This is a genomic window from Sunxiuqinia indica (genome assembly GCF_009847015.1).
GTDB lineage: Bacteria > Bacteroidota > Bacteroidia > Bacteroidales > Prolixibacteraceae > Sunxiuqinia > Sunxiuqinia indica.
In genome coordinates this window covers 230,687-288,357 of sequence record NZ_WVEM01000004.1, presented here as the reverse complement: position 1 = coordinate 288,357, position 57,671 = coordinate 230,687, and the positions used below count along the sequence as shown (strand labels likewise).

The window sequence follows — 57,671 nt, the reverse complement described above, 5'->3', positions numbered from 1 at the left end:
TAAATGTAAAGAACGATGTGTTGAGTGGACGAACCAAGTTGCTTTATGTTGCACCGGAGTCGTTAACGAAGCAAGATAATATTGACTTTTTAAAGAAGGTTGATATTTCGTTTTATGCCATTGATGAAGCCCATTGTATTTCAGAGTGGGGACATGATTTCCGGCCGGAATATCGTAGGATTCGGGCCATCGTTCAGGAAATTGGCTCGGCACCAATCATGGCACTTACGGCAACGGCAACGGCCAAGGTACAGCATGATATTCAGAAAAATCTGGGTATGCTGGGAGCCAAAGTCTTTAAGGCGTCGTTTAACCGACCCAATCTTTATTATGCGGTAAAACCAAAAGTAAAGCCTGAAACACAAATCATTCGGTTTATTAAAGAGAATGAAGGGAAGTCAGGTATTATCTATTGTTTGAGCCGAAAAAGGGTGGAAGAGTTGGCCGAAACATTGCAGGTAAATGGTATTAAGGCCTTGGCTTATCATGCCGGAATGGATTCGGCAACACGCTCGGGAAATCAGGATAAATTTTTGATGGAAGAGGTCGATGTTATTGTTGCAACCATCGCTTTCGGAATGGGGATTGATAAGCCTGATGTTCGTTTTGTAATGCATTATGATGTGCCGAAAAGCCTCGAAGGCTATTATCAGGAAACTGGTCGCGCTGGTCGTGATGGAGGCGAAGGACAGTGTCTGGCGTTTTATTCGTATAAAGATATTCAGAAGCTTGAGAAGTTTATGCAGGGTAAGCCGGTTGCAGAACAGGAAATTGGACGTCAATTGCTACTTGATACTGCGTCGTATGCCGAAACTGCTATTTGTCGGAGAATAATGCTGTTGAATTATTTCGGAGAAAAGGTGACTGAGCCTTGTGGAAATTGCGACAATTGTTTGAACCCCAAAGAACAGGTGGAAGCCAGCGATGAAGTGGTTCGGGCATTAAAGGCGATCCGTGAGGTCAATGAAAAATATAAAGCAGAACATATTACAGATATCCTGATTGGTAAAAATTCTGCAGCTGTGAGATCATTTAAACATGATCACCTGAAAGCTTTTAATTCAGGACGCGATCACAGCGCCCGTTTTTGGAATGCGGTGTTTCGGCAAAGTATGATTGCGGGTTTAATTAATAAAGATATTGAGAATTATGGGCTACTTAGGATAAATGAAAAAGGCCATCAATTTATAGAGAAGCCTGAATCATTTTTATTGGTTCGGAATCATAATTACGAAGAGCAGGAGGAAGAAGCTGGCTCTTCAGGTGGAAGTCCTTCAGGAGGAACCGGCGGAGACACGGAGTTGTATAAAATGCTTAAAGATTTAAGAAAGAAGATTGCCCAAAAGCATAACCTGCCTCCATTTGTTGTTTTTCAGGACCCATCGTTGGCTGATATGTCTATTCAGTATCCGATATCGTTGGATGAGTTGAAATTTATTCAAGGTGTGGGCGAAGGCAAGGCAAGACGATATGGCAAGGAGTTTGTCAAATTAATCAAGTCACATGTTGATGAAAAAGGTATTGAGCGTCCGCAGGATTTGGTTGTAAAAACAGTCGCCAATAAATCAAAACTTAAAGTCTTTATTATACAGAGTATTGACCGAAAGTTATCGCTTGACGACATCGCACACTCAAAAGGCATTGAATTAAAAGAGCTGATTACAGAGGTGGAAGCAATTGTTAACTCGGGAACTAAAATCAATATCGACTATTATATTGATGATGTGCTGGATGAAGATCATCAGGAAGAAGTTTTTGAATACTTTCGCGAAGCGGAGGATGATTCGGTTGAATCGGCATTGGAAGAATTAGGTGAAGAAGAATACTCCGAAGACGATGTTCGTTTGATGCGGATTAAGTTTATGTCGGAAATGGGAAACTAGATTGTGAACATTATTGATTGAATAGAAAGGGCAAGTTCGTTAAAACTTGCCCTTTCTATTTGTGTTCTCTTTATATTTTTATTTTTTGACTTTGCTGCCGGGATAAACTTTTAATGCTTCTTCCAGTACTTTTAACGCTTTACCCAAATCGACTTTGTTAAGCACGTAGGCAATCCTTACCTGATCTTTGCCTTGCCCCGGAGTAGTATAAAATCCGGAGGCAGGAGCCATAAAAATGGTTTGGTTTTCATACTCAAAATCACTAAGTAGCCAGGCACAAAATTTATCGGCATCATCAACCGGAAGTTGAGCGACGGTATAAAAAGCCCCCATCGGAATGGGTGAATAAACACCATCAATCCGGTTCAATCCGTCAATTAAAAATTTTCTCCGGCTAACATACTCATTGTAGGAGTCCATCAGATAATCATCCGTATATTCCAGTGAGGCTTCAGCAGCAATCTGACCGATTAATGGCGGACTCAAACGAGCCTGGCAAAATTTCATCACATTTTTTCGTACCGCTGCGTTTTTAGTAATCAATGCTCCAATTCGCAAGCCACACTCACTGTATCGTTTAGATACGGAGTCAATCAAAATGACGTTTTGCTCAATGCCTTCCAAATGAAATGCTGAAATGTAAGGGGCACCGGTGTAGCAAAATTCACGATAAACTTCATCCGAAAATAAATACAAGTCGTACTTTTTCACTAAGTCACGAATCTTGTTCATTTCCTGCTGGGTGTATAAGTAGCCCGTCGGATTGTTGGGATTGCAAATCATAATCCCCTTAGTTTTCGGAGTGATCAGCTTTTCAAATTCTTCAATCGGAGGCATTGCGAAACCTTCTTCAATTTTTGCCGGAACAGATTTAATTTCTGCGCCAGCAACAATTGCAAATGCTTCGTAATTAGCATAGGCTGGTTCAGGCACAATAATTTCATCACCGGGATCAAGGCAGGACATGAAGGCAAAAGTAACTGCTTCGCTTCCGCCAGTTGTGATAATAATATCCTCCACATCAACATAGATGCTGAACTTGTGATAGTAATTCGCCAACTTTTGCCTCAATGATAAAATTCCTTCACTGGGACTATACTCCAGAATTTTTCGATCAATATTCCGAATGGCGTCCAGCGCTCTTTGGGGAGTTTCCAGATCGGGCTGACCAATATTTAAATGATACACCTTGCGCCCAAGTTCTTTGGCTTTATCAGACAGCGGAACAAGCTTTCTGATAGGTGAATCAGGCATTTTATTTCCTCGAATTGATGTTGTTGGCATGTTGTAAAATAGTTTCGCTAAGTCGGCAAAGATACGATTAACAATCTTAAATAAAAACAAACTTTTTTGCAGTAATTTGATGTTTTTTATTCGAATTGACTTCGATTTTGATAGCCTTTCATGGGAGACTGTTGATTCGCTGTAATTTTTTGAAAGCAAGGAACTAGGAATGTATATTTTCTTGTTTTTTGTCATACTTTAGAGAATAGCAATAGCCTACTTTTGATTTATTAGAAATTCATATTTAAATAACAATAAGATGATAGTTGGAGTACCCAAAGAGATTAAGAATAACGAGAATAGAGTCGCGCTCACTCCTGCCGGAACCGCTGAAATGGTAAAAAACGGGCATGAAGTCTATGTTCAGGCTTTGGCTGGCATGGGCAGTGGTTTTACTGATGAGGATTATATGTTTGCAGGAGCTAAGCTACTTCCAACCATTGAAGAAGTTTATGCTGTCGCTGAAATGATTATCAAGGTGAAAGAGCCGATTGAGCCAGAATATAAGCTGATTCGAAAAGGGCAGATTCTTTATACGTATTTCCATTTTGCATCTTCGGAAACCTTGACACAGGCCATGATTGAACGTGAAGCTGTGTGTTTGGCATATGAAACCGTAGAGTTGGATGATCGCTCACTTCCTTTATTGATTCCTATGTCGGAAGTGGCCGGTCGCATGTCGGTACAGGAAGGTGCCAAGTATTTAGAGAAAACCTACGGTGGGTATGGTGTCTTGCTGGGCGGAGTTCCCGGAGTAACCCCAGCTAAAGCTCTAATTATTGGCGGAGGGATTGTTGGTACCGAAGCGGCCAAGATGGCTGCCGGTTTGGGCGCTGATGTAACCATTATGGATGTTAGTTTAAAACGTCTTCGGTATTTGGATGATATTATGCCCGCTAATGTGAAAACCATGATGAGTAACGAGTTTAATATTCGCGAAATGGTGCAGTCACACATTTTGATAATTGGAGCAGTTTTGATTCCCGGAACAAAAGCACCAAAACTGATTACCCGAGACATGTTGCCAACAATGCGTCCAGGGACAGTTATGGTTGATGTAGCTGTTGATCAGGGGGGGTGTTTCGAAACGACCACGCCAACAACGCACGACAACCCAAACTTTGTGATTGACGATGTGATTCATTACTGTGTGGCAAATATGCCGGGAGCTGTTCCGCGTACATCAACTCTTGCGTTGACCAATGCAACGCTGCCAAATGCTATTGAGCTGGCCAATAAAGGCTGGAAACTAGCGTGTAAAGAAAACGGTCCGTTGCGTAAAGGATTGAACGTTGTGGAAGGTAAAGTGGTTTATAAAGGTGTTTCCGATGCTTTCGACTTGCCTTATGTTGCTGTTGATTCTGTTTTGTGAGAAAAGATAATTACAGATATAAATAGGATGTTCGAAATTATTTCGAACATCCTATTTTCATTTCCGGACAAACCTGAAGGAGTGTTCTGTTATCGACCTCAAATTTTTCACTTCCAATACGGGTTTCCTATTAATCATGAACTCTCCGCACTTTTTTCTATCTTTGCGCCTCAATTGAAAATGCTTTAAATCAGTCAATACGATGGAATACAAATTCGGGGAAATTGAGCCAAAATGGCAAGCCTACTGGGAGGAAAATAAAACTTTCAAAACTCCAAACGATTTTACAAAACCTAAATATTATATTCTCGACATGTTTCCTTATCCATCAGGAGCAGGATTGCATGTGGGACATCCTGAGGGCTATACAGCCACTGATATTATCAGTCGTTATAAGCGGATGAAAGGATTTAATGTGCTTCACCCGATGGGGTGGGACGCATTTGGATTACCGGCTGAGCAATACGCCATACAAACAGGAACACACCCGGCAGTTACTACGCAGAAAAACTGTGACAATTTCCGTCGACAGATTAAGACACTGGGTTTGAGTTATGATTGGGATCGTGAGATTAATACAACTGACCCCAAATACTTCAAGTGGACACAGTGGATTTTCACGAAACTGTATAATACCTGGTTTGATTACGAGCAAGGAAAAGGTCGCCCAATTGGTGAATTGCCAATTCCAGAAGAAGTGAAAGCTGAAGGAGATGCTACGGTAAAAGAATATATAGGTAAGAAACGTTTGGCATATTACGACGACGCGCAGGTTTGGTGGTGCGAAAACTGTAAAACGGTTTGTGCCAACGAGGAAGTTTTAACTGATGGTTCGCACGAGAAATGTGGAAACAAAGTGATTCGCAAAAACCTGAAACAATGGTTGCTTCGTATTCCGCACTATGCACAGCGTTTGCTTGAAGGTCTGGATGATTTGGATTGGCCCGAAGGTGTAAAAGACATGCAGAAAAACTGGATCGGTAAATCCATCGGAGCAGAGGTTGATTTTGCAGTTGAAGGATTGACAGAAAGCTTACGTGTTTATACCACTCGTCCGGATACCTTATTTGGAGCAACGTACATGGTGGTTTCACCCGAGCATTCGATGTTGGATGCGTTGGTTGTTGACGAGAAAAAAGAAGAAGTTAAAAAATATTCACAGGCCGCTTCGTTAAAATCGGACTTAGACCGAACTGAGTTGGCTAAAGAAAAAACGGGCGTATTTACCGGGCGCTATGCAATTAATCCGGTAACCGGAACACAAGTGCCGATTTGGGTAGCCGACTATGTCTTGATGGGCTATGGAACAGGTGCCATTATGGCCGTTCCGGCACACGATACACGCGACTTTGAATTTGCAGAGAAATTTGACATCCCCATCACCTGCATTCTCGATCCGAAAGATGCTGATGAGGAAACACGCGAAAAGGTATTGGCAGGTAAAGCTTGTTGGACCGAAGATGGTGCTTACGTTAATTCATCGAGCGACAAAACCGGGCTTGATATAAACGGACTGAGCAAAACGGATGGTATTGCGAAAGTAACTAGCTGGCTTGAAGAGAAAGGTATTGGAAGTGCTACGACCAATTTCAAACTGCGCGATTGGCTGTTTAGTCGTCAGCGTTATTGGGGTGAGCCATTCCCCGTTATTCACTGGGAAGACGGTGAGGTGACTGTTGTTGAAGATGACCTGCCGGTAACTTTGCCCGACATGGAGAAATTTGAACCCGGAGATGGCGGTGAGTCACCCTTGGCAAATGCCGGAGACTGGCTAACCGTGGTGGATAAAAATGGCCGGAAAGGTCGACGCGAAACTAACACTATGCCTCAATGGGCAGGTTCGTGTTGGTATTTCTTGCGCTACATCGATCCGAAAAATGATGAACAGATTTTTGATCCGAAACTGGAGAATTACTGGATGCCTGTTGATTTGTATATTGGAGGTGCTGAACATGCCGTGCTTCACTTATTGTATTCTCGTTTTTGGCACAAAGTACTGTTCGATTTAGGTGTGGTTTCAACTGACGAACCCTTCAAAAAACTGTTCAACCAGGGAATGATTTTGGCTTTTGCATACGAAACTCAAACTGGAGCAAAAGTTACTTCAGACTTGGTAGAAGAAAAGGAAGGGCAGTATTTTCATGCTGAAACCGGCGAAGAATTGCGGCAGATTGTTGCTAAAATGTCCAAGTCGTTAAAAAACGTTATCAATCCGGATGATGTGGTTGAAAAATATGGAGCTGATGCTCTTCGACTATACGAGATGTTTATGGGGCCGTTGGATGATACCAAACCGTGGGCTGAAAATGGTGTTAAAGGAGTGTTTGGATTTCTAAGCCGTGCTCACCGTTTCTTTGCAAATCCTGATCATATTGTGGATGGTGAAGAGGACAATGAAGTACTTAAGTTATTGCAGCAAACCATTATTAAGGTGGGCGACGATATTGAGAACCTGAAATTCAATACCGGTATTTCTGCTTTAATGGTTTTCAACAACCTGGCCATTAAAAAAGGAAAAGTGACCAAAGCAACAGCGGAAACTTTTGCAACTATTTTGGCGCCATACGCCCCACACCTGGCCGAAGAGCTCTGGAGTATATATGGCAACGAAAAAACATTGGCATACGAGCCTTGGCCTGTGGCCGACGAAAGCCTGCTGGTGGAAGATAGTCACGAGTATCCGGTTTCATTCAATGGTAAAATGCGTTTTAAAATTGAATTACCACTGGATATGCCTCGAAATGAGGTTGAAAAATCGGTGTTGGAGCATGAGCTGGCTCAGAAATGGCTGGACGGCAAAACTCCCAAGAAAGTAATTTATGTTCCCCAAAAGATTATTAATGTCGTGATTTAATGAGAAACTTCGATTGGACTAATTGAGGCGTTTGTTTGATTAAATGATATTTTGAATCGAGAAAAAAGGATGATATCTTCTTGCAAGATGCCATCCTTTTTTTTTTTTTTTTGTGAAAATAAGTTCAGTTATGAAAACTTTACTCATCGATTGATGTTTGGTGTTTAGTTTTTGTATTACAGACATTTAATAGTTGTGTGAGCTTCGCTAAACAAGAATGTTGTGAGAAAGCTAATTACCGCATTCACTCTTCTTTTTCTATTTGTTACAGCAGGACTGGCACAATCGACAAACGGACTTATTTTTAAAAAGTAAGGATCTCAAAAATCTATCTTTGTAAAAGAAGATACCAAGGTGGAAGTTATTTAAAATGGGAAAACATATAAAGGGAAGTTCAAAGTAGGGTCTGATCAGGCAATTCTCATCCATGAAGATACGATTCCGATCAGTCAGATTCAGAAACTAAGCGCCAAAGCATCTTCGAGCAAGTTGGGAGGAACAACTTTGCTTATTCCTGGCGGTCTTCTAGCAGGTTCGGGTACCGTGTTGGCAATCGCAGGTCTTGCATCATTGGCTGACTATGGGGTGATTGGTGTTTTATTAGGCGTTCCATTTGCTGTACTTGGCACTGTAGGTGTAATTTGAGGCGTGCAGCTCCTCTCAAATGGCAATAAATTTGATCCCTCAAAATGGGAATATTTTATTTCGTACCATCTGCCGTTGGAAGCTCGAAAGCAGCCTTAATACTTGTTGAGTTTATGGAAGTTTTTATCGGGCTTGTTAACTCACTATTTAGAATCTGAATAAATTCTGAATTTAAGTGAATGAAATGCATCGATCATGTTCTATAGCATGAAAAATATCTACATTTGCGGCCTGCATTAAAAACGAAGGACATGGCGTATATAAACAATGTAATGATCATTCGGCACGAATTGATGGCCAGGTTGGTAAAGTTGTTTAAACAGGGTGAGTTAAGTTCAAAAATCGATGAGATGCCGGTGGAGCTGTATCCGAAAAGCCGGGAAGCCCGTGGGCGCTGTTGTATTTATAAAGAGCGTGCAATTACCCGCTATAAAATGCTACCGCTTTTGGGCTTTGAAGTTCCAGAGGGAGATATTGATTCATACCGATTAAATAACTACGCAGAGAAAGCGTTGTCGCGTGAAAAACTGTCAGATAATATTTTAACGGTTGTTGATGAAGCCTGTACCTCATGTGTTCAGGCAAATTACGTGGTAACCAATTTATGCCGTGGTTGTGTGGCAAGTCCATGCGTCATGAATTGTCCAAAGAATGCGATTCGCTTCACTCCAACAGGTCAAACGGAGATAAAGGTAGATGAATGCGTAAACTGTGGTCTCTGTCAAAAAGCTTGTCCTTACCATGCCATTGTTTATATTCCTATTCCTTGCGAGGAAGCGTGTCCGGTTGGTGCCATCAGTAAAAATGAAAATGGTATTGAGCAAATTGACGAGGACAAGTGCATCTATTGTGGAAAGTGTATTACAGCTTGTCCTTTTGGTGCCATTTTCGAATTGTCGGCCATTGTTGATGTGTTGAAGGCGATTGAGCAAAAGCAACAGGTTATTGCCATGGTTGCTCCGGCTATTATGGCCCAGTATCAGGAAGCACCGGGACAGGTATTGGCTGCTATTCAGGAAATTGGTTTTAGCGAAGTGGTTGAAGTTGCACGTGGAGCCGAGAAGACGGCTCGTCATGAGGCCGAGGAATTGAAAGAGAAGCTGGAGCAAAATGAATCGTTTATGACCACTTCTTGCTGTCCTTCGTATGTTGAGACAGTTCGCAAACACGTTCCTGAACTGGAAGCTCATGTGTCTCACACTCCTTCGCCAATGGCTTATACTGCTGAAGAGTTGCGCGAGAAGCATCCGGAAGCAAAACTGGTTTTTGTAGGACCTTGCGTAGCTAAGCGCAAAGAAGCTCGTGATTTGGGCTCGGTAGATTTTGTGTTGAGTTTTGAGGAGTTGGATGCTATCATGGAAGGCATGGAAATTCAGCCCGACAAAATGGATGCTGCCAGTTTGGATCGTTACACGCTTGAATCTCGTGGTTTCGCGCAGAGTGGGGGAGTTCTGAAGGCTGTTTTAGCCGAGAAACAGGTGGCAGACTTTTCGTACGAACAGATTGATGGTATTGACAAAAAGGCCGTCAAACAACTTCAATTGATGGCGAAGGGAAAAAACAATTCTCAGTTTTACGAAGTCATGGCTTGTGAAGGAGGTTGTATCAATGGTCCCGGAGCCAATGTGAAATCAGCAAAAGCCAAAAAATACTTTATTCAGTCACTAAAAACGATGTCTTAATTGCACCTTTCTTAAAAAATGGTCAACTACTTTGGGAGGTTAGTTTTTCCGAATCAGCATTAAGCCATCTCGCAGCGGAATGATGGTTTGGCTAACCCGTGGGTCATTCTTTATCTTTTGGTTAAACTCAAGAATGCCAATCGTCTGCTGATCATTTGGATCTGGTTGTTCCGTAACTTTTCCACTCCACAAAATATTATCGGCGATGATCACTCCTCCCGACGGTACTTTATCGATTACCAAATCAAAATAGCTGGAATATTCCCGTTTATCACCATCAATAAATACCAAATTAAATTGTTCGCTAAGCGATGGGATTACGATTTCCGCATCGCCAATATGTTGGATAATCTTAGTCGCCAGCCCGGCTTTTTGAAAGTACTTTAAAGCCATGCTTTCCAACTCATCGTTGATTTCGATGGTGTGTAGTTGGCCGCCCTCAGCTAAGCCTTTTGCCAGACAAATAGCCGAGTAGCCGGTAAAAGTGCCGATTTCCAATATCTGTTTGGGTTGAAGCATCTGACTAAACATAGTCAGGATTGTGCCCTGCAGATGTCCCGAGAGCATGCGTGGTTGGAGTACATTCAAAAAGGTGTCGCGTTCGAGCTCTGTTAGCACCGGATCTTCCTCATTAATGTGACCCAGAATATATTTTTCCAATTCAAAAGCGATTTCCATTATTCGTAAGTTAGGATACTTAAACGGGTTTCATCAAAAATTTCATTGGCAATTTCCCAAAGCTGTGTTCCTGTAATGGCTTCAATCTTTTCGTAGATTTTCGGCAGGCTGTCCACTTTATTGTACAGTAAAAAGCTTTTGCCGAGTGTGAGCATCAAGTCATCGCGGTTTTCGCTCGATAAGGCAATTTGCCCAATCAGTTGCCTTTTGGCTTTGCTTAACTGTAGCGTTCCCAGCTTTTTGTTCTTCAGCAAACGAAACTCTTTGTTTACCAACTTTAGTGCCCGATCTAAGTTTTCGTGTTCGGTTCCAAAGTAAACATTAAACTGGCCGGTGTCAGAATAAGCCGTATAGCTCGATTCAACGTTGTAAGCCATTCCATGGCGCTCGCGCAAGGTCAGGTTTAATCGCGAATTCATCGATTGCCCTCCTAGTATGTTATTGAGTAAAACCATGCCCATGCGTTTTTCGTCTTGCGCATCATAGGCAATATTACCAATCACACAGTGGGTTTGAAACGTGTCGCGTTTTACTTGTTTTACGGCCGGAGTGTAACGGTCAAAAAGTAATCTTTTGTCTTGGCGCAAGCGTGCAGGGATTTCAGCGAAATATTTCTCAGCTAATGCCAGAAACTTTTCAAACGAAATATTGCCCACCGAAGCTAAAACCATTTCATCGGTGTGGTAGTTGTTCTGCAAAAAGCGAAAGATGTCTTCCTGTTTAAATGATTTGACGTGCTTTGGAGTTCCCAGAATATTGCGGGCAATAGGATGTCCGTCAAATAATAATTCATCAAAATCGTCAAAAATTAATTCGCTTGGGCTGTCTTTGTACGAGTTGATTTCTTCCAGTACAACTTCTTTTTCGCGCTCCAGTTCTTTAGCCGGAAAGGTGCTGTTCGTAATAATGTCACTAATAAGCTCCATGCTGCGGTCGTAATACTTGTTCAAAAATGAAGCATAAACTGCCGTTTCTTCTTTCGAGGTGTAGGCATTTATTTCACCACCAACATCTTCAATCCGGCTGATGATATGGTACGCCTTACGCTTCTTGGTTCCCTTAAAAATGACATGCTCAATAAAATGGGCTATTCCCTGTTCTTTTGTTAATTCATCCCGCGAGCCGGTATTTAAAATGATGCCAAAATGAGCAGCGGGAGATTCAACTTGTTGGTGAATTAACCGAATGCCGTTGGGAAATATATGGGTATTTATTTTCACGTTCGCTTAAATTTGGAGTGCAAAAGTAGAAAACGTAACCGGATTTTCAATTGATAAATCCATGAAAAAGAAAAGGTTCTGAACGAGGGGCTTTTTTTTTAGTCTTTATCGCTGAAAAATTGTTTTGTAGTTAAATATTTTGCCTTATATTTGCCACCGCTAAGCGCAAAAGGTGCCATAGCTCAGTTGGTAGAGCAACGGACTGAAAATCCGTGTGTCCCTGGTTCGATTCCAGGTGGCACCACCCAATCGGGGATTTTGTCAAATTCGACATTATCCCCTTTTTTGTCCCCTGCCAAAACCCTTTCCAGTTGTGGGATTGGGGAGAAAAATGAGTTCACCCTGGAGGTTCGATAATGGTCTAATTCACGATTATAGATAATTCCTTCAGGAAACAGCAGGTTTTGAAATACCCTCTTCCCGTCCAAATCTGATTTACTCCACATTATCAGTGGATTAAGGCATGCTTTTGCAGTAAAATTTACCACTTTTGCAAGGTTCGATTTATATCCGCCTGTTTTACCAAGTTCCTGTTCTATTTCAAAACATTCCTTTTCATATTTAGGCCGGAATTTTTCATACAGGCCACGGTCAATTTCACCGGTAACAAAACGTTCTTCGATGGCTTCCAGTTTCCTTTGAGTTTCCGTCAACCTGTTTTTTAACGATTTCGCTTCTTCTATCCGGGATTTAAAAAAGACCGCCATTTGTTCCTCTAATTGTAGTTTGACAATTTCAAACTCCTCTTTCCCGATTTTGAAAGTTTTCAACAGTGCCCCGAACTTCTCGTGCATCGCTTTGGCGCTACGATTTATCTTACACCCTTTTGTATTGCATTTATAGTAATACAGCCCTTTCTTTTTCACCAGGTAACCTGTTAAGTGCCCACCACACTTATCGCATTTTACGAATACTTTTAAGGGTAAATTATCATTGTCCCTGTCATGCACAAAACTATGGCTCCTGTTTCCCTGCCGGATATTATGTACCCTTAGAAATAATTCCCTTGAAACCAAAGGTTCATGTTTTGCTTCGATAACTTGCCCCGGAAGCATTTTACTAACGATTAAACCACAATAAAAAGGGTTGCTAAACAATTCTATCATCCGTTTTTCGGATATTTTTAGCCCCATCCTGTTCAACCGCCTTGCAATCTCGACATTGGGCAATTGCTGGTAAGCTTTCCACTCAAAAGCTTTTTTTAATAGTTTTCCTTCTTTGTTAACGACCAGTTTACGTTCGGAAGCTTTTCCCCTTCCCGGGTTCAAATTATCATAACCCCTTGGGGTACTCCACACCCAATATCCTTCCAACAGGCGTTCTTTCATGCCTGTAACTATTTTATCCCGCCTTAATTCATTGTCCATCTGCCCGAAAAGGAAAAGGATTTTTTGCTGAAAAGAACCGGCAGGGGTTGTCGGGTCAAGTTCCTGCGTAGTAGCCAATGTAATAACCCCGTATTGTTTCAATAAATCATCGGCAATCGAAGCCCCGTTAATCCCTGAACGCGAAAAACGTTCATAGGAATAAACAATAACATAGTTGATGTTTTTTGAGCGTTTTACAAATGTCAGCATCCGGTTAAACTCTTTGCGGTCGTCCGTTTTGGCCGATTCATAAGTGCCTCCAAAATAACCCACCACATTTAGCCCCCGCCTGTCGGCATACATTTCACAATGCTTCTTTTGTGATGCGAGGCTGGTATTATCTTCCTGGTCTGCCGACGATACACGGGTATATATAACTGCATTGTTCCCTTCCTTAAAAGTATGTGGCACTTCTGGCGCAAACTGCTTAAAAAGGCTTAAATCGTTCATTTTTGGATTGTGTTGAAATTAGAATTAAGGATGAAGAATACCTCAAATATTAAGCCAATTCGCTTGGTTATTTCTTAAAAAATAGGGCTTTGAGAATTAACAAAGCAATGGTTTCTGCATTTTTGATAAGCTGCTCATGACCTTCCGGGGATAAATCCCTGTATTTGGGGATACGCCGGATTTTTTCCAAAGGCATCCTTTCTTTAACCCTTCGGGTTGCTTCTTCGATATTCCTGTTTTCCGTTTTCTGCATAGGCTTACAAGACCGGCTTTTATACCTGTCCCTTCAAACCTATTTATAAACTTATCAAATTGACAGTTAAGCGTTAACATGTCAAGCCTTGTCCCCATTTGTCTATACGCTGATGCTGTTTTTTTTACATTTAATGATACTCCCCAAAGGTTTTTTGCTACTTTTTTCCCGCACAGGCTCACGAAAAAAGTAGCGGGCAGCAGCCCGCCAATTATACTGTTTTAAAGTGTCAATAGTCCAATAAAGAAAGTGAGCAAAAGCAACACCATAAGTGCAAGTCCGGCGAAAGTCAACAACAGCCTTACAAAGAATTGGAACAGGAACATTAGCACAAAATATCCCGCAAAACAATAACCTATACCCAGACCTGTTACGTGCGAGGCTGTAGAAAGTATCAAAAGCCTTATAGCCCATACTCTTAACGTCCTGTTATTTAATATCTTTTTCATGGTTAACGGAGTTTTAATTAATAATTGAAAATGTTTAATTGTACACCCGCATTTAGCCGCCTGTCTTCCTCTTTTACCCGGTCCAGATAGTTAGTCTCCAAAGCGGAGTAACCTATCATCTCATCATAGGCAGTTTTGTCCCGGTTGTTGAACCACCATATCACCGAATACGGCATAATAAAATGCGACTGGTAAACCGATTTTTCCGTATTCGTAGCTTCCCATTCAAGGTGTACAAGGGGAGAATATATTTCTTCCAGTTGCATCCCTTCATATTTTTCCATATTACGGATACCAAAAGGCAGGTAGGTGGCTTTACACTGGTACTCAACATTTCCGCAGGTGTACCTGAAGATATGGTTTTCCCTAAACTCTTTCGGTAAATCTTTGAGCAACATCATAATTGGATTAAATGGTTAATAAACGAGCTCCCCGCCATACTTAAAGGCGATGATGTCACGATGGATTTGGCTGAGGTTTTTCATAATGGTTTCATCATCTAAAGGAGAAGTTTTGTCCCTTTTGAAACATCGGTTTTCCAAACTACTGCAAATGGATGTTGTCTTATCCGTGTGGTGTACCACATGAACCTGATTTCTCAGGAAAAACTCAAAATCGGTGGCATATTCAGCCTCATTAATTTTTACATACTGTTGCCTGACAGCAGGATAATCTCCAACCCAAGCTATGCGGATTCCGGAGGAGAGGGAGTTTTGTTTTTCATTCCCTGAATTTTCAAAATCATTAATTTCATTTTTCTTTTCCATAGTATTATTATTTAAAGTTATGCGTCTTTCCATCGTGTCGGTCGTTGTTGTTTTGGTGGCGTAAAAAGGTAAGTGTGCGGGGGCGTGCAAGTTTTTTGCGGGAAATACTACCCGCCAGTTGGCGAGTGGAGATTTTTTGAAAAACCGGAGGCTTGAACTTGTACGCCCATGCACACGGGTTACCTTGCCACCGGAATGACAATGGCCGACGGAAAGGCGGATGTTTAAATTTTACTACCGGGGAAAGAGTCATATAAATTGAACATGAATAAAACATTCACCTGGTAAATTCCGGGAAACATTACCTAGAAATTACTTCGCCTGGGAAGGCAAAAACAAGTGTAGCGGCGGAACATAACGAAGAGAAGTCCGTCAGGATACGGGGTGAACAAAGTGAAGTAAAGCTGCTACTCTTGTGTGGGGTGCCGGAGAGTGCTGAATGTAAGGAATAACTCCGATAATTGTCGGAGAAATGACTAAAATGAAGCTATCGAAGGTACAGGATGGCCATTATCAAACATTATAAAGCGAAGGAAAAAAGCAAGTGGGGCGATTACCTGAGCCCCTCTTGTGCGGGGTACCGAAACTGTCGAACGAAGGGAAAGAGGAACGAAAGACCGGAGTAAGACGGTTGGATGCAATAGATACAATAGATACAATACCATAGCTTAATTAGCCCAGATAATGTAACGTTGAAATGACCTGTTTCTATCAAATTTCATGGATTAGAAGTTTAGCACGTTTTTTGTATTTAACTAAAAAATACGATAACAGTAATGATTCTGCAAAGTTTCTACCCCTGAATACAGTGAAAACCAATAAATACAAAACCATGAAAAACAAATCTTTAAAATCGTTTTTAAACGAGATTGCAGAGTTAATTGATGTGAAAGAAGATGTACGGTCACAGGAAATGGAAAAATTAATTGACAAATGGGAAGGATTAATAGAGTGTTTTCGCCAACCAGGTAGAAGCCAGGCAGAAGAATACCGGGAGTGGTGCCGTCTTAAATTGTCGGTTGAATGGATTAAGGAAACTGTGATTGTTGAAAAAAAAAGCCCGTTCCTGATTTGCTAATGTTTTTAGACCACCTTATCCATTATGTTGAAGTGGAAATTGAATGTACAAAATTAAGAAATGGCGATAAAATAAATAGTAACAACCTGAATATTTACAAGGGGTTGCCACTGAAATGGACGGCCAGTAAACGAGCCCTACTTGAACTAATTTATGCTTTGTATCTTACAATGAGCATTAACCATGGAAGGATTTCCATAAAAGAATTGGTTGGCTTTTTCAGCCATACATTTAATATCCCCCTTCCGGGTTATCATTCTACAATAAAAAAGCTGACTGCCAGGTCGGCGAATGTAATTCACGTGGAATCCCGTTCATTTTTCCTTAATGAATTGGTGACAGAATTTAATCACAAACTGGAACTCCTGGATGAAAACTAATGGGGTACTTGTCGACAAGTATCCCATTAGTTTTTCCAACTGTACTCAAATTTGTGAAATGAAAAATCAAAAACTCGCAAATTATGAACATTGACAGGGACAATTTTGAAAGTTACATGGAACGTATATTGGAGCAAATAGAATTGCTCCATCAAAAGACGGACAAATTTATGACCGATACAGGGGGCAAAGAACTAAAACTATTGGATAACCAGGACCTCTGTCAGTTGCTGAATATCAATAAACGGACACTTCAACGATACCGTTCAAAAGGCACTTTAAAATACCTGAGAATTGGCGGCAAAACATTTTATACGGTGGAGCAGGTTAATGACTTTATTAAAAACAGTGATTAGTAAATTTTGTATAGTAAAAAATACTGGATTAATTCAAATATTAACTAATTCATTATCAGTCTTATCTAATTTGGATTGATTGTAAAACTATAACCTGCATCTCTTAAGCTGGTAGGGATTTCTTTTTTCTTCTAGTTCAGCCATCTCATTTTCTTTTTCAGCTTTCTCCAAATTACTTTCATGCGGTTGGCTTTGCCTTTCAAGCGAAACCTTAATTTTCCGTTCCAATACCGAAAGTTCCGTTTTCAGTTTATTAAGTTCATCTTCTTTCCGCCATTTTCCGTTAACCACTTCCTGCAAAACAGGGATATCTTTTCTGAGTTTTTCATTTTGCACCTGATGATTTTCTATCAATTCCGGGATTTTGTGCAGCGCATTCAAAAAGTTCATGGAAGCCAGTTTGGGGTCACGGGCTATCCGGCCATTGTTGTAGGTATATTTTAAACCACTTCCCCCCTGGATAAAAAAACGGTTGTTGATGTAATTGTCATCGCTAAAAATTGACCCGTCTTTGGCCGATAATTCCGATTTGACCAAAAGCCGGAACCCATACAATTCCCCAATTTTCCGGTATTCACCTTTAGTATTGATTACATCACTTATCTGGTTAAGCTTTGCCCCAACGGTTTCATAAGCGGAAGTATTCAGCCCATCCAGACTGACCGGGTTCAACAGGTTTCCCTCCTTGTCTTTCTTTACACATTCCCGGAAGAAACCCCAGTCAGTTGTCATTTCATTAATGACAGTATTGTTGTGTTTAATGGCGTGTTGTATTTCATCTAATTTGTATTCCGACGAACTTCTGGAACGGTAGAAGGCTTTCCGTTCACTTTCCAAGGCAGTAATTTTCTTTTGCAGTTTTGCTTTCTCCAACAGTTCGGTATTGCCGGATAAAATAGCCACATATTCCGAAAAGTTCATGCCCGAGTTCTCATCCATTGCCCCCTCGTCAATAGTGCGGGTGCCCATATTGTTCGATTTCAACTGCCGGATAAACAACTGCTTATTGGCCAACAGGTTGAACTTGTACGAATCCAATGATTTTTCCACGGCATAAATAAAAGTGTCCAACTTGTTCCCTGCAAAGGCTTTGGCAATCTCGTTTCCTTTCCGCACCGCCCTCCCGTTACGCTGTTCGAGGTCGGAAGGGCGCCAGGGAATGTCCAGATGATGGATGGCCACCGCCCTTTTCTGTGCGTTGACCCCGGTGCCGAGCATATCGGTAGAACCAAACAAAACCCGCACCTGCCCACTGTTCATCCATTTAATAATCTCTTTGCGGGCTTTATCGCTTTTGGCTTCCTGGATAAACCGGACTTCATGGACCGGGATGCCATGGTCTTCATGTAATTTTCGCTTGATTTCGCTGTAAACACTCCATTCTCCGGGTTTGTATGTTCCCAAATCAGAAAACACAAACTGTGTCCCTTTTTGCTGTTGGTATTTTCGGTAATAAAGAGCGATATTGGCTGCACAATGCGATGCCTTATTGTCGATGTGGTCTTCGTAATGCGGGCTTATCATCCGCATGTCCAGGCTCATTTTACGGGCATAGTCAGTTGCAATCAGCATCTTTGCTTTTTCTTCCCTTTCCGACAGGGGCTCCCTGCCCAGGATTGTTGCATCACCGTTTTGGGCAAAAGCCATCAATCTTTTTATAAAATCTTCCTGTTCAGGTGTGGGCGGTATGTGGTAAAGCTGCTCATTCATTTCCGGGCGGTCAATTCCCACATCTTTGGCCGTGCGGTAGTCGGTTATTTCAGAATAGAAAGCAGCCAGTTCAGGTACTTTTATAAAATAGCGGAAGCGCTCTTTCTGAACAATCTGGTTGGTAACGGAGAATTCAAAATCGGCTGTTTTTTTCGTATAGATGGCAGCCCAGGCATCAAAACAATGAATATCCTGCCGGGCCAGGGCTTCAGGGCGCAGGTATTTGAACAGCAGGTACAGTTCGGTCAGCGAGTTGCTGATGGTTGTCCCCGAAAGGAAAGTTGCCCCCAAATCTTTGCTTTTATCAGCCTGTATGGTACGGATGGCAAACAAAAGGTTTAAAGCCCGTTGGCTTCCCTGCGAATTGCCCAATCCTGCCACACGGTCATGCCGGGTGTTGAACATCAGGTTTTTAAATTTATGGCTCTCGTCCACAAACAGGTGGTCAATACCTATTTGTTTAAAATCTACAACATCATCGGTACGTTGTTCTATCTGGTAGGCAATACCTTTGAGTTTTGCTTCCAGGTTGGATTGACGTTTCAGCAGCCCTTTTAACATCGCATTAGACACATTTACCCCCTGTCCTTTGAGTACTTCCAGGTTTTCTTCCACGCTATTAAGTTCCTCCTGTAATATCCGTTGCTGCATTTCCGGCGATTGCGGTATTTTCTGGAACTGGTCGTGGGTCAGGATAATGGCATCCCAGTTATTGTTTTTAATGTCGTAAAAAATTTTCAGGCGTTTCTGTGGGGTAAAGTCCTGTTTGCCAGGATACAGGATTCTGGCATGTGGATAAGCTGTACGGAAAGTTTCCGCAATTTCGTGCACATTGGCTTTCAACCCGATTATCATTGGTTTTGCGGCAATATTCAACCGCTTCATCTCGTAAGCGGCGCAACACATTATCAGTGTTTTCCCAGCCCCTACTTCGTGGTCGCAGATTCCCCCGCTGTTTTGCTTTAACATCCAAATAGCATCTTTCTGGCTGTCGTATAAATCCGTTATCCCCAGCCCTTTTAAGTCCAGTCCTGGGAATGACTGGTGGCTGCCATCGTAAGCGGGACGGACGAAACAGTTAAATTTGTCGTTGTACAGCCTGGACAGCCGCTGTTTAAAATCCGGGGATTGTTCGTAAAGCCAATTGGTAAAACCTTCCCGTATTTCGTCAATTTTACTCCCGGCCATCTGGATAGCTTCACTGTCGGGGACTTTTACCTCTTTGTCATCTACGGTAATGGTTTTGGTTATGTTGGGTGTGGTATTCAGCAATGCATGTTTCAAGAGGGCCATCCCGTTATACGAACGGCTTTGGCTGCGTACACAAAACTTGTCGTAGATTTGGGCGGTGTAATGGCTTGTCTCAACTGAAAACTCATCAAGGTTTGGAAGGTAATGTACTTTAACATCAGTGTCAAACAAATAAGAGGCGTACTTCTCATAAATCCCGGCGGGTATCCACCGTTCTCCCAGGTTAAAATCCAGTTGCTCAAATCTAATTGGTTCAGGGATGACTTTTTCTAAAGCATGATAAGCTTCAATTGCCTCCTGTTTATTACCAATAGCAGAATCACCATCATTTTCTTCGAGGTACTTTTTTATTAAACCTGCCTTTTGTACCACGTTCCCGGCCAGAAATTTGTCGGCAGTTTCATAGCTCTCTTCCAAGGGGTTAAAATAAATATGCCCGTGTAATTGTTCTTTTATCTCCGAAACCTCCAGACCTGTTTGCCGGGCCATAAAATCCAGGTCAACTGTCCCTGTCCGGTTCAAGGACAAAGCCAGCGCTTCTTCCGAGCTGGCATTTCCCATTTGGTTTGAATTGGAAAAACTCACAGGAGTGTGGAAAATATCGGCCTTTTCTGCTTTACCATTTATGTATCGCTCCAAAGCCAAAACAGACAATGCCCCTTTATCCATTTTAATGGTTTTCAGGTTTTCAGGAGCATTCAGGAACCCATACTTTTGGATAAAAGTGTCGTATTGGCTGTTTAACAATTTGCGCATTTCGGGATTCTCTTTCTTCTCCTTAGATTCAGAGTGGTAAAGCTGCTCATAGGCATCCCGTATCCCGATGTAAGAGCGGATTATGCCCCTTTGTTTTTGCCCGATGTCCAGGGGATGAAACATCGCACCTTTCTCGTTTTTGTTCCTTAAATAACCAATCTGGGAACCATTAACTGCTACCAGACTGCCATCCAACAGAAAACCGTGTAGTTCTCCTTCAAAGGGACGTGGTTCAAATTTTTCTTTTTGGGGTTTTTCCTTCCGGGTGTTTGGTGCAGCTTCAAACTGGTCAAATAGGCTGAGTTGTGTACCCCCGGATTGCACTTTTACGGGTTGCGTTGGGTTGTTATTAGTTTCTTTCTTTTGAGAGCTTATTCCCTGCTGTTTTGATTGTGTACGTTGTATTGGTTCAGGTTGAGCTTCTTTCTGATGGTTCTTATCACTATGGTGGTTAAACAGTTCAATATCCAAATAGCGGGACAGGTCATTTTGTAGCATTTTCCGCATGTCCCCTGCAATTCCTTTTACCCCTCCTTTATGTTCGTATATCCATGCCGGTTTGCCGTAAGGGTCGGTATCGATGAAACCTTTGGTATGCACAATACGCTGCATGTCCTGAAAATAATCGTTTACTATGATACCGGAAGAGAGCGGACGGCTGTGGATAAAAGCTTCTTCCCGGTCGGAGATACGGTCCTTGTAACCATTTTTTTGCAGGATAATAAGGTCGCTTCCCACATTGGTACCGGCATAATCCGCAAACAGGTTATTGGGCAGGCGGATAGCGGACACCAGGCTGCATTCACCCATTAACCAGTTGCGTACAGGTTGGTTTTTCGGGGAATCCATCACTCCCTGTGAAGTAATAAAAGCAAGTATGCCCCCTTCCCGAAGGGTATTGACCGCTTTCAGGAAAAAATAATTATGGATGGCACTGGTTGCCATTTTTTCGGCAACTACCGATGAACCATGAAAAGCAGGGTCGAAAACGGCCATATCCCCGAAAGGGATATTGGAGGCCGTCAGGTCAAAGCAATTATTACGGCTTTCCCTGATATTTTCAAAACCCTCCGTCCTGATTGTTCTACCGGTATAAAGGTACCCAAGCATTTTACCGGTCAGCAAATCCTTTTCAAAACCAACAGTTTCTTCAATGGTTCCCTGATTATTAAAAGCTGAAATGAATTCGCCCATTCCGGCAGAAGGGTCTAAAAAACGTCCCGGGATTATACCTGCATCTTTCGTTGACTCTGCCAGTGTATTGACAATTTCAGGGGGCGTGTAAAAAGCAGACAGTACGGAATTTTTCAGGCTGTTGTAGTATTGGCGGTACTGGTTCCTATCCACGCTGTTTTCAAAAATTACTTTATGCAGTTCCCTGACCAGTGGGAACAACGGCAAATCAGATTTTGTCCAGCGCATAGCATCACTTAAATCTTTCACCGGGTTTAAGACACATTTCAGGCCACCAAACCCGGAGAATTTGCGCAAAGCGGCCAGTTCTTCGCCAGATGGTTGCCTGTTCTCTTTCTCCAGGCGAAAAAGTGTGCGGAAGGCTTCTGTATTGTCCAGCAGGTGTTGTCTTTTGTTATAAGCCATACACAACAATTTTTCCGGTTAATTCAGTGTATAGCTTTTCGTATTCGGGTGTATCGGCAAAGCCGTCATTCAGACTATACTTTGCAAAAACATCTTCGCATAAAGGCAGCAGTTCCAGTGCATACTGTTGAATTTTTTCATCGCTGACCGTATCATAAAATTCTTCTGACAGTATCTCAAACAGGGTATTGTATTTTGAAAAGTGTAGCCCCCGGAATAACTCTGCTTTGGCCAACTGCCCGGCTTCAATGTGATTTTGTCCGTTTTGGATGGCTTCTGAATAAGCCTGTGCAGCCAGTTCACTGCGTTGCCGGATAAATTGAAGGTCATTGATTTTGTCAGGATGGCTTTCTTCCAGAAAAGCGAAAAGGCGTAATTGAAAATAAGAGAATTCCATGATTTGTTGAGTATTAAGTAATCACATTATTGAGAAAAAATTCAATTGTAACGGGAATAACCGGTTGTTAACGTGAGTCACTCCCGGAAAAGCAGGGTGGTGAAAGGGCGTGCCCGGTGTCAACCGTGAAATGCCCTTTTGCCTTCCTGCCCGGGATATGCGGGGTTCTTTGGCGTTTGTGAATGAAAAAAAACTGCTGCGTCCCCGGCGTAGCGGGGTATCGCCGCAGTTTTGAATGAGCAGGCGTCAAGGTACCGCAGAGCATCAGTTACAGGTATCATTTCTAGTTAAAGACTTTCTATCGGGCACAAACTCAAAACCTGTTTTGAAATCTTCTTTTAATACCAGAATTGCATTGAAAGTATTGTCCTTTTTGCTTTTGAAGCCTTTTATTTCAGAGGTTTTTCCGCTGCACAGCAACTGGCCGATTTGAGCGTCAGTCAGTATTTTGCCACAAACATTCCGAAAAATGACAAGTCCGCAATCTGCATGGTCGCATTTGGCAACCTTGGAATAGAAAAACACTTTCCCCTTTTTGCATTTCGGGCAAACAACGCCGGGAGTATCGTTTATTTCTATCTTCCGTTTGCTTTGGAGCAGTTCTTCGGTGATTTGTGTTGTGTATTGCCGGATTCCCCGTAAAAATGTCCCGGCGTCAATAGCTCCCTGTTCAATACGTGCCAGGTCGAATTCCCAGTTTCCTGTCATTTCCACATCGGCAATTTTCATATCTTTTACAACGGCATAAACAGCCAGCCCTTTTTCGGTAGGGGCAAGTGATTTTCCCTGCCTTTTTATATATTCCCTTGTAAGCAAAGTCTCTATAATAGATGCACGGGTGGCAGGAGTGCCGATGCCGACATCGTTCAGGCTTTTGCGGTAGTCCTCGTTTTCCAGTTCTTTCCCGGCACTTTCCATGGCTGACAACAAAGCGGCTTCGGTCAGCAATGGTTTCGGCTTTGTCTGCCTCTTAAGGATTTCAGCCCGGATTATGGGCAATTGTTCCCCTTCGGAAAACTCAGGCAATGCCATTTCGTTTTCTTCGCCGATATTAAGTACAGCCCGCCAGCCTTTGGTTGTGATAACGGTTCCATTGGCTTTTAACTCAATGCCGTTACAGTTGAAACCAACCTGGGTTATTTCCTTTTGACAGTTCGGGGAGAAAGCTTCCAGTATCCGACCGGCAATCATATCATAAATGGCCAGTTCTTCTTTTTTCAACCCTTCGGATTCATTCCCGGTTATCAGCAGTGCATGGTGGTCGGTTACCTTTCCATCATTGACGCAATGGTTATTCAGTGGGTTCAGGTTTTTCGCATAATCGCCCAAAGCTGGGTGCTGTTTTAAAACAATGATTAATGAACGTATTTCGTCGAAAACATCCCTCGGTATAAAACGGCTTCCGGTACGTGGATAAGTGATGAGCTTATCTTGATAAAGTTTTTGCGCAATACTCAAAGTTTGGGCAGCCGAAAAACCCAGCTTGCTGTTGGCATCCTTTTGCAGGGTGGTCAAATCGTAAAGCAACGGCGGCTTTTCGGTACGTCGTTTGGTTTTAACAACCGCAACGTTTAACTGCTCTGAATCCCTGATTAACTGTAAAACCTGTTTTGCTTTTTCTTCATCTTCAAATTCTGAGACAGCAAGGGCTTTAACGGCCAGTCCGTCTTTTTCCAGTTCTGCCTCCACTACCCAGTAGGGCTTTGAAACAAAGTTTTTGTTTTCCAGTAAGCGTTTACAGACCATTCTCAGCGTCGGGGTTTGTACCCGGCCAAGCGAATATAAGCAGTGCCCGGCATTTACGGTAATGGCTTGCGTAGCGTTTATCCCCACCAGCCAGTCCGATTCGCTCCGGGCTTTGGCCGCCCGGTAAAGGTTGTCGTAATCGTGTCCGTCTTTCAGGTTGTTAAGCCCTTCCCTGATTGCTTTGTCAGTCAGGCTGTTTATCCACAAGCGGGAAAAGGGCTTTTTGCAGCCCAGGTAATTATAAATGTACCGGAAAATAAGTTCCCCTTCACGTCCGGCATCGGTGGCCACGATAATTTGGCTGCACCGGTTAAAAACGGATTCGATAACTTCCAGTTGTTGTAAGGCCCTTTTATCAAACTGGTAAGATTTTCCTGCTTTTATATTACGTGGCGTTAAAATAAATTCTGCCGGGAGTATGGGCAGGTTTTCTTTTTGAAAACTTTGGTAACCGTACTCATCCGGCATGGCCAGGCCGATTAAATGCCCTAAAGCCCAGGTAACCACATACCCGTTTCCTTCCAGGTATCCGTCCTGTCTTTTTGTGGCCCCTGCTATCCGGGCTATTTCTTTGGCCATACTTGGTTTTTCTGCTAATATCGCTTTCATATTTAATTTTTGTTATTTGTTTTTAGTTATTTTCGCGATGCTCAGGTCTTTACACTTTCAGCCCTTTTGCTTTGGGCTTTTGCTGTTTGTCTGTTTCCCGTTGTTGTTTCCCGTTAGGTCGGGTTTGTCCCGCCTTCAGAGGTTTTTTTATATTTTTAGTGGCTTCGTTGGTTTTGCCCTGTGAATTGACAGCTTCCTGTGTCCGATGGGCATTGTCAGGTATTTTCTCCTGTGCTTTATCGGGGTTCCATTTGAAAAAATCAAGCTTGCCTTTTTCAGGGTTTACCTTGATGTACGCATTGTATTTTTCCCCTTTTTTATCGGTTAGCCCTTCCACGTAAATAGTTTTTTCCGCTTTCAGGTCGACTTGCTGTTGTTTGGACAGATTTACCCCTCCAAGCTTCGAAGGAATCCGGAGGTCGTTTTGTTGGTTCTGGGCCTGGTTATTAAATATGAATTCTAACCCTCGTTTTTCTGCGTTGACCTGTAAATGTGCCGAGAATTCTTTTCCGCTCCGGGCTGTCATGTTTTCCACCAAAACTGCTTTCCCCCCTTGTAGCCCTTGTTTCTGCTTATCGTCCAGGCGCACGCCTTTGATTTCGTTCGGAATATTTACCTTGTCGGCTCGCAGGGCGACTATTTCGTTGGTCAGTTTATCGACACTTACATATACCGGAAGCGTTGAACCGTCTGTCTTTTTCAGGTCAAGCACTTTTCCGAGGTTGCCGGTTTCCGATAAAACCTTTTTCTCCTCATCAGTAAAATGATGGCCGTAAAACGGTTTGTCCAGTTCAGGTTGTTGGCGTACCCCGTGTACGGCAACAGTCAGTTTATCATCTTCTCCTTTACGGAATGCCAGCCTTGCCTGCGTGTCAACAGTTATCCCTTCCAAATCCATCTTTACAGGGAGCAGCGGGGATTTTCCAAAGTTGAGCATGGTTTCCAGGCAATCCCTTTTTTGCAGCATTTCTTTACTAACACCCAACTTTTGCAAGCTGTCCCAGTCCACTTCGTTTTCTGATATGGCTGTTGGTTTCTTTTCCTGGCCAGCTCGTGTTGCATCAGTTTTTTCTGTTTGTTGCTTCTGTTCTTCCGACTTTTGTTCTTTGTTTTGCATTTTGTGGTAGTCTTCTTGTTTTACCCGGTATTCATCCAGCAGTTCTTTGCCCGATTCATAGCCGTTTTTCAGGATGTCGCCAATAACGATGCTCATTTCAGAAACACTGTTTATTGGTACTTTGAAAAAACTAAATTGGGTGGGATTTTTGCACTGGCGCATGAAGTTGGAAAAGAAATTTTCCAGCGCATTGCCATGCCGGTCGATTTTCAGGAAATCCGGGTTGCTTTTGTCCCGGGTCGATACGGTTTTGGGAGTCCCGTTTTTGTCGAGTTCCCCTGTTGCTACTTTTACAACCGGTTTGCCTTGCTCTTTTTCTTCGGCAACCAGTAAGGTTTCGGATGTTAATTCTTTATCCATAATTCGTACATTTTAAATTAATAATGTGTTGAAATTATGGCTTTGGATTAGTGGTTATTAAATCGTTGTAGTACTTGTCTTGAATGATGTAGGGTTTGTCTTTTGGCAATATTAGGAAACTATTAATTCTGCCTTTATCAAAAAGGCCAATAGGCTTTATTAAACTATTACAGTAGCGTGGGCAAAGACAAGTGTAAGGGCTGAACGTAACGGAACGAAGTCTGTACGAAGGCAGGGTGAGCATAGTGAAGTGAAGTTGTTACTCTTGTGCGCGGTGCTGAAAAGCTCCTGAATGCAAGTAGCGAGGCATGAGCAAATGAAATAAAGGGGCTGGAGGCACTGGAACAATAATTCGAAATTTACTGCGAGAGGCAAAAGACAAATGTATCCCTGTAATGCAATGGAAGGTGTTCTTTTGCCGTGTGGTGTACAAGGCTTTTCGACCGAACAGTTGAAGGAGTACCGATAAACTGCGAATTATGAGCAGCGGTGCGGTTGAAACAGTGAGGGAGAAATGCCGAGGCAACTGGATAGTGTTCAATAATTCAAAAAAAAATTAGTTCTTTGGCAACTCACGACATATTTGATGGATTCTTAATGGTTGCGTTTTTGCCAACACACCCGTGCTAAATTGTTATCTTTGAGCCAATAAAAACAGTTGAATATTGGACAAGATGAAAAAGGAAATAGATAAAAAATTACAGGATAAAAACATTAAGCCAACCGCAATGCGACAATTGGTTTTTAAAGTTTTGACCGAACAAAAAACGGCTATTAGTTTGCCTGAATTAGAAATAAAATTTGAAAAAGCAGATAAAGCAACTTTGTATCGAACGCTAAAAACATTTCAGGAAAATAAACTGATTCATTCGATTGAAGATGGTTCGGGTTCTGTAAAATATGCTTTGTGCCAGGAAACCTGCGAGTGCCAGCCCGAAGACCTTCACGTTCATTTCCTTTGCACAAAATGCAATCAAACCTTTTGTTTGAACGACATACCTGTTCCGACAATAAACCTTCCCAATAGCTTTTACCTCGAAAGCGTAAATATGGTAATAAAAGGAGTTTGTTCAAATTGCAAAAAATAAACTTTGCAACCGGGTTGCATCAACTTTTTAGTATATTTGCCGTTATAATTTTAAATAACAAGAAAAGCAGATAATAGCTTGAGCTTAAAAGAAAAATATAATGGTACATTTCTTATCCTGATTACCGGGATAATTATTTTTGCCCATGCTGTTATTCCCCATCACCATCATTTCGATTCCGTAGAAGCTCATTCAGAAAATTTAGAATGTGAAAGCACTAATACGGTTAAACACAATGAAAACCCGGATACGCATTGCCATGCCTTTAATCTTATTATTTCTGAAAAGGCAAATGATATTGTTGTTAATTCTCCTGCCACATTCATTTCCCATTTCGACCTTTTTAGCTTCGATAAAGACTTTCTTATAGCATCAAAATTAAATGACGTTATTTATCCCCCCTTCGTCAGTAGTCTCACACAGAAACAAATATTCCTTTCCAGCCGTTTGTTAAGGGCGCCCCCCGCTTCTGCTTAATTTCTTTTCGATTTTTTTTAAACCCGGTAAAGCATTTTATCGGCAATATTAATCACTTAATCTTTTAAGCATGAAAAAGAAGAGATTAAGCAAGCAGGAGCTTCTTGAAAAGCAAAAGCTTGACAATAAAAAATTTAACAGGACGATGCTGATTAGTTTTAGCATCCTTTTATTCAGCCTATTGTCTGTTCTTATTTTTTACACCTACTGGTGCGACACAAGATTTGCCTGGCGTAAAATTGCCTGGTTTAAACATGAAGTGCCTGCCAATTGGATATGTATGAACGGGAACAACCTGCAAATTCATAAAAGCGCAAAAGCGGAATACAAAGGTGAAACCTATTATTTCTGTAGTCAGGCGTGTTTTAATCATTTGGTAAATCATTTCAATGAGGCAGCCTACGCAACAGACCCGGTTTCGGGTGATACCCTGTTAAAGGCAAATGCTTTAATTGGTCTCAAAAAAAGGAACAAAACCGAAGTTGCTTATTTCAAAAACAAGCAAAACTTTAAAAAGTATTATGAATCAAAATAATGGAACAAAGTCAATAACAAATAAAATCAATAGGAGATGATAAATAAAATCATTGCTTTTTCAATCAAAAACAAATTTATTGTGGGGCTGCTCACGCTGGCCCTCATTGGAGTGGGGCTCTACTCCATGTCAACGGTCAATCTCGGTTCAGTGCCGGATATTACCAATAACCAAGTGCAGGTGATTACCGTGTCCGAAAACCTTTCCACAGAAGACATAGAACAATTTGTGACCTACCCGGTGGAGCTGGCAATGGCAAATTTGCCGGGGGTAACAGAAATAAGGTCTATTTCAAGGTTTGGCCTGTCAGTGGTGACCATTGTATTTGAAGATAAAATGGGGACTTACCTGCCCCGGCAATTGGTTTCGGAAAAGCTCAATGAAGTAAAAGAGCAAATTCCTGAAAAATTTGGTTCCCCCTCAATGGGGCCAATTACCACAGGTCTGGGGGAAATTTATCAATATACTATTAAACCCATGCCCGGTTACGACACCGTTTATTCTGCAACTGAACTCCGTACAATTCAAGATTGGATTGTAAAACGGCAAATGGCAATGGTGGACGGCGTGATAGAGGTAAATGCCTTTGGAGGGAAAGTTAAGCAATATGAAATAGCCATCAACCCCGAAAAACTCAATGCTATCAATGTTTCTATTTCTGAAGTGTTTGAGGCATTGCAGCGCAATAATGTAAATACCGGGGGCGCATATATCGAAAAAAACAACATGGCCAACTTTATCCGTGGCGAAGGCCTGGTGCGTTCGCTGGATGATATCCGTAATATCGTCATCAGGAATGAAGATGGTATCCCAATCCTGATTAGGGACGTAGTTGAAAAGGTTCACTTTGGAAGCCAGGTAAGGTACGGCGCTTTCACCCAGGATGGGCATGAAGCAGTTGGGGGAATGGTACTTATGCTCCGTGGAGAGAACCCGAATGCTGTAATCAAGAATGTAAAGGAAAGGATGACAGAAGTCCAGAAATCATTGCCCGAAGGACTGGAAATTAAACCTTTTCTCGACCGCAGCGAGCTTATTGCCAGAACCACAGATACCGTTAAGAAAAACCTTTTGGAAGGGGCATTGATTGTGATATTTGCGCTGGTAATATTGCTGGGTAGCCTGCGGGGCGGTATTATCACTGCCACTACTATCCCCCTCTCGCTTCTTTTTGCTTTTATATTAATGAAACAGTTTAATGTATGGGCCAACCTGATGAGCCTGGGAGCAATTGATTTTGGAATCATCATAGATGGCGCGGTAATTATTATTGAAGGAACGGTGTATGAAATACAAAAACGTATAAAAGCCGGAAAGCATATTTTTAACCAGAAAACAATGGACGAGGTGGCCTATGATTCAGGAAGCACCATGATGGGTTCAGCCTTTTTCGGACAAATCATTATCCTTATTGTTTTTGCCCCCATACTTTTTCTAACTGGCGTGGAAGGAAAAATGTTTCAGCCAATGGCATACACCTTCGGATTTGCAATGATTGGCGCCATTATTCTTTGCCTCACGTATGTGCCCATGATGTCGGCCCTGTTTATGAAGCCGATTCAAAACAAAAAGAACTGGTTTGGAAAATTTGAACGGAAACTGGAAACGCTCAGTGAGAAAATTATTGGCGGTATACATCGGGTATACCTTCCGTTTTTAAAAATTGCTTTACGTTTCAAAGCCGTAGTTATCATTCTATCCATCGTGATACTGAGCGTTACCGTATATACTTTTTCGCGAATGGGAGGTGAATTTGTGCCCCAGTTAGATGAAGGGGATATTGCCATGCAGGCTTTAATTCGCCCGGGGAGTGGGTTGAGTGAAGCAATAGATGTTTCCACCGAAATTGAAACGCTTTTACTGGAAAATTTTCCTGAAGTAAAAACAGCCCTGGCCCGTATTGGGGTGGCCGATATTCCAACAGACCCCATGCCCATGGATATCGCTGATTTATTTATCATCCTCGAAAAGGACATGGATAAATGGACAAGCGCAGAATCTACTGAGGAGCTGATTGGCAAAATAAAAGAACTCCTAGATGAAAAATTAACCGGTGTAAACCTTGTTTTTAGCCAACCGGTTGAGCTTCGTTTCAACGAATTGCTTACAGGGGTTCGTGAAGATGTAGCCGTAAAATTGTTTGGCGAAGACCTGGATATACTTGCGCAGAAATCGGAGCAAATGGCTGAAATTATTCAAACCATTCCTGGAGTAGGCGATGTGAGCCCGGAGCGTACATCGGGGTTGCCGCAAATGACCGTTCGCTACAACCGCGAAAAAATTGCCCAATACGGATTGGATATTCAAAAAGCCAACGAGTATGTAAGCACCGCTTTTGCCGGAGGAGTAGCAGGAGCCATCTTCGAAGGGGAAAAACGGTTCGACATGGTTATCCGTTTCGATGAATCCCACCGGAAGAGTATTGACGACCTGCGCCAGCTTTTTATTGATTTACCCGACGGCACACAGGTGCCAATTAAAGAAATAGCCGATATCGACTATATTCCGGGCCCTATGCAGATTTCCCGTGAAAATACCTATCGCAGAACCTATGTAGGAATTAATACCAGGGGACGCGATGTTGAATCGGTAGTAACCGATATCCAGGAAAAGCTGGATGCAGAACTTGAACTTCCGCCTGGCTATTATATTTCCTATGGTGGAGAATTTGAAAATCTGCAGCGTGCTAAAAACCGTTTATCGATTGTTGTGCCAATCGCACTCTTTCTCATATTCGTGCTTCTCTACTTTGCACTTAAATCCTTTACACAATCCATTATGATTTACATTGCTATTCCACTGGCAGCCATTGGCGGTGTGTATGCCTTGTGGATAAGAGATATGCCTTTTAGTATTTCGGCCGGTGTTGGGTTTATTGTACTTTTTGGAGTTGCAGTGCTCAATGGCCTGGTTTTAATCAACCGGTTTAATTCGCTGAAAATGGAAGGAGTTTCTAACATCAGAGAACGGATTTTAACCGGTACAAAGGAAAGAATACGCCCAATTATGCTTACAGCTTCTACAGATATACTCGGGTTTTTACCCATGGCATTTTCAACATCTGCAGGAGCCGAAGTACAACGCCCGTTAGCTACTGTGGTTATTGGAGGCATGCTTACGGCTACATTATTAACACTTATTGTACTGCCAATACTCTATACTTTCGTAGAATCAAGGGGTAAAAAGAAGATAAAGCCAACGGCATCAGCGAAAACATTAATGGTGTTATTAATTGCTGCCGGATTAATAGGTTTGCCTACTGCAACAAAAGCTCAGGAGAATTCAAATTCCATCAACTCAATTTTCAGGAACCTGCCCGCCATTACACTGGAGGAAGCCAGTGAACTTGCGGTTGAAAGTTACCCGAAAATACAATCGGCACGCCTGGAGATTGAAAATCAGGAGGTATTGAAAAAAACTGCGTGGGATTTGGGAAACACGGAAATCTTCACCGGAAAAGAAGAAGTTGGAAACGGTTCCGATGGTATTTATACCCAAATTGGCATACAACAGGGAGGAATCGATGTGTTCGGAATTTCGCCGAAATTAAAGCTGCAGGAAGAATATATTACACTTGCAGAATCGGCTCTTAACCTTACTGAAATTGAAGTAGAGCGGGAAGTCAAACGCGCCTGGGGAAATGCGTATGCTACCTGGAATAACTACCGGGTGTACAATGGTCTCGATTCCGTTTTTGCAGATATAAAAAGGGCAGCCGAGCTTAGGCTGGAAACTCAGGCAAGCTCCAGACTGGAATATCTTGCCACAATAAACGAAGCCAATCAGGTGCAAATACAAAAAGAACAGGCCTGGTACGATTACCTCGCAGCCCTTCAAAAACTTAACGCTTGGTTTGCCGGCGATACGCTTTATACTGTTTCAAAAGTGCCGGTAAGCACTTTGGAAAATTCTGCTGATTTAATTTCAAATACTGCCGGCGTCCACCCAATACTAAATTTTGCCCGGCAGCGTATTAACGTGGCAGATGCAACTATCAGGGAGCAAAAATCGCAATTTCTACCAAAACTCAGTGGAGGATACAATAAACAGAAAGTGGGAGGAGAAAGCGGGTTTTATTCTTACCAAGTGGGAATCCGCATTCCCCTTGTTTTCGGGCCGGAATTAGGCCGGGTACAATCTGCCAGGATTGAACGGGAAATTGCCGGACAAAACTTAATGCAGACACAACTTGAGTTTAATTCTTTTCTGGGCAGTACCCGGGAAGAATTTTTCAAGTGGCTCAATTCGTGGAACTATTACCGCGATGAAGCGCTTCCCCTTGCCAGAGAACAACGCCAGGGAGCAATCACAGCGTACAATGAAGGCGCCATAAACTACGTAGCTTTTTTGCAAAACATCAGAGACGCTGTGCAAATCGAAGTCGATTCATGGAATGCCTTCGGGAGTTACCTCGATAGCCGCTTTCAACTTGAATATTATTTAAAAACATCAAATTGAAAAATAAACAGAAATCATTAATTCAAAAAATATAAAAAATGAAAAAGTACATCATACAAATTCTCGCAATTGTTTTTGTCACGGTGGGTTTGATTGGTTGTGGCAATAATAAGGAAGCTAATTCAGACGCACATGAAGGTGAAACCCATGAAACCCACGAAGAAGAAGGGCATGACGAAGACAACCACGAAGAAGAAGGACATGCAGAAGAGGGCCATGAAGAAGAAGGTGGAATGCGTGAAGTGCATCTGTCAGATTTGAAGTTCAACAGCCTGGGAATGGAAATTGATACCCTGCCTGTCCGTGCACTTTCGGGAGTGGTAGAGGCCAACGGGCAGTTGGAAGTTCCCCCGCAGCATGAAGCAACAATTACAGCTATTCTTGGCGCCAATGTAACTTCCATTAAAGTAATCGAGGGCGACAAGGTAAGCAAAGGTGAGGTAATTGCTTATCTGGCACATCCCAACATTGCAAAATTGCAGACGGATTACCTGAAAGTCTATAGCCAGGTACAATTCCTCGAAAAGGAATTTGAGCGGCAGAAACGTCTCTTTGAGGAAAAGGTTGGTTCAGGGCAAGCCTTTCAGCAGGTTCAGGCCGATTATCAGGCAATGAAAGGAGAAGTAAAAGGCTACGAGGCACAGTTAAAAATGCTCGGTATCGATGTTGAAAATATCCGGGAAGGGGAAATTTATGAAACCATTCCAGTGGTAAGCCCTATTGATGGTTATATCGAAAAAGTGCTGATACAGCTCGGTCAGTACGTTGACCCGCAAAAAGAAATGTTTATGGTTGTGAACAACGAGCATATCCATGCCGACCTGATGGTATTCGAAAAAGATGTGTATAAGGTAAAAGAAGGGCAAAAAGTGTATTTCACGGTACAATCGGCACCCGGCAAAACCCTTTCCGCCAAAATATTTGCAGTGGGCAGGCAGTTTGAACAAAATCCGAAGGCCGTGCATGTACATGCAGAAATTGAGAAAAAAGAAGGTTATCTGATTACAGGAATGTACATCAATGGCAAAATACACACCGAAAGTAATCTTTTGCCCGCTTTGCCCGAAGGCGCCATAGTGGAAGAAGAAGGCAAATCGTACATTTTTATGGCAGAAAAACATGAAGAAGACGGTGAAACTGAGTGGGCATTTCAACCTGTGGAGATAATAACCGGAATTGAAGAAGATGGGTGGGTTGAAGTGAAACTGCTTGAACCATTACCGGAAGATGCAATGCTTGCCTTAAACAATGCATATTACCTGATTTCTGAAATGAAGAAGAGCCAGACATCACACAGTCATTAAGCATAAAGTGTGAACCAGTAATGTTTTTAACAATGTAAAAAAAATAAATTATGAAAGAAATAAAAGCATTTGTAAAGCCATTTAAAGTTAATGATATATGTCATCATTTAATCGAAGCAGGGTTTCCCAACCTCACCGTTTCATCAGCAGAAGGAACGGGCAACCTTGAAAACTCTGACCCCTCTGTTTCAACACAATTCTCAATCACCGACAGCCAGGTGGCCAAAATTGAAATTGTATGCAACAAAGAAAATGTGGATAAAATTGTTGCTATCATCTCGGAGCAGGGACGTACCGGGAACCCGGGGGACGGCCTTATCTATATTTCGGATGTTGAAAAAGCTTTTCGTGTAAAAACAGGGAAGGATATTAGATTGGATTAATAGCATAGAAACCATGGAAGGTATACTTGAAATGCACAAAATAGCATTTGCGAAAGGAGGGAAATGTTTGTCTCATTATTATGTTAATAGCAGGATAAAACTACTTTGGCAATGTGAGAAAGGGCATCAATGGTTTGCGACTCCATTTAGTATAAAAGTCAGGGAAAGTTGGTGCCCGCATTGTGCGGGCACCCAACCTTTGGGCATTGATGCGATGCATGTTCTTGCCCGTGAAAGGGGTGGAAAATGCCTCTCAAAAGAATATAAAAACTGTAAAACAAAAATGTTGTGGCAATGTAAGCACGGGCACAGGTTTCAGTCGAACCCCGACAATATTAAGCAGGGCCGGTGGTGCCCGCATTGTCGTGCTGCCGGGGTTTAACGGTTTAGCTATACTGCGGAAATATTTTTCCCCGGTTTTTTTGATTAAAACATAATTGACATGAAAAAATATTTTAAAGGTTTGTTTATATGGCAGTTAATAGGGGGTGTATTCTTCTTCCTTGTTTTAGCCCCACTTTTAATTGCCACATACCAATATGAATTTTTGACTCATCAACCTTCGTTCCTGAAAATTGTATGGAATATCTACCATGTTCTTTTACGCCCGGCAGACATTGGTATTTTTTTTATGGATTTGGCCATTCTTATAGTCGGGATTGTTTTTGCCACTCTTTTTTACCGTTACAAAAAAAGAAAAAAGGGTAAAATACCTGGCACTTCAGATATCTTAAAACTAATTGAGAAAGGTGAAAATGAGAAAGTAGAATTCAAATCATCGCTCAGGCACGACTACCGCCAGGTGAAAACAGACAAAAACCTGGAACATGTAATTTTAAAATCAATCGCCGGATTTTTAAATGGGAAAGGAGGTACTTTATTAATTGGTGTTAATGATTTCGGCGAGATTTTAGGCCTGGAAAATGATTATTGGTCGTTAAAAAAGAAAACCAAAGATGGTTTTGAACAAAGGCTGATGCTCATTATTTCAAATGCCTTTGGAAAAGATATCTGTAGTAAAATACAGGTGTCATTCCATACTATTAACGATAAGGAAATATGTTCCTTATTCATTGAGCGCTCTATACGGCCTGTTTATTTTAAGGAAAACAATCAAACAGTTTTTTTCCTGCGAACGGGAAACGTAACCAATCCGCTTTCAACCAGTGAAACGGTTGAATATCTGGAATCAAAACAAAAACGAAGTTTCAAATTCCAGAATGTAGGATTTTATTATTAAAGTTTTTTAAAACATTGTTTATCATGAGAAAATTAGTATTAATTACAGCAGTTGTTGCCCTTTTAAGCAGTTGTGCCGTTATTCGACCGGGCGAAGTAGGATTAAAAGTAAAATATGGAAAAATCCAACCTGGTATCCTGACGCCCGGACTGCATGGACGGGGAATCATAAGCACAAAAATAGAACGTTTTGATACACGGGTTATCGAATATTCCGATAAAGTTGGTTTTCATAGCAGCGAAGGAATAGAAGTAACTTCCGAGATAACCCTGCTTTATCATTTAATCCCGGATTCGGCACAAAGCATTTATCAAAAATTCGATGGGTATTACCAAAGTTCACTTATCATTAACAACTTAATCACAGCTGTGCGCCAGGAAGGGCTTAATCATCCGGCTGTCGAATTAATCACAAAGCGTAACGAAGTTGAACAATCGGTTAAGGACAAACTCGCAGAAACCATTGGCAAATATGGCTTTTCTATCGACCTGGTACTTATTAAAGACATTGACCTGCCATCTGCTATAACACAAACCATCCAGGCAAAATTAAATGCCGAACAGGTTTCTAAAAAAACCGAGATTGATTTGGAAATACAACGCAAAAACCTGGATTACCAAATTGAAAAAGAAAAAAAAGAAGCCGAACTCGATGTGGCCAAAAAACGGATAGCGCTTGACTTTGTCATTGAAAAACAAGAGCGGGAAGCCGAACGGCTTTTAATTGAAGCAGAATCCGTTAAAAAGTCAAACGATATTTTAAACGCTTCACTTACCGATAAGGTAATTGAATATAAAGCGCTTGAAATTACCAGGGATTTAGTAAGGTCGCCTAACTCGAAAATCATCGTCACCGATGGTAAATCACCGGTGATAGTGAATGACCAATCAAGATAGTAAAGATAATAAGGGGTGTTTAAAGATTTTTCTTGAATCAAAGATAAATCTCAGGTTGTTAATTAATTGACATCTTTTAAATACCCCTTTTAAATAATTTGAAAATTAATAATATGATAGGCAAAGCTGTATATTTTCTGTTTGTTTTAATGGTATTTTGCAATCCTTCAAAAGGGCAGGTACCCGATAGTATTAAGGTTTCTCAATCAGATTCTGTTCAGATTGAGCTGCTAAAAAAGGTTCCGGATGATGTAATTCATCTTGAAATATTAAAAATTCAGGGACAGATTATTGACAACCTTAACTACATGATGGATTATTTGCATGAAAACCAGAATAGAATTGAAATGAAACTGGATTCCGCCTTAATTATTTTGCAAAGAGTGAATACAAATAACCTGCAAAACCAAAAGAAAAAGAAAAAAAGGAGATGAAAATTGTATATCAGGCTTTCTTAATTATTGACTGGCGGGAGTTTAGGCTTAAAACTTTTTACCATGGAATACTATTTCAACAAAGTAATTAAAGGAAATTTTAAAGATATTTTACAGGCAGTAAAAATATCTTTAAAGAAGGAAGATTTTGAATTATTCTATGAAATTGATATGCAGGAAAAAGTTTACTTAAAACTTGGCAATATATGTCCTGAATTTGTAGTACTGGGAGCCTGTAATATGGATTTTCTTTATAATGTTCTTGACATGAAAGGGGAAATTACGGCTTCGTTACCCTTTAATATTGTTTTACAACAAATAAATAAGAATGAAGTAAAAGTAGTAGCAATAGACCCCTTTTCTTCAATAAAGGATTCTAATAATGAATTCCTGGTTATTCTGACTTATGCCATAAAATTGAAATTGGCGAGAGTAATGGAATCAATCACTACTTTGAGTGATTCAAAGTTTTTACGAATGTAATTGTAAAAATTGGCCTTGGATTGACAACTGTTTTAAAAATTGTGTAAACCATTAACATCTTTCTAAAATGAAAAAACTAAAGTTAGAAATACCACTCATTTTACCCGAAGTACCGGATGAAAAAGACCAATGCGTTCAGGAGCTTATCTCACTGCTTCAGGAGCAAAAAGGGCTGGAAAAAGTCCACGTTTCAGAAGCTGCCGAAAATGGCGTACCCCAGCTTTGTTTTCACTATGACCCGGAATTGATTTCCATTGACCGTGTACGTTCAATTGCCCGGCAAACAGGGGCGTCCATTACCGAAAAAACCGGGCACAAGCTCATCGGCGTAGAAGGCATCCGCCACACGCGCCATGCACGCAGTATCGAGCGCAGCCTGCGCGACTTGAACGGTATCATTGAAGCATCGGTTTCTGCCTCGGGAATGGTACGGGCTGAGTTCGACACAAGGCAGATTGATGAAGCAGCAATAGTTGAAGCTTTACGAAAAGAAGGCCTTGGTATAACCGATACTGCCTTAAAAGTCGGGAAATATCTTCGCGGCATCAAAGAAACGGAGAAAGCGCCGAAAGACAAGCAGCCTGAAAAAAAGCCTGAACACGAAGAAAAAGAAGGGGAAGAACATGAACATGCCCATGGCGGCCTTTTGGGTAAAAATACGGAGTTGATTTTCTCCATCATTTGCGGAATATTGCTGGCCATTGGTTTTGGCCTCTCTTTCGTGGATGCAGTCCCTTCGTGGGTTAGCTTGTCGCTGTACATCGGAGCTTATTTTTTTGGTGGTTTCTACACGGCCAAAGAAGCCATACAAACCGTTGCCAAAGGGGGTTTTGAAATTGATTTCCTCATGCTGGTTGCAGCCATCGGAGCAGCTATACTGGGCGAATGGGCCGAAGGCGCTTTGCTGTTGTTCCTGTTCAGTATGGGCCATGCACTCGAACATTTCGCTATGAACAAAGCCCGCAAATCTATTGCTGCTTTGGCCGAACTCGCCCCCAAAACCGCCTTACTAAAGAAGAACGGGAAAACAGAAGAGGTAGGCATTGAAAAACTGGGTATCGGAGACGTTATCGTAGTGAAGCCCAACACTAAAATCCCGTCCGATGGCGTTGTGGTTAGCGGCGAAAGCAGCGTGAACCAGGCCCCAATAACGGGCGAAAGTGTACCGGTGGATAAAATGCCCGTGGATGACCCCCAAAAGGACTACTCCAACGAAAAGGACATTCGTGATGAAAACAGGGTTTTTTCAGGCACCATCAACGGCAACAACACGCTGGAAATTAAAGTCACCAGGGAAGCCAGCGACTCTACGCTCTCCCGTTTGGTAAAACTGGTTAATGAAGCCCAAACACAAAAATCGCCCACCCAAAGGTTTACCGACAAGTTCGAGAAATACTTTGTTCCTTCCGTTTTGGGATTGGTGGTGTTGTTGCTCGGGGCTTTTTTGGTTATTGACGAAAATTTCGGCGACAGCTTTTACAGGGCAATGGCCGTTCTGGTAGCCGCCAGTCCTTGTGCGCTGGCCATTTCCACGCCCAGCGCCGTGCTGAGCGGAGTAGCAAGGGCCGCAAAAAGCGGGGTGCTTATCAAAGGCGGACGGCCGCTGGAAGACCTAGGTGTTTTAACCGCCCTGGCTTTTGATAAAACAGGAACCCTTACGGAAGGCAAACCAAAACTCACCAAAGTAGTTCCATTGAACAATACCGATGAAAATGAATTACTCAAAATGGCAATAGCCGTGGAAAACCTGAGCGACCATCCGTTGGCAAAGGCGGTGGTGAGGGACGGCAAAAAACGTTTGGAAGGGAATACTATTCCGGAGGCCAAAGACCTGGAAGCCGTTTTGGGAAAAGGTATCAAGGCAACACTGGGAAAAGATAAAGTATATATTGGCAACCTGGAACTGTATGAAGCCCTCGATGATAAAAAACCTTCGGAAAAAATTGCGGAAAAAGTAAAAGCTCTTGAAGCAGAAGGGAACACCACAATGCTTATTCGCCGGAATGACGAATATGTGGGCATCATAGCCTTAATGGACACACCGCGGGCAGAGGCAAAAAGTACGCTGGAGCAATTAAAGAAAACCGGTATCAAACGGATGGTCATGCTCACGGGCGACAACCAGAAAGTGGCCGATGCCGTGGCAAAAGAAATAGGCCTGACCGATGCCTGGGGCAGCCTGTTGCCTGAAGAAAAAGTAGATGCGATAAAAAAACTCAGAAAGGAGGAATCGAAGCTGGCCATGGTAGGCGATGGCGTGAACGATGCCCCCGCCATGGCCAACAGCACCGTGGGGATAGCCATGGGCGCGGCCGGTTCTGACGTGGCGCTTGAAACCGCCGATATTGCCCTGATGGGCGACAAACTGGAAATCCTTCCCTTTGCCATTGGGCTGAGCCGAAAAGCAAAAGGTATCATAAAACAAAACCTTTGGATTAGCCTGGGTATCGTAGCTGTACTTATTCCGTCAACCATCCTTGGCCTGGCAGGCATTGGCATTGCCGTGCTGATTCACGAAGGTTCAACCCTGGTAGTGGTTTTTAATGCTTTAAGATTATTGGCATACAAAAAATAATAAAGTTGATAAAGAGCACATTTCACATAGCAAAAATGGATTGCCCGTCGGAAGAAACCCTTATCCGGATGAAACTGGATGGGCTTTCTATGATTAAAGGTTTGGTATTCGATATTGAAAACAGGAAACTTTCTGTCTTTCATTCCGAAAAAAACGAAGAAATCGGAAACCGTCTGAAAGAACTTAAATTAGGCGCTGAACTTCAGGAAACAATCATTGTCAAACAGGATGAATTTATAGATAACCCAAGTGTGCAATCTAAACTTCTTTGGATAGTTCTGATTATCAATTTTGCTTTTTTTATCCTTGAAATCACCACAGGTTTTATTTCAAAATCCATGGGTTTGGTTGCCGATTCACTGGATATGCTTGCCGACGCTTTGGTATATGGACTTAGCCTTTGGGCAGTAGGTTCAACTGTACTCCGAAAGAAAAAAGTAGCCAAACTAAGCGGCTATTTTCAACTGGCATTAGCCCTGCTTGGCCTTTCAGAGGTGATACGCCGATTTATCAGTTTTGAAGAAGTACCGGATTTCCAAACCATGATTATCGTTTCGGCATTGGCTTTAATTGCCAATTCAGTTTGCCTCTATTTATTGCAAAAGTCAAAGAGCCAAGAAGCACACATGAAAGCCACGATGATATTCACATCAAACGATATTATTATCAATACTGGTGTTATCGCAGCAGGAGTATTGGTTCTGTTGACCCAATCAAAGTATCCTGATTTAATCATCGGTTCAATTGTGTTTTTAATCGTGGTAAAAGGGGCTTTCAGGATATTGAAACTTGGAAAATAGATATGGAAGTAGTTTTAGAATCAATAATAACCTGTCCAAATTGTGGCTTTCAAAAAGAGGAAACCATGAGGGAAGATTCGTGCCAGTTTTTCTATGAGTGTGAAAAGTGTAAATCTGTCTTGAGACCAAAGAAAGGTGATTGTTGTGTATATTGTTCGTTTGGCTCTGTAAAATGCCCTTCAATTCAAAAAGAAAACAGTTGCTGTTGAACGCTTATTTTTTATTCGTTTAACTAGTGGCAAGGTTGTGAAAAACAATTCATTATCCAACATCTGAAAAGGAGTGAAATTTATCAAAGCCTAAAAATACTTTCTGAAAAAACAAAATCGATTTTGGCAAAAAAAGAATTAAATATCCTATTTTTGCACCTGTGAAAAATAAAATTTATGCCATATCACTCTTGCTATCATTTTTGGTAGTGTTAAGTCATGAGATGATTCTCCATCATCATCATGATGATATGGTGGAAGGTTTATTGAGTAAACAAAGTATAGTTGATTTCCCTGTTGAAAAAAGTAACGAAGGGAATTCTGCCGATGAACACAATCATCCCTTTCCTCTTCACCATCATATTTCGGCAACCAGTGATTTTGTTTATGCAAGGACAAACCTTCATAAGTCAAATTCATTTAAAAAAATCACCACATTATTTGTGGTGTTACTTGTGTTCCAGAATGATTATTTTGAACCTCCCTGCTCGAAAAGTCAATATTATAGAAGGGAACAGATTATATTAAATTCCCTCTTTGCCCCGGAAGCCAATGCTTTACGGGGGCCTCCTTCTATTGTTTAAATTTTACAGTTTCTTAATGAATGCATGCGATAACTGTTTTATCGTCCATGATTTATATGCATTCATTCAATCAGTTTTTTTTAAATTTAAATAATATTTTCAATGAAAATCAAGATATTTTTATTTGCAGTACTTGCGATATTTTTAGCAAGTTGCAATACCAACCATAACCATGAAATCGAAGAACCGCATCATGACGAGGTTAAAATCCAGTTAACTGCTTACAGCAACGAATTTGAACTTTTTGCCGAAGCCGACCCGTTTACGGTAGGCCAATCCTCCGAAATTTTGTCGCATTTTTCTCATTTACCAAGTTTTAAAGCATTGGAAAGTGGAAGCATGACCATCCGCCTGATTGTAAATGGCAAAGAAACAAGGCAAACATTGGAGAAACCAACACGAAAAGGCATTTACAAATTTGAATTAAAACCTGAAACTTCAGGAAAAGGTCAATTGGTTTTTGATATAGTAACAGAAAAAGGAAACTTTCAATTAACAGTTCCCGAAGTAGAGGTTTTTGCGGATGACCATGATGCCATTCATGCGGGAGAAGATATTGTTGTTTCGTCAACCAATGCCACGGTATTTACTAAGGAGCAATCGTGGAAAATTGATTTTGCAACGGCACATCCAAAAACAGAACCATTCGGCCAGGTCATCAGGACTACTGCCCGGGTTGAATCTGCCCAGGGTGACGAAACGCTTATTTCTGCGAAAACAAACGGCATTGTCAAGCTTTCTGCCAACAATATATTGGAAGGGAAACCCGTATCGAATGGACAGGTCCTGTTTTCAATCTCCGGAAGTGAATTAGCAAATAATAATTCTGCAACCCGTTTTTCAGAAGCTCAAAACAACTATGAAAAGGCAAAGGCCGATTATGAAAGAATAGCAGAATTGGCAAAAGACAAAATTGTTTCAGAAAAAGACCTGCTCAACGCGAAAAATCAATATGAGAATGCGAAGGTAATTTATGATAACCTGAACAAATATTTCAATGCGTCGGGGCAAAATGTGGTCGGTACAATGAACGGCTATGTTAAACAGGTTTTTGTGCGAAACGGACAATATGTTGAAGCCGGGCAACCCATTGTGATTATCTCACAAAATAAAACGCTTTTGCTACGAACAGAAGTGCAACGAAAATTCGCACCAATCCTGGGTACGATAAATTCGGCGAATATTCACACGCTTCATGATAATCAGACCTATTCACTGGAAGAATTAAACGGCAAAATGGTGTCGGTTGGCAGAAATACCAACAGCGACAATTATTTAATCCCGTTGAGTTTACAGATTGACAATAAAGGCACTTTTGTACCAGGTGGTTTCGTAGAGTTATTCCTAAAAACACTTACAAACGCACAGGCACTGACAATACCTAACTCAGCGTTACTGGAAGAACAGGGAAATTATTTTGTTTTTGTACAAATTACACCTGAACTCTTTGAAAAAAGGGAGGTAAAGACAGGCGCAACTGATGGCTTAAAAACTGAAATCCTGCAAGGGCTTTCTCAGGATGAACGCCTTGTAACCACTGGAGCAATTCTGGTGAAACTTGCACAGGCTACAGGTACTTTAGACGCTGAATCAGGTCACAATCATTAAACAATACGGCTATGTTAAATAATATTATAAAATTTTCACTTAATAATAAGTATTTGGTAATACTTGCTTCTGTTGTTTTGGTGGTTTTCGGGGTGAGGACTGCCACAAACATGGACGTGGACGTATTTCCCGACCTCACCGCACCAACGGTTGTTGTAATGACCGATGCACATGGTATGGCTTCGGAAGAAGTGGAACGTTTGGTTAGTTTTCCAATTGAAACAGCCGTAAACGGGGCTACAGGCATTCGCAGGGTGCGTTCGGCTTCATCGCAGGGTTTTTCTTTTGTATGGGCCGAATTCGACTGGGGTACCGATATTTACAAGGCCCGCCAGATTGTAAGCGAAAAACTAATTGCCGTTTCATCGCTTATGCCTTTGGGCGTTGGACAACCTATGCTCGCCCCGCAATCCAGCATTATGGGCGAAATCTTCTTTGTGGGCTTACAGGCCGACAGCACCAGCATGATGGAATTGCGCACCATTGCCGAATGGAATGTAAAACCATTGATATTGGCTACCGGCGGGGTTTCTCAGGTTACCATCATAGGAGGCGATTACAAACAATACCAGATATTGGCAGACCCTCAAAAAATGAAATATTATGATGTTTCATTGATGGAATTGGCTGATGTTAGTAAGGGGATTAGCAATAATTCTTCAGGTAGCGCCATTCGACAATATGGAAACGAATTTGTTGTTCGCGGGATTGCCCGGACCTCGGATTTGGAAGCCCTGGGCAATTCATATATAAAGTCAAGAAACGGGAAACCTGTAAGGGTTCGCGATGTGGCAGAAGTGAAAATCGGAGGCGCTGTAAAAATGGGGCATGCTTCTGAAAATGCAACACCGGCGATTATTATTTCCATATCGAAGCAACCCAACACAAACACCCTCGATGTTACGGAACGAATTGAAGAAAACCTGGCCGTCCTTCAGAAAACCCTTCCGGCAGACATTCGAATGGACACGAAGATTTTTCGCCAGGCCGATTTTATTGAAACTTCGGTGAACAACGTACAACGTGCATTAATTGAAGGAGGCATATTTGTTATTGTCATTCTTTTCTTATTTCTGGGCAGTTTTCGCACTACAATTATTTCCCTGCTTGCCATTCCCTTGTCGCTGCTGGGCGCTATTTTAGTTCTCAATGCATTGGGTTTGAATATTAATACCATGAGTTTGGGTGGAATGGCAATTGCTATTGGTTCGCTGGTTGACGATGCCATTATTGATGTGGAGAATGTTTACAAGCGCTTGCGGCAAAATCAACAAAAACCAAAAGCAGAAAGGCAATCATCGTTTACCGTTGTATTTGAGGCTTCAAAAGAAATAAGGTCATCCATTCTTAATGCCACTTTAATTATCATGGTAGCATTTTTACCACTGTTTTTTCTATCGGGCATGGAAGGCCGGATGCTGCAACCTCTGGGTATATCATTTATTGTTTCTTTGTTTGTGTCGCTGATAGTGGCCATGACCCTGACCCCGCTGTTGACAAAGTTGCTGCTGACCAACGAAAAATATCTTGCCAAAAATGAAAAAGAAAAATGGTTGGTACGTAAACTTTCATACTATTATGAGAAAGCGCTTTCCTGGTCGTTGAATCACAAAAGCCTTGTTATCCTTTCCACACTTGCCATGTTTATTGTTTCACTTTTTGTATTTTCTTCAATGGGACGTAGCTTTTTACCAGAGTTCAACGAAGGTTCCCTTACTTTATCGGTAGTAACCCAACCCGGAACTTCATTGGAAGAAAGCAACCGCCTGGGCAATTTGGTAGAAACTGAATTATTAACGATTGATGAAATAGAAAGCACCGCGAGAAGGACAGGCCGGGGGGAATTGGACGAACACTCGCAAACGGTGAACAGTGCGGAAATAGATGCAAATTTTAGACTGGATGAACGCAGCCGCGAGGAGTTTATGGCAGATGTTCGGGAAACAATTGCCCGTATTCCAGGTATTGCAGCAACAGTGGGGCAACCGCTCGGGCACCGCATCGACCACATGCTTTCGGGCACAAGGGCAAACATTGCCATTAAGATTTTTGGCACCGATTTGAATAAAATGTTCACACTCGGTAACCAGATTAAAAGTTCAATTGTGGACATCGAGGGTTTGGTGGACGTAAATGTTGACCAGCAGATTGAGATACCACAACTTCAGATTAAAGCCAACCGCGAGATGTTGGCATATTACGGAATTACTGTAGAGCAATTCAATGCGTTTGTTGATGTTGCCTTCGGAAGCGAAAAACTGGCAGATATTTATGAAGGCCAGCGACGCTTCGATTTGGTGTTGCGGCTGAATAAAAATTACACGGAAACAATAGAAGGTGTACGTTCGGCTTTAATTGATACACACGATGGTAAAAAAGTGCCATTGGAAGAGGTTGCAGAAATTATTTCTGTTTCCGGGCCAAGTTCCATCAGCAGGGAAAATGTACAGCGCAAGGTTGTTATTGCCGCAAACGTGGCAGGCAGGGATTTGCGTGGAGTGGTTGAAGATATACAGGCGAGGGTAAATGAGAACATTGAATTTCCCGAAGGATATCGCGTAGAATACGGCGGACAGTTTGAAAGTGAGGCAAAAGCATCGAGAACCTTGTTGTTTACTTCCATTCTTGCAATATTAATTATTTTCCTTTTACTGTTTCAGGAATTCAGAAATTTCAAACTTGCAGGTATCATATTGCTCAACCTGCCCCTGGCATTGATTGGCGGTGTATTTGCAATCTATTTTACATCAGGCGTTTTAAGCATTCCAGCAATTATCGGCTTTATAACACTTTTTGGTATTGCAACCCGAAACGGAATCCTGCTGATTTCAAACTATCAACGGCTTCAGGCGAAAGGAACATCCTTAAATGAAACTGTCATAAATGGCTCATCCGACCGTTTGAACGCTATTTTAATGACTGCTCTTACAGCAGCCCTTGCATTAATACCATTGGCTATGAAGGGTGACTTGCCTGGCAACGAAATTCAAAGCCCGATGGCGCAGGTAATTTTAGGCGGTTTACTTACCTCCACCTTGCTTAATATATTTATCGTTCCCATAGTTTATAGCATTCTAAATAACCGTGGAATCATTAAAACGAAAAATTCATGAAGAAAATAGTTATAGCGATAATTAGTGTTATCGTGTCCAATTCATCTCTTTTCTCTCAGAACCCTATTGAAAGTGTTCTCAATGAGATTGAAAAGAACAATACAACACTGACAGCCCTTCAAAAAAGAGTGGAGGCTGAGCAAATAGGAAATAAAACCGGAATATATCTGCAAAACCCTGAAGTCGCATTCAACTATGTGTGGGGAACTCCTTCTACAATTGGTAACCGAACAGATTTTAGCGCCATCCAAACATTTGATTTTCCGACGGCTTACAAGTATAAAAAGGAGATTTCCAACATAAAAAATGAACAGGTAGCGCTTGAATACCAAAAACAGCGAAAAGACTTGTTGCTGGAAGCCCGTTTAATCACCTACGATTTGGTTTTTACCAATGCGTTGTTATTGGAACTTTCAAAGAGACTCAACCATGCGCAAAGTATTGCCAGCTCGTATAAATCCAAATTCGATATTGGGGAAACCAATATTCGGGAATACAACAAAGCGCAATTAAACTTGCTGAATTTAAGTAAAGAAATGGAATCGCTCAACGTAAAAAGAGATGCTTTGCTGGGTGAGTTGACCCGCTTAAACGGAGGTATCCCCATTGAATTTACGGCAAGTGAGTTTGCAACCACGCCAATCCCTGCCGATTTTGAACAGTGGTACGCTCAAGCCGAACAAAGTAACCCGCTGTTGAATTGGTTGAAAAAGGAGATGGAATCTACCGAAAAACAAGTTGGTTTGAACCGGGCTATGAGCTTGCCTAAATTAAAAGCAGGTTATATGAGCGAAAACGTTATTGGACAAAAATTCCAGGGCATTACGCTTGGTTTATCAATCCCTTTATGGGAAAACAAAAACCAAGTGAAATATGCCGAAGCTAATGCCGCTGCAATTGAAAAAACGGCAAACGACCAAAAAGTGCAGTTTTACAATCGGTTAAAACTTTTGCATGCAAAAGCAATCGGGCTTCAGAATAATGCAAGCGATTATAAATCGAGACTAAAAACTTTTGACAGTTCAGAATTACTAAAAAAAGCACTGGACAAAGGGGAAATTTCACTGATTGATTATATTCTTGAACTTTCGATATATTACGAAAGTGTAAACAAATTGCTCCGGTCAGAACTGGAAATGAATAAAACGTTGGCAGAGTTAAATCAATATTTATGACAGAAATTAAATCCAACTTTGAAAATAAAACCATGTGGGTAGTCTTACTGACTGCTGTCACAATGGTTGTAGAAATAATTTTTGGACTGACAACCAAATCAATGGCTTTACTGGCCGATGGCATTCACATGGGTTCCCATGTGTTTGCTATTGGCCTGAGCTGGATTGCTTATATCATCGTGAGAAGGGTTTCCAAAAGCGAAAAATTTAGAGGCAATTCAGGTAAAATCCTTTCCCTTTCGGGTTACAGCAGTGGTTTGATGCTGCTTATTTTCGCCGTTGTTATCATGGTTGAGGCAATCCAACGCTTTTATAATCCTGTGAATATTGTTTATAAAGAAGCGATATTAGTTGCCATTATCGGTTTAATAGTAAATATTGCCAGCGCCTTCATACTGCATCATGAGCATGAACACAGCGACCACAACATTCGGGCAGCCTATTTGCATGTAATAGCCGATGCACTTACCAGTGTTTCCGCCATTCTGGGACTGACCGCTGCATGGATTTGGGACATCCCGTTTATTGATACCATCGCAGTTTTACTCAGCTCGTTCGTGATTATTAAGTGGTCGGTTGGGTTACTGAAAGATTCTGGTAAAGTATTGTTGGATATTGAACAAAACAATCATAAACATGAACACCATCATCACTAAAAGCGTAATACAGTATAAAAACTAAAAAATGTGATTGCTGTATTTATTGCTCTTTTGGTTCGGTGAAATGTAACAATCGGTATTAAGTTACCGAACTTTCCAACACATTAGGTTTTTGTCGAAACTCAAACTAACTCGGAAAAACCAAAAGAGCTAAAATCACCTACGTGAGACTTTTATTATTGTCATTTGTCAGGTCTATAAAGAAACCTCGTCTATTCAGTAAATGTATTTAAGCAAATACTTAAATAATTTTAAGAAATGACAATTGTAAAAACATTTTTTGTATTTTAGCGTTTGCTTAAATACAAAAATAATAAAAACAAATCATGAACGATAAAGTATGTATAAGAGCACTGGCAGACATTGACCAAATCAATAGATGTAAGGGTAAAATAGCATCGAAAGAGAATACGATTTCGCAACTTTCCAATATTCTTGGATTGGCTGGTAATGAGGTCAGGTTAAAAATTCTCTATTCATTATATGAAGAAAACGAACTCTGTGTTTGTGATTTAAGCGATATACTGGGCATGAATATTTCGGCCATATCGCAACACTTAAGAAAATTAAAAGATGGAAATATTGTTGGTGTCCGTAAAGAAGGCCAGACCTATTTCTATTTTGTCAAAAATCACATTCTCTCTATTTTGGAATCAATTTTTAATATAATTAATTCGAAAAGCGGAATTTTAAAACCAGAAGTAGTATGAAGACAAAAACAAATAAAGCATTGCTGGGTACAGGACTTTTTACGGCCATAGCAGCATCATTGTGCTGCATAACACCTGTATTGGCGCTTATCGCAGGAAGTAGCGGAATAGCTTCCTCTTTTTCGTGGATGGAACCTTTTCGCCCCTATTTAATCGGGCTTACAATTTTAGTGCTGGCATTTGCCTGGTACCAGAAGCTTAAACCCAGAACAGCCGGGGAAATACAATGTGCTTGTGAGGCAGACGAGAAACCTTCTTTTTGGCAATCAAAAAAATTCCTCGGAATCGTTACAGTTTTTGCTGTATTAATGCTTGTATTCCCATATTACTCACCTGTATTTTACCCTGACAATAAAAAGGAAATCGTTATAGTTAATGCTGCAGATATTCAAACGGTTCAACTCGAAATTGAAGGAATGACCTGCGAAGCTTGTGACAGCCACGTAGCCTATGCAGCACAAGAAGTTGACGGGGTTATTGAAGCTAAAGCAGACCATAAAACGGGTAAAGCGATAGTGAAATTCGACAAAACAAAAACTTCACAAGAAGCGATTGTTAATTCGATTAATTCCACCAGCTATAAAGTGGTTGGTGAGCAATTGAAATAAAAAAATTTTTCACGTTATTTAAGAATTTACTAAAGTACTAAAACATGAAATTTGCAAAATTTAAAATAAAAGGAATGACTTGTGACCATTGTGCACAAACCATTGCCAAAAAGTTTTCGGGGAATGAAGGTATTATAACGAAGGACATTGATTACAATTCAGGCACAGGAAAGTTTGAATTCGACCCTGATAAAACAGACAAAGACCAGATAGCCGCCCTTATTAATAGCACGGGGCATTACCGGGTTGAACGTGAAATAAGCGAAGAAGCAATTGTAAATAACACTGACGAAACAAAAAGTTATAAAGCAAATACCCTTCCATTTGAGGAGGATTTAGGCAGTGCTTCTTCCATCCCATTAGGAGGGGCTGGGGATGGGCTTTTCGACTTTATCATTATCGGAGGTGGTTCGGCAGCCTTTTCAGCTGCTATAAAAGCCGAAAGTTTGGGGTTAAGCACGCTGATGGTCAATGGCGGCCTCAACTTTGGTGGGACTTGTGTAAATGTGGGCTGTGTCCCTTCCAAAAACCTGATACGGGCAGCGGAAACTGCTTATCACGCCACACACTCCAATTTTGCCGGCATCAAACCCAAAGGCGTTGATATTGATTTTGCCCAGGTAATAAAAGACAAAAAACGATTGGTGGCCACCCTTCAACAAAAAAAATACCTGGATGTAGTGGGCGATTTTGAAAACCTGAAAATGGTGCAGGGTTGGGCTGAATTTGTGGATACCAAAACCATACTGGTTGATGGCAAAGACAAATACACCGCCCTGAAGTTTCTTATCGCCACAGGAGCTACAACCAATATTCCGGATATTAAGGGATTGAATGAAGTTAATTATCTCACCAATGTTTCCTTGTTCGACCTGGAAGAACAACCCAAATCGATGATTGTGCTTGGAGGCGGATACATTGCATTGGAAATTGCCCAGGCCTATCATCGCCTGGGAACCAAAGTTACACTGCTCCAACGTTCGGCACAGGTGCTGTCAAAACAAACTACCGAAGTTGCCGAAGAACTGACCAGCCATCTCAGAAATGAAGGGTTAGAAATTTATACCAGCCTGAATTTTATCGAAGTTTCTGAAAATACCGAAAAAATAAGTGTTGTGGCAGAGCATGAAGGTGGGCGAAAAGTATTTGAAGCACAAAAGATATTGGTTTCTACCGGAATAAAACCAAATACAAATAAATTGGGTTTACAAAACATTGGTCTCGAACTGGATGGGGGTGGTCACATTTTGGTAAATGACAAAATGGAAACAAACCTACATAACATTTATGCTGCAGGTGATTGTATCAATACGCCTGCATACGTTTACACCGCAGCTTTTGAAGGAAAAATAGCCGTAGAAAATGCTTTCACGGGAACAGAAAATAAAGCGGATTATTCTTCTTTGCCCTGGGTGGTTTTTACCGACCCACAGGTTGCTGGTACCGGATTGGATGAAGCACAGGCAAAGGCTCAAAATATTCCGTTTGAAGTTTCCAAATTGGAGTTGAAAGATGTCCCGCGGGCCATTGCAGCAAACGACACAAGAGGATTTATCAAACTCATTCGCAATATCGAAACAGATAAATTGATTGGTGCAAGAGTAGTAGCACCGGAAGGTGGTGAACTAATACAACAATTGAGCATGGCAATAAAACATGGTGGTACCATCAAAGAACTGGCAGAAAGCCTTTATCCTTATCTTACATTGAGTGAAGGAATAAAATTGGCTGCTATAGCATTTGACAAAGATGTTGCAACATTAAGCTGTTGTGCGGTTTAACATCATATTTTAGGTCATGAAAACAAAAACAGATGAAAAACTCAATGTTGAAAAAAAATCAGCGGCAACTACCCAAAGACATCACAAAAAACATCATAGACCGGCTAAAAAGTATTAAGTTTTATTTGGAGACCACCCCTCCCCCGGTCATAGTTTTGTGTCAGTAATTGATTTGTAACACAAAAACATGAAGCTATGAAACGAACAGTAGAAATTTTTACAGCCGGATGCCCGGTATGTGAACCGGTAGTAAAAACAGTAAAAGAAATGGTTTGCGGCTCTTGCGAAGTAAACGTTTACAACCTTGTTGAACAATGTGACGACAAAGTTTGTGTTGACAAAATGAAAGAGTATAACATTACTTCCCTACCAGCAGTAGCAGTTAACGGAAAATTACTTTCTTGCTGTCAAAACAGAGGCGTGAGCAAGGAAGAATTAGCAAAGGCAGGTATTGGACAATCTTGAATAAGTTATGATACCAAAAGATTTAACCAGGGATATAATATCGGACCTTAAAACAATAAAAGGGCAAATTGAAGGTGTAATAAAAATGTTGGGCAACGAAAGCGCCCCTGAACAGATTGTCAACCAATTTAAAGCGATTGACAAGGCATTTCAAAAAACACAGTTTCTTCTTTTGGATGAGGTTTATCGTAAAGCCTTGGCCATTAGCATAGTGGATGCAGTGAGAGCTTGTCCGGGCAATTGTGGCAATGAAGATAAAATTGAATATATACGCCAGGAGTTTCCAAAGTTGAAATTAAATGAACTCAGCAGCAAACTTCAGGAAATTGCAGAGATACAGCAACGGATTGAAAAATACAATAAAGAGGGGTAGTCATGCAAAAAATAGCAAAGCTAAAAAGTGATTTCGTGAGCATAGCATCCCTGTTCACTTCATTTTCCACGCTGTTGTGCTGTGCCCTTCCGGCCTTGCTGGTTACATTGGGAATGGGGGCAGTGGTGGCTGGTTTGGTTTCCGATTTGCCTTGGTTGGTGACCTTAAGTAAGTATAAAGAATGGACATTCATAATTGCCGGAACATTAATTGGATTTAATTTCTGGCTGTTTTATGGTAGAAAGAGAAACCAGGTTTGTGAAGTAAATGAGTACGGAAATGAAACAGCCTGTGACACAACAGCAAGATGGAGTAAAGTCATTCTTTGGATTTCAGTGGGTATATACTTCGCCGGGCTGTTTATGACATACCTGGCCTTACCACTGCAAAAAATGCTGGGCTTTTAAAAAAGAAAAAAACAGGATGAAACATCCATTTTCAAAGATATTAATATTGATTCTGTTAGCAGGGTTTGGAACCAGCAACCTGGCTTTTGCGCACGAACCGCTATATGGTATTGGCCCACATGTGTTGTTCAAGGGAGGGTTTGCCCCGCATATTACGATTGCTGGCTCGGGAAGTTTATTTGAAATGGAATACTCACTGGGTTACGGTATTACCAGGAACTGGACTGTTATTGGGGAAATGCCGTTTGTTTTGGACAACAATAATTATTCTTTTGAAGGGTTCCATCTGAAGCAGAAATACCGGTTTTATTCCTGGTTCGAACCCGGAATGTCCCGGCAGGTAAGCGCGGTTACCAAGCTGGTATTTCCTGTTGGGAACGATTCGCCAACAGTAATTAACCTGGGCCTCACCGGCGGACAGGAAGCACTGAAGTGGTACTGGTTCTTCTCGGCCGGTTACGCCGCCAAATTTATTAATGACAGCATGCACCCGGGAAATAACCTGGATTATACAGCTACCTTTGGGTTTCGTCCGTTCAAAACAAATTATTACAAACCCGACCTGGTCATTTTTCTGGAAGGGATAGGCCGGTTCGTGGAAAAATCGAAACTGAACGGCAATACAATCCAAAACAGCGGAGGACATGCCTGGTCGTTGGCCCCTACTTTTATGCTCACCTACAGGAATATAGCGCTAAGAGGCGGTATTGAAACAGGCATGGCTAAAAGCGGTTATGTTGAAAAACCGGAAACCAACTACAAGTTCACACTGGAATTACATCTATAATGGTTAAAAAAAATGGTTAAAAAAATGAAAGCAAAAATAAGCGGTTTGATATTAGTACTGGTTGTAGTATTCAGTGTCCCGGATACATTCGGACAACAACCTGAAAGAGACACGGTATCAAAAATTCATAAATATGTAAAAGTGGAAGTAAAAGGGATGGCGTGCCCGTTCTGTGCTTATGGTTTGGAAAAGCAACTCAAAAAAATAAATGGGGCAAAAGAAATATATATTGATATTCAAAAAGGTTATGCTACTTTCCGGGTCTCCGGTAAAAACGATGTCACAAAAGAAAAACTCGACAAAATCGTTATTGATGCCGGTTTTAAACCGGGGAATATTACATTTTCCAATAAACCTTTTATTAAATCAATCCCCGAGAAAATAAGAAAGTAAAGGGCTATAATAAAAAGATATTTCCAAAATTATCTATAATTCAGTGATAAATTTATAGTTAAACGGGGATAAAATCAAGTTATCTTATCCCCGTTTAAAAACCTTTTCATAATTGTTTATTAGTTTTCAGCTTTAAGGATGATGAGGCATACTTTTTCCATTGGGAATGAATTCCAGGTCAACTCCCGGGCTTACCTCGTGGGCTAATTCAGGATGAGGGCCACCGTCGAGGGTGAAGGTTGTTCTGGCCGTATGTTTTAGCCACACGACCTTTGTAGGGTGCATGGTTCCATCCGAAACGCTGACCATCTCATGATAATGAATATAACCACGGCCTGCATACATTTCTGCTTTTTCAGGCGACCAGGTATCAATAATGGCATGTACCTTATACAAATATTCACCATCCGGTGCATCCGATGACCACCACTGTGCTGCGCCAAACGGTCCGGTATTATAATGTTTCCCAACCAATTGTTTGGGGCCTGCCTGGTTCCAGTAGTGACCCGGAATATCCGTTGCACCATTCGGACCATCAGGAGCACCAGCAAAATAATAATTTTCTCCATCCACATTAACAACGGGTGCATGTACAAACCCATTTGACTGATGAGCCGATTTGAGGGCAATATCAGCAGCTTTTGTTTCATTTTGGGGGACTAAATCCTCTGATTTCTGGCAAGCACTTAACAGTGCAATACCCCCGGCCAGTAATACTAAACGACTAATTTTTAAATGTTTCATAATACTTCATTTTAAATTTGACAAAAAAGTTTAAGTATTAGTCGAATAAGAATAAAATACCTGACAATATTTTTTCTTTTTTTTCAAAAGTTCCTTTTCAGGCTGTAATTATTAATCCCAAATTGTATTCAATAAAACTATTGAATACTTGAATAAAAGTTGTATGTTTGCAGAATCAAACAATTAGATTTTAGCTATGCAAGGACGGGAATTTAAAGATGCCATGTACGACGGGCTTGCCAAATTAATGAAAGCCCTGGCCAACCCGGCACGCCTCGAAATCATTGAGATGCTTGCGCAAGGAGAAAAAAGCGTGGAAGGGATTGTACAGGCAACAAGCCTGACTTTTGCCAATGCTTCCCAGCATTTACAGGTACTAAAAAACAACAACATTGTAAAATCAAGAAAAGAAAAACAATACGTCTTCTATTCAATAATCAATGATGAGTTTCTTTCATTATACCAGCATGTTATAAAATATGCTGTTCAGGAAATTGCCGAACTCGAAAAAACATTGAACCGGCAACGGGAAGATAACAAAGCCTCAAATTCTGTAAGCCTTGATGAACTTGAAACAATGATTCACAACAAAAATGTATTGCTGATGGATGTGAGGCCTTCAGCAGAATTTGAGTTCGACCACATTTCCGGGGCGATTTCCGTCCCCATGAAAGAATTGTTGTGCTGCCTGAAAGATTTTTCAAAAGAGCAGGAAATTATTGCTTACTGCCGAGGGCCATTCTGTGTTTTGGCCGATGAAGCGGTGAGGGTACTTTCCGAAAAAGGATTTAAAGTCAGGAGATTGGATGAAGGCTATCCCGAGTGGAAAATTAGGCAACTGGAAAAAAACTAATATGGATAATCCAATTTACCTCGATTACAACGCAACCGCCCCCATTGCCCCGGAAGTGGTAGAAGAAATGCTGCCTTATATTCGGACTCATTTTGGAAATCCTTCGAGCAGCTATGCCATTGGAAGGCACAACAAAGAAGCCATCGAAAAGGCGCGAATGCAGGTTGCAGGTTTGCTTGGTACAAGACCCGAAGAAATCATTTTCACAAGCGGCGGCACCGAATCAAACAACCATGCCATTCGAGGCGCTGTTTTTGCCAATTCTGAAAAAGGCAAGCATATTATCACATCGCAGGTGGAACATCCCGCAGTGACGGAGGTTTGCAAATCCCTTGAAAAACAGGGATACGAAATCACCTGGCTTCCTGTGGATACTTATGGAAAAGTAAACCCGGAGGATGTTGAAAAAGCCATCCGCCCTGATACGGCACTGATTTCCATTATGCACGCCAACAACGAAGTTGGCACCATTCAACCAATAAAGGAAATTGGGAACATTGCAAAAAGTCATAGCGTACTTTTTCACACCGATGCGGCACAATCAATTGGAAAAATTAAAACGGATGTGAATGAACTGGGCGTAGATTTGCTTTCCGTTGCCGGGCATAAACTTTACGCACCAAAAGGCATCGGCGCTTTGTACATCAGAGATGGTGTGAAACTTGAACATCTGATTTTTGGCGCGGGGCAGGAACATGGATTCCGCCCCGGGACAGAAAATGTAGCCTACATTGTGGCACTTGGTAAAGCCTTTGAATTAGTCAAAGATAATCTTCAGACCAACAACAATCATCTTTCGCAAATGCGTCAACGTTTATTAGACAGATTGATAGAAAAATGTCAGACAACAATAAAACTAAATGCAGACCTAAACAACTGTCTGCCCAACACGCTGAGCATCGCCTTTGAAAATGTGGATGCGCATACGCTTGCTTCGCTGGTCGATAAAAAAGTCGTGTTTTCAACCGGTTCGGCCTGCCATGCCGATTCGGTCGAAATTTCGCCGGTGCTGAAAGCAATGCAGGTAAATTCACGCGTAGCAGCCGGAACGGTACGCATTTCAACAGGTAAATACACCACAGTAAAAGAAATTGACTATGCCGTGGATACCATTTCAGATGCTGTAAATAAACTTTTATAAATCAAAAATTTAACTCAGTTTTTATGAAAAAATCAATTTTTGTCTTGGCAATTATGTTGCTGCTAACCTCGACTAACCTTTCATCAAAATCAAATCCGCAACCTTCTTCAGAATCCCCTACTTCCATCGGGATGGTGATTTATTCAAACGATGTGGAAACCGTTTGGAATGCATTCCGTTTGGCCAATTATTCAAAAAACCAGGGAGACACCGTTCAGGTTTTTCTGTTAGGGAAAGGGGTTGAAGTGGATAACCTGGTAAACGACAATGAAGATTTAAAACAACAGGTTGATGCTTTTCTCGAAAAAGGCGGTGAAATTCAGGGTTGAGGAACTTGTTTGAAAAGCCGTAAAAACGATGAACCACAGGTTTGCACCTTCTCCACATTGGCTGATTTGTATCGAATAATCCGAAAAAACAAAATTGTATTAACTTTTTAATTAACGAATATGCTTCAAAAATTAATGAAGGCAGCCATGCCACCGGAAAAAATGATTGAGATGTTTACTTACCAAATAATAAGTAATCAATCTATTGAAGAAATAACTGAAAAAGTTCCCATTGCTTGTGAAAAAAACAAATTCGCCTTGCTGACAACCTATAATTATCACGAAATTGTTGAAGGCAAAGGTTTCCCTATCAAACGAAAAGTTTGGATTTATGAAATTTGCCAGGCAAAAACTGCAGCAGCGATGCTCACCGATTTTCCTCACTTTTCAATATTTATGCCCTGCAAATTGGCTATTTATGAAAATGAAGGCAAAACGGTTATCTCAACCATGAACATGGAGATTATGCTTAATGCTGTCAAAGCGAATCAAGAGCTATTTAAAGAAGCAACTTCTCTTTTTAATACCTTAAAATCATTGATGGATTCACTATCTAAAGAATAACAAATTCGAGTAAACAAAACGTTAAAATCAATTGAAATGCAAAAAATACTTGTTTTAATTAATGACGCACCTTACGGGTCAGAAAAGGCATACAATGCGTTTCGTTTGGCAAATCAACTTGGTAAAGAACACGAGCAAGTTGATGTAAGAATATTTCTTATGGCAGATGCCGCATCATGTGCAGTTGCAAACCAGAAAACCCCAAACGGTTACTACAATATTGAGCGGATGC

50 protein-coding genes, 1 tRNA gene and 1 pseudogene (2 of these 52 running past the window's edge) are annotated in these 57,671 nt (G+C 41.4%); 41 read left to right on the top strand and 11 right to left on the bottom strand.

Annotated elements, in window-relative coordinates:
- Positions 1–1,883 carry the 3' portion of a DNA helicase RecQ gene (recQ, locus tag GR929_RS08235; RefSeq protein WP_159518652.1) on the top strand. Its footprint begins 304 nt before the window's first position, so only the last 1,883 of its 2,187 coding nucleotides appear in the window; its start codon lies off the left edge, out of view; its stop codon occupies positions 1,881–1,883.
- A gap of 78 nt (positions 1,884–1,961) precedes the next feature.
- On the opposite strand, the gene GR929_RS08230 is transcribed toward recQ, so the two are convergent.
- Positions 1,962–3,167 (bottom strand): pyridoxal phosphate-dependent aminotransferase, encoded by a 1,206-nt coding sequence (locus GR929_RS08230; protein ID WP_159518650.1) that lies wholly within the window; start codon positions 3,165–3,167, stop codon positions 1,962–1,964.
- Between the two features lie 259 nt (positions 3,168–3,426).
- Here GR929_RS08230 and ald point away from each other — a divergent pair, with 259 nt between their 5' ends.
- From ald to GR929_RS08210, 4 genes are all read left to right on the top strand, one after another.
- Complete coding sequence (ald, locus tag GR929_RS08225; RefSeq protein WP_159518648.1) at positions 3,427–4,539, top strand: alanine dehydrogenase; 1,113 nt, start codon at positions 3,427–3,429, stop codon at positions 4,537–4,539.
- A 202-nt stretch (positions 4,540–4,741) separates the two neighbouring features.
- The gene (leuS, locus tag GR929_RS08220) at positions 4,742–7,393 is read left to right on the top strand and encodes a leucine--tRNA ligase (protein WP_159518646.1); all 2,652 of its coding nucleotides are present in this window, start codon (positions 4,742–4,744) and stop codon (positions 7,391–7,393) included.
- Between the two features lie 489 nt (positions 7,394–7,882).
- Positions 7,883–8,038 (top strand): hypothetical protein, encoded by a 156-nt coding sequence (locus GR929_RS08215; protein WP_159518644.1) that lies wholly within the window; start codon positions 7,883–7,885, stop codon positions 8,036–8,038.
- Between the two features lie 251 nt (positions 8,039–8,289).
- Positions 8,290–9,720: a monomeric [FeFe] hydrogenase gene (locus GR929_RS08210; protein ID WP_159518642.1), complete on the top strand. Its 1,431-nt coding sequence runs from the start codon at positions 8,290–8,292 to the stop codon at positions 9,718–9,720.
- A gap of 39 nt (positions 9,721–9,759) precedes the next feature.
- On the opposite strand, the gene GR929_RS08205 is transcribed toward GR929_RS08210, so the two are convergent.
- Together GR929_RS08205 and GR929_RS08200 are read right to left on the bottom strand one after the other, a co-directional pair.
- A complete protein-coding gene (locus GR929_RS08205) occupies positions 9,760–10,398 on the bottom strand; it encodes an O-methyltransferase (RefSeq protein WP_159518640.1) in 639 nt (212 codons plus the stop codon).
- Positions 10,398–11,618: a M16 family metallopeptidase gene (locus GR929_RS08200; protein WP_159518638.1), complete on the bottom strand. Its 1,221-nt coding sequence runs from the start codon at positions 11,616–11,618 to the stop codon at positions 10,398–10,400. Before GR929_RS08200 ends, GR929_RS08205 begins: the two co-directional genes overlap by 1 nt.
- 171 nt (positions 11,619–11,789) lie before the next feature.
- Here GR929_RS08200 and GR929_RS08195 point away from each other — a divergent pair.
- Positions 11,790–11,862: transfer RNA gene (locus GR929_RS08195), tRNA-Phe, on the top strand.
- Positions 11,863–12,598: 736 nt separating this feature from the next.
- Here the strand turns inward: GR929_RS08195 and GR929_RS22140 are convergent.
- The 3 genes and pseudogenes from GR929_RS22140 to GR929_RS08180 form a co-directional block, all read right to left on the bottom strand.
- A pseudogene (locus GR929_RS22140) lies at positions 12,599–13,435 on the bottom strand (recombinase family protein); the annotation flags it as partial.
- 719 nt (positions 13,436–14,154) lie between these two features.
- Positions 14,155–14,538 (bottom strand): hypothetical protein, encoded by a 384-nt coding sequence (locus GR929_RS08185; protein ID WP_159518636.1) that lies wholly within the window; start codon positions 14,536–14,538, stop codon positions 14,155–14,157.
- A gap of 15 nt (positions 14,539–14,553) precedes the next feature.
- Positions 14,554–14,904: a hypothetical protein gene (locus GR929_RS08180; RefSeq protein WP_159518634.1), complete on the bottom strand. Its 351-nt coding sequence runs from the start codon at positions 14,902–14,904 to the stop codon at positions 14,554–14,556.
- A gap of 832 nt (positions 14,905–15,736) precedes the next feature.
- On the opposite strand from GR929_RS08180, the gene GR929_RS08175 reads away from it, so the two are divergent.
- From GR929_RS08175 to GR929_RS08165, 3 genes are all read left to right on the top strand, one after another.
- The gene (locus GR929_RS08175; RefSeq protein WP_159518632.1) at positions 15,737–15,982 is read left to right on the top strand and encodes a hypothetical protein; all 246 of its coding nucleotides are present in this window, start codon (positions 15,737–15,739) and stop codon (positions 15,980–15,982) included.
- Positions 15,982–16,362 carry an RteC domain-containing protein gene (locus GR929_RS08170; protein ID WP_159518837.1) on the top strand — a complete coding sequence of 127 codons (381 nt, stop codon included), beginning with the start codon at positions 15,982–15,984 and terminating at the stop codon, positions 16,360–16,362. Before GR929_RS08175 ends, GR929_RS08170 begins: the two co-directional genes overlap by 1 nt.
- A gap of 83 nt (positions 16,363–16,445) precedes the next feature.
- Positions 16,446–16,718 carry a helix-turn-helix domain-containing protein gene (locus tag GR929_RS08165; RefSeq protein ID WP_159518630.1) on the top strand — a complete coding sequence of 91 codons (273 nt, stop codon included), beginning with the start codon at positions 16,446–16,448 and terminating at the stop codon, positions 16,716–16,718.
- Between the two features lie 87 nt (positions 16,719–16,805).
- Here the strand turns inward: GR929_RS08165 and GR929_RS08160 are convergent, their stop codons facing one another.
- The 4 genes from GR929_RS08160 to GR929_RS08145 all read right to left on the bottom strand — a co-directional run bounded on the left by GR929_RS08160 (position 16,806) and on the right by GR929_RS08145 (position 26,263).
- Positions 16,806–22,034: a helicase-related protein gene (locus GR929_RS08160; protein ID WP_159518628.1), complete on the bottom strand. Its 5,229-nt coding sequence runs from the start codon at positions 22,032–22,034 to the stop codon at positions 16,806–16,808.
- Positions 22,024–22,431: a DUF1896 family protein gene (locus tag GR929_RS08155; RefSeq protein ID WP_159518626.1), complete on the bottom strand. Its 408-nt coding sequence runs from the start codon at positions 22,429–22,431 to the stop codon at positions 22,024–22,026. Before GR929_RS08155 ends, GR929_RS08160 begins: the two co-directional genes overlap by 11 nt.
- 264 nt (positions 22,432–22,695) lie before the next feature.
- Positions 22,696–24,786 carry a type IA DNA topoisomerase gene (gene topB, locus GR929_RS08150; RefSeq protein WP_159518624.1) on the bottom strand — a complete coding sequence of 697 codons (2,091 nt, stop codon included), beginning with the start codon at positions 24,784–24,786 and terminating at the stop codon, positions 22,696–22,698.
- Between the two features lie 49 nt (positions 24,787–24,835).
- Positions 24,836–26,263 carry a DUF3945 domain-containing protein gene (locus tag GR929_RS08145; RefSeq protein ID WP_159518623.1) on the bottom strand — a complete coding sequence of 476 codons (1,428 nt, stop codon included), beginning with the start codon at positions 26,261–26,263 and terminating at the stop codon, positions 24,836–24,838.
- Between the two features lie 674 nt (positions 26,264–26,937).
- On the opposite strand from GR929_RS08145, the gene GR929_RS08140 reads away from it, so the two are divergent.
- The 27 genes from GR929_RS08140 (at position 26,938) to GR929_RS08010 (ending at position 53,808) form a co-directional block, all read left to right on the top strand.
- Complete coding sequence (locus tag GR929_RS08140) at positions 26,938–27,351, top strand: Fur family transcriptional regulator (RefSeq protein WP_159518621.1); 414 nt, start codon at positions 26,938–26,940, stop codon at positions 27,349–27,351.
- A 78-nt stretch (positions 27,352–27,429) separates the two neighbouring features.
- Positions 27,430–27,828, top strand: a complete 399-nt coding sequence (locus GR929_RS08135) for a hypothetical protein (RefSeq protein ID WP_159518619.1) — start codon at positions 27,430–27,432, stop codon at positions 27,826–27,828.
- Between the two features lie 70 nt (positions 27,829–27,898).
- Entirely contained in the window at positions 27,899–28,363 is a 465-nt protein-coding gene (locus GR929_RS08130; protein ID WP_159518617.1) for a hypothetical protein, read from the top strand.
- A 36-nt stretch (positions 28,364–28,399) separates the two neighbouring features.
- Positions 28,400–32,821 carry a CusA/CzcA family heavy metal efflux RND transporter gene (locus GR929_RS08125; protein WP_159518615.1) on the top strand — a complete coding sequence of 1,474 codons (4,422 nt, stop codon included), beginning with the start codon at positions 28,400–28,402 and terminating at the stop codon, positions 32,819–32,821.
- Between the two features lie 38 nt (positions 32,822–32,859).
- Complete coding sequence (locus GR929_RS08120; RefSeq protein WP_157624536.1) at positions 32,860–34,125, top strand: efflux RND transporter periplasmic adaptor subunit; 1,266 nt, start codon at positions 32,860–32,862, stop codon at positions 34,123–34,125.
- A 50-nt stretch (positions 34,126–34,175) separates the two neighbouring features.
- Positions 34,176–34,508, top strand: coding sequence for a P-II family nitrogen regulator (locus GR929_RS08115; protein WP_053180885.1), 333 nt, complete (start codon positions 34,176–34,178; stop codon positions 34,506–34,508).
- 13 nt (positions 34,509–34,521) lie between these two features.
- A complete protein-coding gene (locus GR929_RS08110; RefSeq protein WP_159518613.1) occupies positions 34,522–34,890 on the top strand; it encodes a zinc-ribbon domain-containing protein in 369 nt (122 codons plus the stop codon).
- Between the two features lie 60 nt (positions 34,891–34,950).
- A complete protein-coding gene (locus GR929_RS08105) occupies positions 34,951–35,748 on the top strand; it encodes an AlbA family DNA-binding domain-containing protein (RefSeq protein WP_053180879.1) in 798 nt (265 codons plus the stop codon).
- Positions 35,749–35,771: 23 nt separating this feature from the next.
- Entirely contained in the window at positions 35,772–36,644 is an 873-nt protein-coding gene (locus GR929_RS08100; RefSeq protein WP_159518612.1) for a prohibitin family protein, read from the top strand.
- A 113-nt stretch (positions 36,645–36,757) separates the two neighbouring features.
- Positions 36,758–37,078, top strand: a complete 321-nt coding sequence (locus GR929_RS08095) for a hypothetical protein (RefSeq protein WP_053180873.1) — start codon at positions 36,758–36,760, stop codon at positions 37,076–37,078.
- Positions 37,079–37,141: 63 nt separating this feature from the next.
- Positions 37,142–37,561 (top strand): DUF302 domain-containing protein, encoded by a 420-nt coding sequence (locus tag GR929_RS08090; protein ID WP_053180870.1) that lies wholly within the window; start codon positions 37,142–37,144, stop codon positions 37,559–37,561.
- Between the two features lie 67 nt (positions 37,562–37,628).
- Positions 37,629–40,136 (top strand): heavy metal translocating P-type ATPase, encoded by a 2,508-nt coding sequence (locus tag GR929_RS08085; protein ID WP_159518610.1) that lies wholly within the window; start codon positions 37,629–37,631, stop codon positions 40,134–40,136.
- A gap of 5 nt (positions 40,137–40,141) precedes the next feature.
- Positions 40,142–40,936: a cation transporter gene (locus GR929_RS08080; protein ID WP_159518608.1), complete on the top strand. Its 795-nt coding sequence runs from the start codon at positions 40,142–40,144 to the stop codon at positions 40,934–40,936.
- A gap of 2 nt (positions 40,937–40,938) precedes the next feature.
- Entirely contained in the window at positions 40,939–41,145 is a 207-nt protein-coding gene (locus GR929_RS22085; RefSeq protein WP_159518606.1) for a GDCCVxC domain-containing (seleno)protein, read from the top strand.
- 161 nt (positions 41,146–41,306) lie between these two features.
- Entirely contained in the window at positions 41,307–41,729 is a 423-nt protein-coding gene (locus GR929_RS08070) for a hypothetical protein (RefSeq protein ID WP_157624444.1), read from the top strand.
- Between the two features lie 102 nt (positions 41,730–41,831).
- Complete coding sequence (locus GR929_RS08065) at positions 41,832–43,337, top strand: efflux RND transporter periplasmic adaptor subunit (protein ID WP_159518604.1); 1,506 nt, start codon at positions 41,832–41,834, stop codon at positions 43,335–43,337.
- 11 nt (positions 43,338–43,348) lie between these two features.
- Entirely contained in the window at positions 43,349–46,450 is a 3,102-nt protein-coding gene (locus tag GR929_RS08060; protein WP_159518602.1) for an efflux RND transporter permease subunit, read from the top strand.
- A complete protein-coding gene (locus GR929_RS08055) occupies positions 46,447–47,625 on the top strand; it encodes a TolC family protein (RefSeq protein WP_159518600.1) in 1,179 nt (392 codons plus the stop codon). The genes GR929_RS08060 and GR929_RS08055 overlap by 4 nt, the downstream gene beginning before the upstream one ends.
- The gene (locus tag GR929_RS08050) at positions 47,622–48,281 is read left to right on the top strand and encodes a cation diffusion facilitator family transporter (RefSeq protein ID WP_159518598.1); all 660 of its coding nucleotides are present in this window, start codon (positions 47,622–47,624) and stop codon (positions 48,279–48,281) included. The genes GR929_RS08055 and GR929_RS08050 overlap by 4 nt, the downstream gene beginning before the upstream one ends.
- Before the next feature lie 329 nt (positions 48,282–48,610).
- The gene (locus tag GR929_RS08045) at positions 48,611–48,994 is read left to right on the top strand and encodes an ArsR/SmtB family transcription factor (protein ID WP_159518596.1); all 384 of its coding nucleotides are present in this window, start codon (positions 48,611–48,613) and stop codon (positions 48,992–48,994) included.
- Positions 48,991–49,602 (top strand): mercuric transport protein MerTP, encoded by a 612-nt coding sequence (gene merTP / locus GR929_RS08040; RefSeq protein ID WP_159518594.1) that lies wholly within the window; start codon positions 48,991–48,993, stop codon positions 49,600–49,602. The genes GR929_RS08045 and merTP overlap by 4 nt, the downstream gene beginning before the upstream one ends.
- 44 nt (positions 49,603–49,646) lie before the next feature.
- Positions 49,647–51,383: a mercury(II) reductase gene (gene merA / locus GR929_RS08035; protein WP_159518592.1), complete on the top strand. Its 1,737-nt coding sequence runs from the start codon at positions 49,647–49,649 to the stop codon at positions 51,381–51,383.
- 195 nt (positions 51,384–51,578) lie between these two features.
- Positions 51,579–51,848: a thioredoxin family protein gene (locus GR929_RS08030; protein ID WP_159518590.1), complete on the top strand. Its 270-nt coding sequence runs from the start codon at positions 51,579–51,581 to the stop codon at positions 51,846–51,848.
- Positions 51,849–51,855: 7 nt separating this feature from the next.
- The gene (locus tag GR929_RS08025) at positions 51,856–52,221 is read left to right on the top strand and encodes a metal-sensing transcriptional repressor (protein ID WP_159518588.1); all 366 of its coding nucleotides are present in this window, start codon (positions 51,856–51,858) and stop codon (positions 52,219–52,221) included.
- A gap of 2 nt (positions 52,222–52,223) precedes the next feature.
- Positions 52,224–52,628, top strand: a complete 405-nt coding sequence (locus GR929_RS08020) for a hypothetical protein (RefSeq protein ID WP_159518586.1) — start codon at positions 52,224–52,226, stop codon at positions 52,626–52,628.
- Positions 52,629–52,644: 16 nt separating this feature from the next.
- Positions 52,645–53,415, top strand: a complete 771-nt coding sequence (locus GR929_RS08015; protein ID WP_159518584.1) for a hypothetical protein — start codon at positions 52,645–52,647, stop codon at positions 53,413–53,415.
- A gap of 24 nt (positions 53,416–53,439) precedes the next feature.
- Complete coding sequence (locus GR929_RS08010; protein ID WP_159518582.1) at positions 53,440–53,808, top strand: heavy-metal-associated domain-containing protein; 369 nt, start codon at positions 53,440–53,442, stop codon at positions 53,806–53,808.
- A gap of 132 nt (positions 53,809–53,940) precedes the next feature.
- Here GR929_RS08010 and GR929_RS08005 read toward each other — a convergent pair whose 3' ends face one another.
- Positions 53,941–54,552: a hypothetical protein gene (locus tag GR929_RS08005; protein ID WP_159518580.1), complete on the bottom strand. Its 612-nt coding sequence runs from the start codon at positions 54,550–54,552 to the stop codon at positions 53,941–53,943.
- A 196-nt stretch (positions 54,553–54,748) separates the two neighbouring features.
- Here GR929_RS08005 and GR929_RS08000 point away from each other — a divergent pair, with 196 nt between their 5' ends.
- The 5 genes from GR929_RS08000 to GR929_RS07980 form a co-directional block, all read left to right on the top strand.
- The gene (locus tag GR929_RS08000) at positions 54,749–55,405 is read left to right on the top strand and encodes an ArsR/SmtB family transcription factor (RefSeq protein WP_159518578.1); all 657 of its coding nucleotides are present in this window, start codon (positions 54,749–54,751) and stop codon (positions 55,403–55,405) included.
- 1 nt (position 55,406) lies between these two features.
- Positions 55,407–56,546 (top strand): cysteine desulfurase family protein, encoded by a 1,140-nt coding sequence (locus GR929_RS07995; RefSeq protein WP_159518576.1) that lies wholly within the window; start codon positions 55,407–55,409, stop codon positions 56,544–56,546.
- 23 nt (positions 56,547–56,569) lie between these two features.
- Positions 56,570–56,875 carry a hypothetical protein gene (locus GR929_RS07990; protein ID WP_159518574.1) on the top strand — a complete coding sequence of 102 codons (306 nt, stop codon included), beginning with the start codon at positions 56,570–56,572 and terminating at the stop codon, positions 56,873–56,875.
- Between the two features lie 120 nt (positions 56,876–56,995).
- The gene (locus GR929_RS07985; RefSeq protein ID WP_159518572.1) at positions 56,996–57,439 is read left to right on the top strand and encodes a DUF302 domain-containing protein; all 444 of its coding nucleotides are present in this window, start codon (positions 56,996–56,998) and stop codon (positions 57,437–57,439) included.
- A gap of 36 nt (positions 57,440–57,475) precedes the next feature.
- Positions 57,476–57,671 carry the 5' portion of a DsrE/DsrF/TusD sulfur relay family protein gene (locus tag GR929_RS07980; protein WP_159518570.1) on the top strand. It continues 161 nt past the right edge of the window, so the window shows 196 of its 357 coding nt (coding positions 1–196); the start codon lies at positions 57,476–57,478; its stop codon lies beyond the right edge, outside the window.

Bases quoted from the DNA above. Each gene is read 5' to 3' on its own strand.
- GR929_RS08085 (WP_159518610.1), top strand. From the start codon at position 37,629: ATGAAAAAACTAAAGTTAGAAATACCACTCATTTTACCCGAAGTACCG.
- merA (WP_159518592.1), top strand. From the start codon at position 49,647: ATGAAATTTGCAAAATTTAAAATAAAAGGAATGACTTGTGACCATTGT.
- ald (WP_159518648.1), top strand. From the start codon at position 3,427: ATGATAGTTGGAGTACCCAAAGAGATTAAGAATAACGAGAATAGAGTC.
- GR929_RS07985 (WP_159518572.1), top strand. From the start codon at position 56,996: ATGCTTCAAAAATTAATGAAGGCAGCCATGCCACCGGAAAAAATGATT.
- GR929_RS08155 (WP_159518626.1), bottom strand. From the start codon at position 22,431: ATGGAATTCTCTTATTTTCAATTACGCCTTTTCGCTTTTCTGGAAGAA.
- GR929_RS08120 (WP_157624536.1), top strand. From the start codon at position 32,860: ATGAAAAAGTACATCATACAAATTCTCGCAATTGTTTTTGTCACGGTG.
- topB (WP_159518624.1), bottom strand. From the start codon at position 24,786: ATGAAAGCGATATTAGCAGAAAAACCAAGTATGGCCAAAGAAATAGCC.
- GR929_RS08000 (WP_159518578.1), top strand. From the start codon at position 54,749: ATGCAAGGACGGGAATTTAAAGATGCCATGTACGACGGGCTTGCCAAA.
- GR929_RS08175 (WP_159518632.1), top strand. From the start codon at position 15,737: ATGAAAAACAAATCTTTAAAATCGTTTTTAAACGAGATTGCAGAGTTA.
- GR929_RS08110 (WP_159518613.1), top strand. From the start codon at position 34,522: ATGGAAGGTATACTTGAAATGCACAAAATAGCATTTGCGAAAGGAGGG.
- GR929_RS08145 (WP_159518623.1), bottom strand. From the start codon at position 26,263: ATGGATAAAGAATTAACATCCGAAACCTTACTGGTTGCCGAAGAAAAA.
- GR929_RS08230 (WP_159518650.1), bottom strand. From the start codon at position 3,167: ATGCCAACAACATCAATTCGAGGAAATAAAATGCCTGATTCACCTATC.
- GR929_RS07995 (WP_159518576.1), top strand. From the start codon at position 55,407: ATGGATAATCCAATTTACCTCGATTACAACGCAACCGCCCCCATTGCC.
- leuS (WP_159518646.1), top strand. From the start codon at position 4,742: ATGGAATACAAATTCGGGGAAATTGAGCCAAAATGGCAAGCCTACTGG.
- GR929_RS08095 (WP_053180873.1), top strand. From the start codon at position 36,758: ATGATAGGCAAAGCTGTATATTTTCTGTTTGTTTTAATGGTATTTTGC.
- GR929_RS22085 (WP_159518606.1), top strand. From the start codon at position 40,939: ATGGAAGTAGTTTTAGAATCAATAATAACCTGTCCAAATTGTGGCTTT.
- GR929_RS08170 (WP_159518837.1), top strand. From the start codon at position 15,982: ATGTTTTTAGACCACCTTATCCATTATGTTGAAGTGGAAATTGAATGT.
- GR929_RS08015 (WP_159518584.1), top strand. From the start codon at position 52,645: ATGAAACATCCATTTTCAAAGATATTAATATTGATTCTGTTAGCAGGG.
- GR929_RS08025 (WP_159518588.1), top strand. From the start codon at position 51,856: ATGATACCAAAAGATTTAACCAGGGATATAATATCGGACCTTAAAACA.
- GR929_RS08130 (WP_159518617.1), top strand. From the start codon at position 27,899: ATGAAAAAGAAGAGATTAAGCAAGCAGGAGCTTCTTGAAAAGCAAAAG.
- GR929_RS08055 (WP_159518600.1), top strand. From the start codon at position 46,447: ATGAAGAAAATAGTTATAGCGATAATTAGTGTTATCGTGTCCAATTCA.
- GR929_RS08090 (WP_053180870.1), top strand. From the start codon at position 37,142: ATGGAATACTATTTCAACAAAGTAATTAAAGGAAATTTTAAAGATATT.
- GR929_RS08105 (WP_053180879.1), top strand. From the start codon at position 34,951: ATGAAAAAATATTTTAAAGGTTTGTTTATATGGCAGTTAATAGGGGGT.
- merTP (WP_159518594.1), top strand. From the start codon at position 48,991: ATGAAGACAAAAACAAATAAAGCATTGCTGGGTACAGGACTTTTTACG.
- GR929_RS08010 (WP_159518582.1), top strand. From the start codon at position 53,440: ATGAAAGCAAAAATAAGCGGTTTGATATTAGTACTGGTTGTAGTATTC.
- GR929_RS08125 (WP_159518615.1), top strand. From the start codon at position 28,400: ATGATAAATAAAATCATTGCTTTTTCAATCAAAAACAAATTTATTGTG.
- GR929_RS07990 (WP_159518574.1), top strand. From the start codon at position 56,570: ATGAAAAAATCAATTTTTGTCTTGGCAATTATGTTGCTGCTAACCTCG.
- GR929_RS08160 (WP_159518628.1), bottom strand. From the start codon at position 22,034: ATGGCTTATAACAAAAGACAACACCTGCTGGACAATACAGAAGCCTTC.
- GR929_RS08185 (WP_159518636.1), bottom strand. From the start codon at position 14,538: ATGATGTTGCTCAAAGATTTACCGAAAGAGTTTAGGGAAAACCATATC.
- GR929_RS08065 (WP_159518604.1), top strand. From the start codon at position 41,832: ATGAAAATCAAGATATTTTTATTTGCAGTACTTGCGATATTTTTAGCA.
- GR929_RS08045 (WP_159518596.1), top strand. From the start codon at position 48,611: ATGAACGATAAAGTATGTATAAGAGCACTGGCAGACATTGACCAAATC.
- GR929_RS08100 (WP_159518612.1), top strand. From the start codon at position 35,772: ATGAGAAAATTAGTATTAATTACAGCAGTTGTTGCCCTTTTAAGCAGT.
- GR929_RS08180 (WP_159518634.1), bottom strand. From the start codon at position 14,904: ATGGAAAAGAAAAATGAAATTAATGATTTTGAAAATTCAGGGAATGAA.
- GR929_RS08165 (WP_159518630.1), top strand. From the start codon at position 16,446: ATGAACATTGACAGGGACAATTTTGAAAGTTACATGGAACGTATATTG.
- GR929_RS08050 (WP_159518598.1), top strand. From the start codon at position 47,622: ATGACAGAAATTAAATCCAACTTTGAAAATAAAACCATGTGGGTAGTC.
- GR929_RS08205 (WP_159518640.1), bottom strand. From the start codon at position 10,398: ATGGAAATCGCTTTTGAATTGGAAAAATATATTCTGGGTCACATTAAT.
- GR929_RS08210 (WP_159518642.1), top strand. From the start codon at position 8,290: ATGGCGTATATAAACAATGTAATGATCATTCGGCACGAATTGATGGCC.
- GR929_RS08060 (WP_159518602.1), top strand. From the start codon at position 43,349: ATGTTAAATAATATTATAAAATTTTCACTTAATAATAAGTATTTGGTA.
- GR929_RS08030 (WP_159518590.1), top strand. From the start codon at position 51,579: ATGAAACGAACAGTAGAAATTTTTACAGCCGGATGCCCGGTATGTGAA.
- GR929_RS08020 (WP_159518586.1), top strand. From the start codon at position 52,224: ATGCAAAAAATAGCAAAGCTAAAAAGTGATTTCGTGAGCATAGCATCC.
- GR929_RS08140 (WP_159518621.1), top strand. From the start codon at position 26,938: ATGAAAAAGGAAATAGATAAAAAATTACAGGATAAAAACATTAAGCCA.
- GR929_RS08115 (WP_053180885.1), top strand. From the start codon at position 34,176: ATGAAAGAAATAAAAGCATTTGTAAAGCCATTTAAAGTTAATGATATA.
- GR929_RS08005 (WP_159518580.1), bottom strand. From the start codon at position 54,552: ATGAAACATTTAAAAATTAGTCGTTTAGTATTACTGGCCGGGGGTATT.